Raw genomic sequence first — 45,290 nt, 5'->3', positions numbered from 1 at the left:
GGCTACGTCGGTGCGGCTCGGGGTCCGCACGCCCTCCATTGACGGGAGGTCGATGGAGCGGCCGGGGTAGACCGAGTGGGTCAGCAGCCAGGGTGCGCCGGCGCTCTGTCGCTCCCAGACGCCGAGCTGCCGGGTGTCTGTCGAACCCGAGACGCCGGTGGTGACCACGAACCTCATCGGGTACGCCGTGAACTCCGGCGCACCGACCACCGGGTCGGTGAACGTGAACGGCTTCTCCAAGGCCTTGCCGGCCGCATCCAGTTTGCGGCCGATCTGGTAGCCGGCGAGGGTCTGGGCCAGCGTCGGCTCGGCCTCGATGGTGGCGGCCAGCTTGTTGTCGCGGGTCCGGTTGGCCTTGTTGTTGAGCTCGCTGTACTTCGTCACCACGGCGGTGGCGTCGGCGATCGTGACAGCGGGCCGGCGGTCGGGGACCGTCAGGTTGTTCTTCGGCGGCATCAGGCCACAGCTGGTTGCCGTAAGCAACAAAGCGCCGCTGGCCAGCAGAGCGGCCGTCCGCTTCACCGCCTCATCACTCTTCGTGAACTCCGGCGACTCCACCAACGGCAACGTCTCCGCAGGCGGCATGGGAGCGGACGGAGTGGGAGCCGCCGGGGTGAGAGCGGGCGGCGTCGGAGGGGGTGTCGGCTGCGTGGTGAGTGCGGCGGCCGGCGTGGTGGGGGCGTTCGTCGAGGGAAGGGTCGCGCGCGACTTCGCCTTGGCGACTGCCGCAGGCGTCATGAACATCGGCGCCGACCGCAACGGCTGCACACCTGGAATCGGTCGGGAGGGCCGCGCCGACCGGACCGGAGCCTCGGTCTGGAGCTGAGCCGACGAACTCGCCTTCGGCTGGGCGATCACCGCCAGCCGCTCCGTCGCCTCATCCGTCACCGGCCGCACCTCAGGAGCCCGGTACGCCGGAACGTCGTCCACCGGGCCTGCGTTCGGGGCAAACGGGTTGGTGTCGCGGGCCGACGTACTGGCGCCGTGAAGCCGCGTACGAGGGCCGGTCGCCGCACCCGGTGCGGTTGCCGTGCCCACTGTGGTCGCGGTGCCCGACGCGGTTTCCGAGTCTGCTGCGGTCGCCATGCCCAATGCAGTCGCCAGTCTCGGCCCGGGCGCCGCCCCTGCTTCGGCCCCCATGCCCAGCGCGGTCGTCCCTGTCGGCGGGGTGAGTGCTATTGCGGTGGACAGGGGGACGACTGGCTCGTCGGCGATGTGGGAGGACGGGCGGCGGAAGGCGAGGGCTATGCCTAGGGCCAGGGAGGCGATGCCGGCGCCGAGGATGAGCAGGCTGATGCCGAAGGAGCGGTGTAGCTCGATCCCGAAGCTGACGTTCGCGTCGACTGCGGGGGTGCCGTCGGCGTTCATCACGACGACCGAGTAGCGGCCGTCCTGCATCGGCCAGGCGATCGATTGGTTGCCGTTGCCCCCTGACTTCGCCACCCACCAGTCCAGGTCGCCGGGCGGCGTCAGTTTGTGCTCGAAACCGCGCATGGTCTGCGTGCTGATCGTGGACGGCACGTCGTACCGGATCACGCGGGTGTGGGCGGCGCCGTTGAGGTAGTCGGTGACGTCGAGGTCCTGCGCGATACCGACGAAGACCGGCTTGGACCCGGTGACGCTGACGCGCAGGGTCGGGCCGTGCCGGTCGAGCAGGTCGGGTGCGGTGACCACGGCGAGGCCGTCACTGGTCAGTGACCGGCCTCCGGTGGAGATGGTGTTGTCCGGACCGACCAGCCAGAACGCGGCCGCGGCGCCGGCGATGCCGACGACCAGGCCGATCAGGGTCAGCAGCAGGCCCAAAGCAGTGCGGGCGAAACGCATCAAGAGCTCCCGTTGGTACGACGAGCCCGGCCCGCGGACGGGGGACCGGGCAGCGGGCTCGGCCGCGGGGCCCGTCGGGATCCCCGTACTCCACCCGTTGCCGTACCTAACTGACGGCGCACGGATCTGTTACGATCCGGTCAATAGTGAACGGCCATTCGTAAACGCCGGAGCCTGTGGTCGTCAACCCGGGAGGACTGTGTGGCGCGTCCGCGGCTGGTCGACGACGACGCGATCCTGGACGCGACTCGCCTTGTGCTGGCCGAGGTCGGTCCGGCGAAACTCACACTGGCCGCCGTCGGTGCCCGGGTCGGCCTGGCGCCCCCGACGCTGATGCAGCGCTTCGGCAGCAAGCGCGGTCTGTTGCTCGCATCAGCGGCTCGCGAGCCGCAGCTGGTGCTCCGCGCGGCCGCGACGGCAGAGGAGGCCAACACCTCCCCGCTGGCAACCCTGTACGACGTCCTGTCGACGGTCGGCCTTGCCCAGCTCGACGTGTCTGATCCGGAGTTCCGCGAACACGCCCTCGCGCACTCCGCCGCCATCGTGAACAGCTGCGCCCGCTTCTACCGAGCAGCAGTCGCAGCCGGCGAGCTCCGCGCGGAGACCGACGTACCGGCTCTTGCGCGGCACACGCTGGTCTGTTTCATCGGAGCACTCCAGGTCTGGGCGGTGAACGGCTGGGGCGAGCCGTCCATCTTCCTCACCGAGCAACTCGACCTGATGCTCGCGCCCTACCTACTCAGGGCTTGACGGCCAGTACGGCGCCGATCAGGCGTCCCCACGGGGTCACTTCTTCGGCCTCGTCGGTGGGCCGCCATTGGGAGGCCGGGACCAGTCCCGGCGGAAGGACCGTGAGGCCCTCGGGGAGAAGACCGAGGATCTCCTCGTCGGTGCGCCAGCGACCGCGACCGATGGACTGCTGGACGACCTCCTGCAACTGGATGCTGCGCGGGTCGTCCGCGCTGCGGAAGTGGCTGACGAAGAAGTAGCTGCCGGAGGGCACCCGGTCGTACCAGAACTGGACCAGCTCGGCCGGGTTCTCGTCGTCGTTGAGGTGGTGCAGGATCGCGCTCAGGATGATGCCGACCGGCTTCTCGAAGTCGATCAGCGCGCGGGTGTCCGGGCTGTCGTAGATCGACTTGGGCTCGCGGAGGTCGGCCTGGAAGACGACCGTGTTCTCGTTCTCGGCGAGCAGGGCGCGACCGTGGGCCAGCACGATCGGGTCGTTGTCGACGTAGACGACCTTGGACTCGGACGCGTACCGCTGGGCGACCTGGTGCACGTTCTCCGCGCTCGGCAGGCCGCTGCCCAGGTCGAGGAACTGCCGGACCGGAGTGGTCTCGACGATCTCGCGGATCGCCCGGATCAGGACGGCCCGGTTGTCGATCGCGAGCGCCGGGGAACCCGGCATCTCACTGACGATGTGGTCGACGAGCGCGCGGTCGACGGCGAAGTTGTCCTTGCCACCGAGCATGTAGTCATAGGCGCGGGCGATACTCGGCGTACTCAGGTCGATTCCTGGGATCGCGTTCTCTTCGCTGTCCTGGGGTACTTCGTCGGCCATTACGGCAGTCCTTCCGGTCCCTTGGCGTGCAACTGCCGTCACTCTATGTGGAGCCGGGCGTCGACGCACCGGCGGGAACCCGGTGATCTTTCGGGTACGGCGGCGTTTCGGCCGGGGCCGGAAACTTCCGGGCCGCGAGAGAGCGGATGTCAGAACATTTGCCGGCCGATTCGAACGGGCACGGCACGGGCACGACCGAACCCCGAAAGAACACAACGCCAGGGAGGAGGACATCCTCGACCTGGCGTTTTCTCGTGGAGCGGGTGACGAGAATCGAACTCGCACTGTCAGCTTGGGAAGCTGATGTTCTGCCATTGAACTACACCCGCGAGTCGCCGTTCAGGCGAGCGGAGAAAGCATAACCGATGGGTGGGGGCACCGGCACGGCGGGTCCGGCGCGCCGGACCGAGGCAGTTGTTGCGCGGTCAGCGGAATGCGCCCAAGAAGGTGGCCGAACGCATCGAAAAGGCGGCCGAAACGGTTTGCGCGGGGGGTTCCGGGGCAGTTTTCCACAAAGGGCACGTCCAAGGACTGGGCATGCCCGTCATCTTCTGGCAGATTAGAACGCGTTGCCGGGGGCAACATTCGACGCAACGTGAGGATGCGGTCCTGGCCGGGACCGGACAAGATGGTTGCGGGGCAACTGGATGAAGGGGTGAACGGTGGCAACAGACACGAGTGACGCGCTGGAGAACCTGGAGAAGGAGCTCGTCACGTTGGCACGGCGGCTGCGCGGTCTGCAGCGGACGCTGTCCGACGAGGCGCATCCGGACCTGGAGCCGGCGCAATATGCGTTGCTCAACCACGTCGAGGAGCTGGCGCCGGTGCGGATGGCCGACCTGGTCGCTGCGCTCGAGGTGGACAAGGGACCGGTCAGCCGGGCCTGTGCGCGACTCGAGGAGGAGGGCCTGCTGAAGCGGGCCGCCGACAAGACGGACGCCCGGGCGACGCTGCTGACGCTGACCGCGGCCGGCAAGCGCAAGCTCGCCTCGGCCCGGAAGAAGCGGCACAAGGTGATCGACGACCTGCTCAAGGACTGGTCGCCGGCCCAGGTGAAGACCTTCGCCACCCAGGTGTCGAAGTTCAACAAGCTGTCCGACTAGTTCGTTGCCTCAGGCATAGGACTGGGGTCTCGCCGGGGAGCTGAGGGCTCCGGACGATCCACGACCGGCCGCCTGGGACGACGGTTGAACTGGGCGCAGAGCAGCACGCTTGCTACCGTGCATCCGTGCTGCTCTCCGACCGCGACATCCTGTCCGAGCTCGACGCCAAGCGCGTCCAGCTGGAACCCTTCGACGCTGCGATGGTGCAGCCGTCGAGTGTCGACGTACGGCTGGACCGGTTTTTCCGGGTTTTCGAGAACCACCGGTATCCGCATATCGACCCTGCCGAGGAGCAGCCCGACCTGACCCGTGAGGTCGAGCCGGAGGGTGACGAGCCGTTCATCCTGCACCCGGGCGAGTTCGTGCTCGGGTCGACGTACGAGATGGTGACGCTGCCGGACGACGTCGCTGCCCGGCTGGAGGGCAAGTCCTCGCTGGGGCGGCTCGGCCTGCTCACGCACTCGACCGCCGGCTTCATCGACCCGGGCTTCTCCGGGCACGTGACGCTCGAGCTGTCCAATGTCGCGACGCTGCCGATCAAGCTCTGGCCAGGCATGAAGATCGGCCAGCTCTGCTTCTTCCGGCTCTCCTCACCGGCCGAGCACCCGTACGGATCGTCCAAGTACGGCTCCCGCTACCAGGGCCAGCGCGGCCCGACGCCGTCGCGCTCCTACCAGAACTTCCACCGCACCGACATCTGATCCCGGTACGACGAAGGGCCCCGCCAACCCGGCAGGGCCCTTCGCATTGCGCAGTGATTCAGGCAGTCGGCTTCATCGCGATCAGGATCTTGTCGATGTCGTAGTTGTCGGCCTTGTCGTTCTGCAGGTACGTCGCGCCGTACTCGTTGATGGCGGTCGGCGACGGCGTCCCGAGCTTCGGGTTGAACTGCGACAGGTCCGAACCGAACTTGCTGCCGACGTCATCGGTCGGTACGCCGGTCGTCGGGGTCTCGCTGGTGCCGTCGGTCGGCGTGCTGCTCACCGACGGGGTCGTGCTCGGGTTCGTCGAGGGCTGCGGGATGTCGGCGCCGGTCTTGGCGTCGAGCATCACCGGCTGCTCCTGCGCGTGCCCGTACGCGACGCCGTGGAAGGCGCCGGTGATGACGGGCACGACCCGGCTGGCCGAGTTCTTGTTGTAGCCCCAGACCTTCTTGCCGGTGGCGTCGTCGATGCCGATGATCTCGTCGGTGCCGCCGTTCTCGCCGGTGGTGCAGACGACGGCGGTCGCCTGGTCGCCGAGACAGGTGTAGGTGTAGGCCTTCTCGGTGCCCAGCGTCGTCTTGATCTGTCCGACCAGCGCGCCGGTCGCGATGTCCACGGCGTACAGACCGCTGTTGTAGGTGTAGACGGTCGACTTCGGGTTCGGTACGTACGCCGAGCCGTTGAAGTAGGCGTGCTTGGTGCCGCTTCCCTCGGGGGTCAGGTAGTCCATCTTGGTGGGGATCTGCTTGCTGACCTTGCCGCTGGCACCGTCGAAGACCACGATCGTGCCGTCGTGCGCACCCTCCTGGTTGCGACCCTTCGCGCCGACGACCGTGCCGTTCAGTACGGCGGCCGGGGCGATGAACGGAGTGATGGTCGCCTTCTGCGTCTTCGGGTCGGCGAACACGGTGAAGTCGCTGCTGCCGTTCTTGCCGCCGTCGGAGCTGTTGGCGTGCAGGCCGATGGCGACCTGGCCGGTGGCCGGGTCGTACGCCTGGGAGCTGACGTCGCCGGCGGTGGTGCCGGGCCCGAACTTCGCGGTGAAGTCCGTCGTCACCTCGGCGACCTTCTTGCCGTCGGCGGCGTCGATCCACTGGATGACGAGCTGGCCCTTGGCCTTCTGGGTGCCGTTGCCCTTGTCGATCTGGCTGTAGGCGATCACTGCGACGTCCTTGCCGTCGAGCTCGACCGGCATCACCTCGCTGTGGTCGGCGACGGTGATCGTGTCGGTCTTCTCGGTGGCGAGCACGGTCCACGGGTCGCGCTGTCCGGCGATGTGGCGGCCGGTGAGACCGGACTTGCCGGCGACCAGCGCGGTCTGGCCGACCATTCCCGCCGAGAGCGTGCTGTCCTCACTCTTGCCGTTCTCGATCGGGACGCCGTACGCCGCGACGGGCGTGAGGCCCTTGGGCGGGTCGAAGGATGCGACCGGCGGGGGCGCGGGAGTGGTCGGTGTGTCACCGCCACCCTTCGGTGCGTCGCTGCCCTTGTTGTCGTCCTTGCCGCCGCAACCGGCGACCAGGATCAGCAGGGCGGCGGCGGTGGCGACGGCCTTGGCTGTCGGACGCTGCATCGGTGCTCTTCTCCCCAAGTCAAACGAAGTGATCGCCTGAAACCTAGCAGCGTCCCTGGGGCCTGATCGCGGTTATCCACAGGCGTTGCACGAAGCTGCAACACAAGAGGTCAGCGCACGACCGAGAGGCCGGTACCGCGGTGTTCGGGGCGGGCGTGCCGGCCCTGCGGCGCCGGGGTGGTCAGCGGCTCGAGCTTGTCGGCCAGCCGGCGCAGGGCGATCGCCAGGCCGTGCCGGGGACCGCTGTCGGTGGTCTGGTGCTCGTTCAGCAGGGCGCGGGTCTCGGCGGCCTGGACGTGCTCGGCGACGCGGTAGCGGGCCACCTCTTGGTGTTCGGTGATCATGTCCGTACTCCCCTCAACTGTTTTTGGCCCTTAGCTGGTTAGGCCCTTAGCTGTTTTTGGCAGTGCTTCGCCCAGGTCCCGCCGGACCGATGCCGGCGAGACCTCCTGGAGGCGTGGTTCAGACCTTGACGACGGTGATGTCGCCGGTGACCGTGCGGGCCCGCAGAGTCAGCGAGCGAGCGCCCGCTTCGGGCTTCTCGCCGGGCTGCAGCTCGCAGCGGATCCGGCCGGTGACCGTCTTCAGGTCCAGGTACGTCGGGATGCCGTCGGGAACGCCGACCCGGACATCGCCGTTGGCCGTCTCGGCCTGGATGCTCGGCCCGTCGGCCACCTCGACGGTGACGTCGCCGGAGCCGGAGGTGGCGACCGAGTGGTCGCGGATCCGCTCGATGGTGATGTCACCCGAGCCGACCTTGACGCTGGCCGGTCCGGCCGCGTCACCGATCCGGACGTCGCCGGAGCCGGTGCTGAGCCCGATCGTGTTGCCGGCCTCGCCGATGTCGATCGATCCCGAGCCGGTGCTGCCCTTGGCGACGCCGGACACATGCGAGACCCGTACGTCGCCACTCCCGGTGCTGACTGCCAGGTCGCCCTCGACGACCTCCAGGCGGATGTCACCGGAGCCGGTCGACAGCCGAGCGGCACCGACCGGAACCTGAGCGGTGATGTCACCCGAGCCGGTCTTGGCACGCACGTCCAGGACGGCCGGTGTGGAGATCCGGAGGTGGATCTCGGGGCCGCGGCGGGTGTCGAAGCGCCGGCCCTTGCGGAGCTCGACGATCAGCTCACCGTCCTCGAGGGTGTAGACGACGTCATCCTCGGAGCCGTCCTCGACCTCGAGGTCGACGATCGTCTGCGTGCCTTCGGCAGGGACCAGCAGGACCTGGCCGGAGCCGATCTCGATCCGCGCCCGGGTGAGCTCGCCGTCCTCGGCGATCAGCTGACTCGTGAAGCCGCTCACTGTGCCCACCCCTGGAAGCGCTGGCTCGGGCCGCGCTCACCACGGCGGCGGTCCTTCTCCTCGCGGCGACGCTCGCCCTCGGCGCGGCGGTGGTCACGCTCACCGCGACGCTCGTCACGCCGGCCGCGCTCGGGACCGAAGACGCCGTTGTCGCCGAAGGGTCCACCGGGACCGAACACGCCGTCCGGGCCGAAGACACCGTCGGGACCGAGCGGACCGTCGGGGCCCAGCGGGCCGTCCGGGCCGAACATCCCACCGCGCGGTGCGCGCGGGGGCCGCGGCGGACGCGGCGGGCCACCACGGCGGCCGCGGTCGCTCAGCGACATCATCACCGTGCGCATCAGCCACGCGTTCGAGGAGATGCCCTCGGCGGTCGCGGCCTCGTCGACCTTGTTCTTCACCGACATCGGCAGCCGCAGCGTGATCCGCGCGGTCGGCTCGTCGGCCTCTGGGGTCAGGTCGTTGACCTCGGAGTCGTTGTCGTCGTCCAGTACGTCGTCCGTGTCGTCGGGTCCGGTCAGCTGGCTCGGAGCCGGCGTGACCACGAACTCGGGACGGCCACCGGCCATCCGGAGCTCGACCGAGCCGGGGGACAGCTCACGGCTGATCTCCCCGGCGGCGTCGGACAGGGCTGAGATGAGGGCCAGGCGGCCGGCGTCATCCAGCGTGGCTCCGAGGCGCTGGGCCACGGAGCGAGTTTGGTCGTCGGCCAGGGCGGTTGCGTTCTCCACGCTCCGCCGGACCGACTCGAGATAGGGATCAAGTTCCATGACGCCAACTATGACGTCATCGTGACGTCACTGTCAACCCCATCTGATGTCAGTGCGGTGTCACGGGGGCGTCAGGGGCAGAATGGGTAGCACCGAAACCATGGAGGAAACGTGTCCAGAGGAGTACTCGTGACCGGCGCATCGCGCGGGGTCGGAGCCGCCGTAGCCATGGCGTTCGCGCAAGGCGGTGACCGCGTGGTGCTGCACTGCCGTGGCGCGGTCGAACGTGCCGAGGAGGTCCGCGCGAGCCTGCCTGGTGACGGGCATGCGGTGGTCGCGGCCGACCTGGGCGATTCGGCCGCAAGCCCTTCCCTGGTTGAGGAATCGGCCCGCCTGCTGGGGCGCATCGACGTACTGGTGAACAACGCCGCGCTGTACGTCGAGGAGCCGGTGGCGGGGTCGCGGCGGCTCGGGCATCCGCTGGCAGAGACGCCGTACGACGAATGGGTCGCGGCCTGGCGGCGGACCCTCGCGGTCAATCTCGAAGGGGCTGCCCACGTGACGTGGTGCGTGGCCCGCCACATGCTCGACGTCGAGCCGGCAGACGGTGTACGGCGGGGTGCAGTCGTCAATGTTGGTTCGCGCGGCGCCTACCGCGGTGAGCCGGACGTACCGGCGTACGGGGCTGCCAAGGCGGGATTGCACGCTCTCGGCCAATCCCTTGCCGTCTCGTTGGCGCCACATGACATCACCGTGACGTCAATCGCGCCCGGATTCATCGCCACCGACCTGACCGCCGGCATGCTGGACGGTCGCGGCGGCGACGCGATCCGAGCCCAGAGTCCCTTCGGCCGAACCGCCACCGCCGAGGAAGTGGCCGCAGCCATCCATTGGCTCGCCTCTTCCCCGGCCGGCTGGTCCTCCGGCGCCGTCCTCGACTTCAACGGCGCCTCGTACCTGCACTGATTCAGCTGCCGTAGACCTCCAGTTCGACGATCCGGGAGTAGGTGTTGCCGTTGCCGGCCAGGCAGAGGATGCGTACGGCGTCCGTCTGGACCGGATCGAACGTCGACACGACGTGGCCGAGGGTGTTGCCGCGGACCTGGGCCACGGTCTGCCAGTCGCCGGTGCCGCTGCGGACCTGGACGTCCCAGTCGCGCAGGCCGTTGGTCGCGGCCGGCCACTGCGCCGTGTCGAGGGTGTAGAGCTCGACGCGGTTGATCGTGGTCGGCGCGGCCAGGGTGACGGCGTAGTTGTCCGGGAAGACGGCGCGGGTGCCGTCGTTCCAGCCGGTCAGCGTGTCCCAGTGCGCGGAGTCGTGGTCGCCGTCGACCCCACCGCAGACCGCGAAGTTGCCGTGCGTCGACGAGGCAGTGGCCTGTTCGCCGAGCGCCACGTTGCTGCCAGGACCCTTTGCAGGCAAGGGATTCACGGTCACCGGCACCGTCACCTTGGAGCGGTCGACCTCGAGCTCGATCGAGTAGTTGCCGGGCTGGGTATCGCGGGGAACTCGGACCTCGACCGGCGCGGAGACCGGCTGGTCGGGGTCGACGGCCGGGAGCCAGGACGAGAACAGTTCGCGGGACAGTTGCAGCGGACCACGTGGATCCAGCGTGAGGTCGGCGTACCGGTCCTCGGCTCCGGTGTTGGTCATGGTGAGCGTCAGGTTGCCCGGGAAGCAGGGCAGGCCGACAACGCTCAGTTGCGTGGGTTGCACCGACACCTGTACGTCGGTCCGCGGCGGCGCGCCATTGGTTGCCTGGGGCAACGCAATTGCTGCCGCGACCGCCGTCCCGAGGGCGACGGCCGATTGCCATCGAATCGTCATCGCTGTCTCCTCAGAGGATCTGGATGCCCGGGCGGTTGTCCTCGACGAGGAGCTTGGCGCGGGTGCTGACGGTGCCGTTCGGGATGCTGACCTTGTCGACCACGCGGTAGTCGGAGATCCAGCGCTGCGGGGTGATGCTGCAACTCACGTATCCGCGCTGGAAGTTGCCGAACTTGATGTGCGGGTTCTCCTTCATCAGCGTCACGCCGCCCGGGTCGAGGTCCATCCCGTCCATCGCGGACGAGATCGACGTACCGACGAACTCGGTGCCGACGGTCGGTGAGTCGGGGTTCGTGAAGTCCAGCTTGAGGTCGGACGCCACGCTGCGGTGCAGGTCGCCACCGATCGAGACCAGGTTGCGGAGCTTGCGCTCGTAGGCGGCGCCGAGGATGCGGTTGCGGGACGCTTCGTAGCCGTCCCAGGTGTCCATCGGGACCAGAACCTCGGGGCCTTCCTTCACGTCGAGGCGGGCCAGCGCGTTCTGCTGCGCGAGCACGTTCCAGCGCGCTGGCGAGGCCGCCCAGCCGTCGAGCAGCCACTTCTCCTGAGCGGCCCCGGTGATCGAGCGAGCGGGATCCTTGGTCTCCGGGCCAGGCGCCTTCGAACCGTCGCCGTACGCCTGGTCCGAGCGGTACTGCCGGGTGTCGAGGACGCTGAACTCCGCCAGCCGGCCGTACTTGATCCGCCGATAGAGCTGCATGTCCGGGCCCTTCGGCAACTGCGCGAGCCGCAGCGGCATGTGCTCCCAATACGCGCGGAAGGCGTTCGCGCGCCGTACCAGGAACTGCGCGGGCGGAGCGCTCGGATGCGCCTCGTCGGCCCAGTTGTCGACCACCTCGTGGTCATCGAGCGTGACCACCCAGGGCGCGGATGCGTGGGCCGCCTGGAGGTCAGGGTCCATCTTGTACGACGCGTAGCGGACGCGGTACTCGTCCAGGGTGACCGTCTGCTGCGTCATCCAGGGCTCGTTCGAGTGCGGCCGGATGCCGCGGTCGATACCGAACTCGTAGATGTAGTCGCCAAGGAAGAACACCACGTCGTGCTCGCGCTTGGCCATGTCGGCGTACGCCGTGTACCAGCCTTCCCACCATGCCTGGCAGGACGCGAAGGCCAGCGACATCTCGTCGACGACCGCGTTCGGCGCCGGCGCGGTCCGGGTCCGGCCGACCGGACTGAGCTTCCCGTTCACGCGGAAGCGGTACCAGTACTCCCGCCAGGGACGCAGCCCGCGGACATCGATGTGTACCGTGTGGCTCGCCTCAGGCCGGGCCTGGGTCGTGCCCTGCCGGACGATCCGCCGGAACCGCGGATCCTCGGCGACCTGCCACCCGACCTCGACCGGACGACGATTCATCCCGCCGAACGGCGTCAGCGGATCCGGCGCGAGCCGCGTCCAGATCACCACCGCATCCGGCAACGGATCCCCGGACGCCACACCGAGCGTGAACGGATCCCGCCGGTCCCCACGACCGGTAGCCCCAGCCAGCGCCTGCCCCACCCCAGGCAGGTCGCCGGCCAGCGCCAAGGCCGCCGCGGCTCCGGTGACAGTCAGAAAGCCTCGTCGAGTACTACCCACACGCACGCTCATCGGCACCAACCCACCCGATCATCCGCCGGTGAAAACTTCCGCGGCAGGTAGGTTTCTACCTGCCTAACGCCACGTTACGAGAAGTTCTCACACATCAGCGTGAAATGACCGATTCCGGACTTCGTCGGCGCGGGAGTCACCTTGAGCACCCACCAACCATCCGCCACCCCGCCAAACGGTTGAACCGTGCTCAACGTCGCCCGGCCAGCACACCTTGAGCACTCCTCAACCACCGTCCGGCCGCACACATGGTTGACCCGTGCACAACGTCGTACCAGCTCGTGTGGAGAGCCCTTAACCAACCGGCTTTGGCACTGAGCCGACAGACACCCCTACCCGCGCTTGACCGAAGACAGCAGGAGCTGGGCGACGTCCTGGACCTCTACCTCTTCGCGGGCCGACCCGTCGGCCTGCTTGGCGGTGAGGCCGTCGGAGAGCATCACTCGGCAGAACGGGCAGCCGGTGGCGATCTTGTCGGCGCCGGTTTCGACGGCTTCGGTGGTGCGGTTGACGTTGATCCGGGTGCCGACCTTCTCTTCCATCCACATCCGGGCGCCGCCGGCACCACAGCAGAACGACTTGGTCTTGTTCCGCGGCATCTCGGCGTACTCGGCGCCGGGGATGATGTCGAGCAGTTCGCGCGGGGCGTCGTACACCTGGTTGTGCCGGCCGAGGTAGCACGGGTCGTGGTAGGTGATCTTCTGGCCGTTGAGTGTGCTGTCGGCGGGGGCGACCGGGGTCAGCTTGCCCTCGCGGACCAGGCGGTTGAGCAGCTGGGTGTGGTGGATGACGTCGAGCTCGACGCCGAGCTGCGAGTACTCGTTCTTCAGCGTGTTGAAGCAGTGCGCGCAGGTGGAGACGACCTTCTTCGCGCCGGTCTCCTTGAAGACCTCCGCGTTCTGCATCGCCAGCTGCTGGAAGACGAACTCGTTGCCGGACCGCCGGGCCGGGTCACCGGTACACGTCTCACCATCACCCAGTACGGCGAACGTCACGCCGGCGATGTTGAGCAGTTCGGCCACGGCCTGCGTGGTCTTCTTCGCGCGGTCCTCGTAGGCGCCGGCGCAACCGACCCAGAACAGGTACTCGACCTCGGCCAGCGTCTCGACATCGGTGCCGACCTGCTTGACCTCGAACGGCAGGTCCTTGGCCCAGTCCATCCGGCCGGACGGGCTCATGTTCCACGGGTTGCCCTTGTTCTCCAGGCCCTTGAACAGCCCGTTGAGCTCGGACGGGAACGACGACTCGATCAGCACCTGGTAGCGGCGCATGTCCATGATCGCGTCGACGTGCTCGATGTCGACCGGACACTGCTGCACGCACGCGCCGCACGACGTACAGGCCCAGAGCGCTTCTTCGTCGATGACCGCGACATCGGCCGGACCGACCAGCGGCTTCTCCTGCTCGTCGAGCACCAGCTGCGACAGCGACTTGCGCTCGTCGTCGGAGGAGGCCAGCAGGTACGGCGCCTTCGCGTACGCGTGCTCGCGCAGGTTCATCATGATCAGCTTCGGCGACAGCGACTTGTCGGTGTTCCAGGCCGGGCACTGCGACTGGCAGCGACCGCACTCGGTGCACGTGGTGAAGTCGAGCAGGCCCTTCCAGGTGAAGTCCTCGACCTTGCCGACCCCGAGCGCCGCGTCCTCGTCGAGCTCGTCGATGTTCTCGAAGTCGATCGGCTCGCCCTTGACCATGATCGGCTGCAGCGCACCGAGCGCCGTACCGCCGGCGGCCTCGCGCTTGAACCAGATGTTCGGCCAGGCGGTGAAGCGGTGCCAGGCAACCCCCATGGTCGCGTTCAGCGAGATGGTGATCATCCACGCGAAAGAGATGATGATCTTGATCATCGCGACCAGGTAGACGGTGTTCTCGAGCGTGTGCTCGGACAGGCCGCCGAACAGCGCGTCGCCGACGAACCACGTGCTCGGGAAGTGGAACTTGCTGCCCGCGCCGAGCGCGTACTCCAGGCCGCGCAGCAGCACGATGGAGACCAGTACGCCGAAGATCGTGTACTCGACGTAGTACGCCTGCCAGGCCCGCGACCCGAAGAACCGGCTGTACCGGCCCTCGGAGCCCCGCGGCAGGTGCCGCAGCCGGATCGCCATCAGACCGATGATCGAGACCAGACCGGTCCAGGTCAGGAACTCACTGACCCACTCGAAGACGAACCAGTGCCCGATGATCGGCAGCGCGTAGTGCGCGTCGAACAGCTGCCCGAACGCCGTCACCAGGCTGAGTACCAGCCCGAGGAAGCCGAACGCGACGAACCAGTGCAGGACGCCGATGTGGCTCCACTGCAGCATCCGGGTGTGGAGGAGGGTCTCCTTGGCCAGCGTGACGCTGCGCTGCCCCGGCTGGTCGGTGCGGCCAGGTGCCGGCTGCCCCAGCTTGATGACGGACACGATGTGCCCGATCGTCTTGCCGAACAACGCGACGCCGACCAAGGCGATCGCGAGCGACACGATGATGGCGAGGATCTGCATACCAGCGATGTTATTGGTTGGTTACTGGTGAGTCATGGCGATGCGGCAATCGTCACGCCAGCGTGTTCCGTCTCACTAGTGGCGCACAGGGCACCCTTAGGTCGCCCTAAGTAGCGACTCAGTCGACCAGGCGGTCCAGTCGCGCGGCCACTGCGGCGCGGCGCGGGTCGTGGGTGGGGAGGCCGGTGTTCAGCACCTCGAAGATCTCCAGGTCCTCGGCGCCGGTGGCGGTCTGGGAGAAGTGCCACAGCAGCTCGGTATCACCGGAGTCGAGCACGCTGCGCCGGACGGTCGCGTCCAGCTCATCGCGCTCGGCGCGGACAGCCGGGGCATCGGAACGCGCGAGCAGCGGGCCGGTATAGAGGTCGACCGCAGTCCGCAGATCACCGCCGCGCAGTGCCTTCTGTACGTCGGTCACGTCGCCGGTGACATCGGCGATGATCCGGTAGGGCTTCGTGTCGAGGACCCCGCCGCCGAGCAGATTCCGCAGCCGGTGCATCTCGGCGCGGACAGTCGTCGGGTTCCCCTCGTCGCCGTACAGCTGGAGCATCAGTTGCTCGGCAGTCAGTCCGGACGGGTGCAGTAAGAGAAGAGTCAGTACTTCGGCCCGCCGCAAGGTGAGCGCGATCTCGCGGCCGCCGACCACGGCGAGCGGTTGGCCGGCGCCGAGCAGCTGCAACCGCAACGACGGTCGGGTACGGCGGATCGCCGTACCGGGGATGCGGAGCAGGTAGCCCTCGTCGAGCTGCTCGATGAGGCCTTCGCGGCCGTCACCGAGGTCGATCCGGTCGGTGTCGGCCGGCACGATCAGGCGGTCCGGCAGCCATTCAAGCGGCTGTACGGCGAGCACGCGGCCGGACGGGGTGAGCAGCGCACCCGGCGAATCGCCTAGCGCGACCAGGTGCTGCATGTTGCGAGCGCGAAGCATCTCGTCGGACGCGGCCATCCGGACCCGTAGTTGTCCCTCGGCGAGCTGGGCGGCGGCCGTCACCAGCGCGACCATCGCGGGATGGACAGTGCGCAGTGGTCCCGAGACGTCGACCGCTCCGAGCAGCTTGCCGGTGTCCGGGTCGTGCACCGGGGCGGCCGCGCAGGTCCACTCGTGGATCCGGCGAACGAGGTGCTCGGCCGAGTGGATCTGCACCGGCCTTCCGACGGCGAGCGACGTACCCATGCCGTTGGTGCCGATCTGGTCCTCGGACCACACTGCCCCTTCCGACAACGCGATCCGATCGGCCTGACGCCGTACAGCGGCTGATCCTTCGCGCCACAGAATCATCCCCTGGGCGTCGGTGATGATCATGATGTGCGACGCCTCGTCGGCGATCGTGGTCAGCGTCTGCCGCAGCACCGGCAGGACCGCTTGCAGCGGATGGTTGGCCCGGACCGCCTCCAGTACGTCGTTGTCGACGACCACCGGGGGAGCGTCCAGCTCGGGGTCGACCGCAGCCGCCAGCGACCGCTGCCACGACTCCGCGACCAGTCGGCGGGGTGCTCCGGGCACACGGTGGCCACCGAGCACTTCGTCGTACAGCGCACTCAACCGGCGCGCCTCATCCGCCGCGTCCATCGCCTCACCTCGAGCCTCACACCGCATGCAACGTCGGTGCAACGTCGCCCTCCGTAGATTCCGCCTCAGGTATCCCGAGGAGGACCTATGACGATCTTCGCAGCTCCTGGGCAGGATGGCAGCCCGGTGACCTACAAATCCCGCTACGACCACTTCATCGGTGGTGAGTGGGTCGCACCCGCCAAGGGCGCGTACTTCGAGAACCCGTCGCCGATCACCGGCGAGAACTTCACCGAGATCGCCCGCGGTACGGCGGACGACGTCGAGCGCGCCCTCGACGCCGCCCACGGTGCCGCGCCGGCCTGGGGCCGCACGTCACCGGCCGAACGCGCCAACGTGCTGAACAAGATCGCCGACCGGATCGAGGCCAACCTCGAACTGCTCGCGGTCGCCGAGAGCTGGGACAACGGCAAGGCCGTGCGGGAGACGCTGGCCGCCGACATCCCGCTCGCGATCGATCACTTCCGGTACTTCGCCGGGGCGTTGCGGGCTCAGGAGGGGTCGGTCTCGGTGATCGACGACGACACGATCGCCTACCACTTCCACGAGCCGCTCGGCGTGGTCGCGCAGATCATCCCGTGGAACTTCCCGATCCTGATGGCGACCTGGAAGCTGGCTCCGGCGCTGGCTGCCGGCAACGCCGTCGTACTGAAGCCGGCCGAGCAGACCCCGGCCTCGATCCACGTGCTGCTTGAGCTGATCGCCGACCTGATCCCACCCGGTGTGCTCAACGTGGTCAACGGTTTCGGCGTCGAAGCCGGCAAACCGCTTGCCTCTAGCAACAGAATCGCCAAGGTCGCGTTCACTGGTGAGACCACGACCGGCCGGCTCATCATGCAGTACGCCTCGGACAACATCATCCCGGTGACGCTGGAGCTCGGTGGCAAGAGCCCGAACATCTTCTTCGACGACGTGGCGAACGCCCGGGACGAGTTCTACGACAAGGCGCTCGAGGGGTTCACGATGTTCGCGCTGAACCAGGGCGAGGTCTGTACCTGCCCGTCGCGGGCGCTGATCCAGTCGTCGATCTACGACCAGTTCCTCGGCGACGCGACCGCGCGCACGCAGGCGATCAAGACCGGCAACCCGCTCGACACCGACACGATGATCGGTGCGCAGGCGAGTAACGACCAGTACGAGAAGATCCTCGCCTACATCGACATCGGCAAGGCCGAGGGCGCCAAGGTGATCACCGGTGGCGAGCGGTCCGACCTCGGCGGCGACCTGAGCGGCGGGTACTACATCCAGCCGACGATCTTCGAGGGCGACAACAAGATGCGGATCTTCCAGGAGGAGATCTTCGGCCCGGTCGTCTCGGTGACCCGGTTCGACGACTACGCCGACGCGATGAAGATCGCCAACGACACCCTGTACGGGCTCGGGGCCGGCGTCTGGTCGCGCGACATCAACACGGCGTACCGGGCCGGTCGCGAGATCCAGGCCGGCCGCGTCTGGACGAACTGCTACCACGCCTACCCGGCGCACGCGGCGTTCGGCGGGTACAAGAACTCCGGCATCGGCCGCGAGAACCACAAGATGATGCTCGACCACTACCAGCAGACGAAGAACCTGCTGGTCAGCTACAGCCCGAACAAGCTCGGGTTCTTCTGATCGTGGTCGTCGAAAAAGTGCGCTTGAGTGAGGCTGCGGGGGATCTGCTCCGCAGCCTTACCGAGACCCACGGGCCGCTGATGTTCCATCAGTCCGGTGGGTGTTGTGACGGCAGTTCGCCGATGTGTTTCCCGGAAGGCGAGTTCCGGGTCGGTCCGGCCGACGTGCACCTCGGCGACCTCATGGTCGAGGGGCTCGAGCAGCCGATCGGCTTCTGGATGGCCGCCGATCAGTACGAGTACTGGAAACACACGCAGCTCACTGTCGACGTCGTGAAGGGGCGCGGCAGCGGCTTCTCGGTCGAGGCGCCGGAAGGCGTCCGCTTCCTGATCCGCTCCCGCCTCTTCACCGACACCGAGTCCGAAACCCTCGGCCTCCTCTGAAGCGAGTGCCGACCGTCCGGTGGCGTTGCCGGACGGCCGGCACTCTTCAGAGATCCAGTACGGCGTTGTAGATGGCGGTGCTGTCGGAGCCTGGCAGCGCGTCTTTCAGGCGGAGGATCGTGCGTTGCTGCTCTGCGGTCGCCGAGGCGATCCTCTGAGCGTGGTCGGCGTGGGGGCGGTCGATGACGTGTAGCCAGAAGGTCAGGTCTATCTTCCAGGTCGTGGTGTGCAGTACGGCGTAGTACCGCTCGTCGGTGATTGCCGGGGTGGGCCGTCGGTCCCCGCGTTCGTCCTGGAAGTCGATGGACTGGATCTGCACCCTGTTTGCGAGTGTGGTCAGGCCGGTCAGCACGGTTGCCGTGGTCGCGTCCGGGGCGTCGAACATGACGTCCAGATCGCGGGTCACCATCAGCCCGGATCGCGCGCTGCCGATCATCGTCGGTTGCCAGGGGAACGCCGTACCGAGGTCCAGTCGGTCGAACAGCTCATGAGCTTCGGATTGCAGGGCGTGGGCCCGGTCGGCGAGGGACATGCGTCCATTCTCCGGAAAGTCGCGGGGAATCCTTCAGTATTTTCCCGATCGGGCAAAACGCCGTCCTGACGCGGAAAATCGGGGGTCTTCGGGCCGGGTGTCACGGGTCGTCCCGTGACATTTGTCAGAGGCGTAATCGCTGGCACCGAATCCCTTGCCGGGCGGACGATTTCGAGCACCATCCACTGTCGGTCACCGCCCTTCCGACCAATCTTTTCGGGGCGGTGGCCTGCCCATCCGAGGAGTTCTGTTGAGGCAACGGATTCTCGTCACCGCCCTGGGCGCCGGCGCACTGGCCGTCGCGGGACTGACCGCACCTGCTGGGGCCTACGCGGCCCCGATCACCCCCTACACCGCCGGGAAGCACGCGGCGCAGGTGTGTTCGGCCGCCAAGGCCAAGCACACCGCGAGCTGCCACGCGATCAAACTGGTCGCGAGCAACGGCGTCACCCCCGCGGCAACCGCCCCACCGGCCACCGGTCTCACCCCGACCGGCCTGCGGGACGCCTACAAACTGAACGGACTGAGCGCAGGCGGCCGGACCGTCGCGATCGTCGACGCGTACGGCTACCCGAACCTGGAGCGCGACCTCGGCGTCTACCGCTCCCAGTTCGGCCTGTCCGCGTGTACGACGGCCAACGGCTGCCTGAAGATCATCAACCAGACCGGCGGGACCACCCTGCCGACGTTCAACGCCGGATGGGCCGGCGAGCAGGCACTCGATGTCGACGCGGTGTCGGCAGCCGCGCCGGACGCGAAGATCCTCGTCGTACAGGCCAAATCCGCCAGCTTCGCCGACCTCGGTACGGCGGTCCAGACGGCCGCCAAGCAGGCCGGGGTGGTTGCCATCTCCAACAGCTACGGCGGTGGCGACGCATCCGACAGCGACTACGGCACGTACTACAACCACCCTGGGATCGCGGTGACCGCGTCGACCGGTGACGACGGCTACCAGGGCGGCAGCTACCCGGCCTCTTCGTCGTACACAACGGCTGTCGGCGGTACGTCGCTCGTTGCCGCGAGCAACACCCGCGGCTGGAGCGAGACCGTGTGGGACGGCGCCGGCTCCGGCTGTTCGACGTACAACACCGCGTTGAGTGCGGCCGCGTCGTTCGGCACCGGCTGCTCGAAGCGGGCGATGGCCGACGTGTCAGCCGCGGCCGATCCGGGCAAGGGCGGGATGGCGATCTACTACCCGACCAGCAAGACCGCGTCGACCTGGGCGCAGTTCGGCGGGACGAGTGAGGCGGCGCCGATCATTGCCGCGGTCTACGCGCTGTCCGGCAACACCACCGGCTACGCGAACGCGTTGCCCTACGCACACCCGGGCTCGCTGTTCGATGTGACCATCGGCAGCAACGGAAGTTGCCCCACCACCCAGTGGTGCAACGCCCGCACCGGCTGGGACGGACCGACCGGACTGGGTACGCCGAACGGAGCAGCCGCGTTCTGAGCACCACTGAACGAGCGGCCGGGCCCCTACCGCGATGGGGGTCCGGCCGTTTGCCTACGCCCATTTCGGCGTCGCATTTAGTAATGTGCCGAGCACGAAGGACAACCCTCGTCTCCGCGCCATTCCGGGGAGATCACTTCCCCGGCACCGGATCCACGCTTAAGGTCAGGCGCGGACGGGTCGCGGAGGGCGATCCGCGCAGGTGACTTTTCTGGAGTATCGCTGTGACCACATCACGCAGACGGCAGGGGCTTCTTGCCATCTCCGCCGTCTCCGCCGTCAGTCTGCTGGCCGTTTCGATGGCCGGCGGCGCGACGGCCAGCCCGCAGGCCGGCCCCGGTGAAGGCAAGGACGCCAAGTCCGCGGGGATCGAGAGCAAGGAGCGGAAGGGCCACTACGACGCCCGGACGCCGAACGCGAAGACGACCTACAACCGTGCCGCCAAGGTGGCCGGCAAGGAGTCTGACGCGTCGGAGAAGTTCCGCAACTCACTCGGTACCCAGGGCGTCGTCGAGCTCGACGCGAACACCGGGACCCCGGCCCAGGTCACGAAGCTGGACGGGTTCCTGACCGGTCGCAGCGGCCGGAAGGCCCAGGACATCGCCCTGTCCTACGTGAAGACGCACCCCGAGGTCTTCAAGCTCGCCGCCGCCGACCTGGCCACGCTGAAGCTCCGCAAGGACTACGTCGACGACCTCGGCACCCACCACATCTTCTGGACCCAGGTGGTCGACGGGATCGAGGTCTTCGGCAACGGCCTGAAGGCGAACGTCACCAAGCACGGCCAGCTGATCTCGGTGATGAGCGCCCCGGTCGCCGGCCTGACGCCGGCCGCCCAGGCCCGCTCGGCCGCCCCGGCGGTCTCCGCCGACAAGGCCCGCGAGACCGCGGTCAAGGACATCTCCGGTACGGCGGCCGAAGCCACCGCGAAGACCACCGGCAACAACGTCACCTGGAGCAACGGTGACAAGGCGCAGCAGGTGTGGTTCCACACCGCCGACGGCCTGCGGAAGGCCTGGTCGACGTACGTGAACGCGGGTGGCCGCAAGGTCTACACCCACGTCATCGACGCCCAGACCGGTGGCCTGCTGTACCGCCGCGACCTGTCCAGCGAGGGCAACGGCGACGCGTTGGTCCAGGACAACTACCCGGGTGCCGCCAAGGGGGGCACGCAGCGGGTCGAGAACCTGATCTACAACAAGTGGCTGCCGAAGAACGCCAAGTCGCTGCTCGAAGGCACCTCGGTCGCGGCCTGGGCCGACATCAACGACGACAACCAGCCGAACGCCGGCGAGACCGTCAAGGTCCCCGGCACCAAGACCGGCGCCGAGCACAAGATCGTGCCGTTCCAGAGCTCGTCGTCGTTCTGCTCCGCCTCGTTCATCTGCACCTGGGACCCGGCCAAGCCGGACTCCTGGAAGGCGAACATGAACCAGGACGTCACCAACGGCTTCTACCTGGCCAGCAACTTCCACGACTGGCTGGCCAAGCCGCCGATCAGCTTCACCAAGGCGGCCGGCTCGTTCGACGCCGACGGTGGTGACCCGGTCCTGCTGAACGCGCTCGACGGTGCGGCCACCGGCGCCGGCGGCGGCCCCGACGCCAACCACGTCGACAACGCGAACATGAACACCCCGCCGGACGGCACCCCGCCGACCATGCAGATGTACCTGTTCCACGCGCCGGGCGAGAGCGACGAGCAGAGCGGCTACGTGCCGAGCAGCTCGTCCAACGACGCGAGCATCCTGTACCACGAGTACACCCACGGTCTGTCGAACCGCCTCGTCGTCGACGCCGGCGGCAACTCGACGCTGAACAGCATCCAGGCCGGCGCTATGGGCGAGGCGTGGAGCGACTTCTACGCGATGGACTACCTGGTCGCGCACGGCCTGGAGAAGGACACCACGGCCGCGGGCGAGGTCCAGGAAGGCAAGTACGTCTCGCACGGTGCGCTGTTCCGCACCCAGGCGATCGACTGCCGCGTCAAGGCGGTCAGCCCGAACTGCGTCGGGCGCGATGGTTCGAAGGGCGGCTACACGTACGGCGACTTCCCGACCATCGGTGGCGCACCCCAGGTGCACGCCTCCGGTGAGCTGTGGGCCCAGACCCTGTGGGACCTGCGTGAGCGGTTCGGCCGTGCCTACGCCTTGAGCATCATCACCCGCGCGATGGAGCTGGCACCTTCCGACCCGACCATGCTCGACATGCGCAACGCGATCGTGCAGGCCGACCTGGTCGCCAAGGGGGGCAAGAACGCCGGCATCATCTGGCAGGTCTTCGCCAACCGTGGCATGGGCTGGTACGCCGGTGTCATCGACGCCGGGGACGCCTTCCCGGCCGAGGACTTCCACATCCCGCCGAAGGGCAAGACCACCACGCTGACCGGCACCATCACCGACAAGGACACCGGCAAGCCGATCCCGAACGCGCTGGTCTACATCGGTGGCCACTCGTCGGGCTACGCGGGCGACTACGCCGCAACCACCGACGCCGCCGGCAAGTTCGCCATCACCAAGGTTGCTCCGGGCACCTACCCGAAGCTGGTCGTGGCCTCTCCGGGCTACGAGCTCGCCGTCAACCCGGTCACCGTCAAGGCTGGTTCCTCGGTCGCATACGCCGTACGGCGTAACTGGGCGGCTGCCTCCGGTGGCGGTGTGATCACCGACTTCAACGGTCCGGACCTGAGCGACTACGCCTGTGGTCCGGGTGGCGCGATCGACAACGCCCAGGGCACCGGCTGGGGCAGCACCACCGGTGACGACAACGGCACCCCGACCAACGTGATGATCCCCAAGCACATCGACATCAAGCTCCCGTCGAAGGTGACCATCGACTCGTTCAAGGTCGACCCGTCGAACGTCTGCGGTGACCCGGCCAGCGCCTCCACCGGCCAGTACCGGATCGAGACCTCGGCCGACGGCACCACCTGGGCCACCGCCCAGGAAGGCACCTTCACCGGCGCCAACCGCGGCAAGTACAACCTCCTCACCCCGACCGGCAACGCGACCGGCGTCCAGTACGTCCGGTTCGTGATGCTCAGCCCGCAGGTCCCGGACTTCCCGAACGCCTGCCCCGGTCCCTTCGGTGGCTGCTCCTACACCGACATGACCGAGATCCAGGTCTTCGGCAAGTAGCAGTCCCGCACCACTGACTGTGGCGGTCACCCACCCGGGTGACCGCCACAGCTGCGTTTCACCGGTTCGTTGCCGCGGTCGGGTTCGGGCCGGGCTCGGGTGTCGACAGCTCGAGGAACCAGCCCTTCTGCCGCTGCACCACCGAGAGCGTGAACTCCCGGCACTGGTCTCGGCCCTGGGGCACGGTGACAGTGCCCATCGCGAGGTAGCCGGCTTCGCTGTGCCGGGCCACGGTGACCCGCGCCCCGGTGAAGTCCGACCCACGGCAGTTGTCGATCAGCCGCCGGGCCGCCTCCTTGCGGCCGTGCCGGTTCCGTTCGGCGAGCGCGTTCAAACGGTCCTCATCCTGCGTCGCGAGCGCGTGGAGTGCGCTGTCGGCAGCTGCTTGAGGTGTCTCGGCACCGCTCGGTTCACCGATCTTTCCGGTGGCTGCAGCGGCCGCGACGGCCACGATGACAACCGCGACCGCACCGGCGGTGGCGGTGGCGAGCAGAACCTTCATGGCACCAGCTCCTAGTTCGCGTGGGACTGGTGAGACGCCGGGCGGACGCGGTCTGTTGGTGGCATTCACAGAGTGAGACCGGGCGGTAACCGGCCGGCCCATCCACAGAGTGAGATCGGGCAAGTAAGTCTAGTTGGTTGGTTTAGTTTCTGGGGGTGGATGCAGGGAGCGGTCGGTCGGGGCTGCGCTCAGGTGGGTGGAGCGCCGACCGAGCCGCGCTCGATCAAGGTCGGTACGACGGTGGTGCGGCGGACCCGGCGGTTGGTGTCGACCGTGGCGGTGACGCGGGCGACGACGTCGGTGACCAGGTCGTCGAGGGGCCAGTGGAAGCTGGACAGGGGTGGCGTCAGCAGCTGGGAGAGCGGCTGGTCGTCGTAGCCGAGGAGCGAGAGGTCGTCGGGGACGCGGAGGCCGAGCTCGCGACTCGCGGCGTACACGCCGAAGGCCATCGAGTCGGCGAGCGCGAGGATGCCGGTCGGGCGCGGGGTGCTGGTGAGCAGGGTGCGGGCCACGTCGGTGGCGCCGGCCAGGTCGTGCGGGCACTGGACGATGCGGATCCTCAGTTTGAGGCTGGCCGCGACCCGCTGCGCGATCTCCTCGGCCGGGCGCTCGATCTCGGCGCGCAGGGTCGGGCTCAGTACGGCGACCTCGCAGTGGCCGGCCTCGGCCAGCCGGCGCAGCGCCGTACTGACTCCGGTCTCGTTGTCGAAGACGACCTCGGACTTCGCCTTCGCGCCCGGGAGTGCGTCGCCGATGGCGATCACCGGGGCCTGCTCCGCGATCGTGGACCAGCCGGGCGCGGCCGGGTCGATCGGGATCACCACGATCGCGTCGGCGCGGTGATCGACCAGGTGCTGGGCCAGCTCGAGCTGGCGGCCGGCGTCGCCGGCGGAGTCGATGATCCACGCGTTGCGATCCGGGGCGAGGAGCTCGCGGCCGAGGGCGGCCGCGAGGCGCTGCTGCCAGAGGTCCTCGAGGGATGCGCAGAGTACGCCGATGGAGCCGCTTCGGCCCGAGGCCAGGGCGCGGGCCACGGGGTCAGCCTGGTACCCGAGCCGCTCGGCCGCCTCCTGGACCCGCTGCCGGGTCTCGGGGGTGCCGTGCAGGCCGCGCAACGCGTAGGAGACAGCCGCCATCGACAGGCCGGTGTCCGCCGCGATGTCTTTGAGGGTCGGCCTACGGCCGGTGCCAGACATGCTCCGAACCCTAGCCCGAGCCTCGGACAGAAACTTGACAAGAGGGGCTTTGAAGCGCTTCACTCTCTATGTACTGAAGCGCTTCAATCTGATCAAAGAATACTGGTTCGTCAGGTATCGGCCCGGAAGGGGGAGCTGTGATCGACATCCACCAGCACCTCTGGCCGGCCGAGTTCGTCGACCGCCTCCGGGCCCGGACCGAGCCGCCGTACCTGGACGGCTGGACGTTGCACACCGCGACCGAGACGCCGTACGAGGTGGATCCGGCCGCGCACGACATCGAGGCCAGGGTCGCGATCGAGCGCGAACTCGGCACGGACCTCGCGGCGGTGTCGCTGTCGAGCCCGCTCGGTATCGAGTCGCTCGGCGACGACGCCCTGCTCGACGCATGGCACACCGGTGCGGCCGGACTGCCCGAGCCCTTCAAGGCCTGGGCATCGGTGCGACTGCCCGAGCCGGACTTCGATGAGGCGAAAACCCTTCTGGACAAGGGATTCCTGGGCTTCCAACTTCCCGCGCACGTGCTGACCACGCCCGCCGACTGGTCGACGTACGGCGAGCTACTCGCGATCGCCGAGGGTTGGGACCGGCCGGTGCTCGTGCACCCCGGGATCGCCGTCCCGGCCGGCGACGTACCCGGCTGGTGGGCCCCGGTGGTCGACTACAGCCAGCAGCTCCAGGCCGCTTGGTGGGCCTGGCATGCGTACGGCGGGCGTCGTGAGTTCCCGCGGTTGCGGATCTGCTTCGCCGCCGCGGCCGGCCTCGCGCCCGTGCACCACGAGCGGCTGACCGCCCGTGGCGGCCGCCTCGGCACCATCGACACCAACCTGTACGTCGACACCTCGAGCTACGGCCCGCAGGGAATCGACGCGGTCGCGCGGGTCCTCGGTATCGACCAGGTCGTGCACGGCACCGACCGGCCGTACGCCGGACTCACCGACCTCCGCCAAGGCGCCGCTGCGACCGCAGTGATCCGCCACGACAATCCGAACCGGTTGCTGTTCGGGGGAGACCCCAGCGCCGGCCGTCCATCTCCTGAGAGGGGAGTGCAGTGACTGCTCAGCCCATCGACGCACCCGTCGTCCCGGCACGTCAACCCAGCCGGCTAGTGGATCTCAACAACTGTCTGTCGCTGGATGACCTTCCGGGTCGCGACCTCACCCCCCAGGAGCTCGCCGAGCTGGCCTCGTCGATCGCCGCCCAGCCGCACCTGTGGGAGGACAAGGTCGCCTACAGCGACGACGAGCGTGTCTTCGCATCGCTGCACCGCGACGCGAACGTTGACGTCTGGCTGATCTGCTGGACCCCCGTCAACGACACCGGCTGGCACGACCACGACACGTCCTCCGGTGCCGTCGCTGTCGCCAAGGGCACCCTCGTCGAACACAACCTCGCCATCGGCACCGAGTCGATCGAGACCGAGGTCCCGGCCGGCGCCGTCTACGGCTTCGGGCCCGACCACATCCACCGCATGGTCGGCCGCGACAAGGGCAGCGTCAGCGTCCACGCCTACAGCCCCCCGCTGTGGCGCATGGGCCAGTACTCGGTGAAGGACAACGTCCTCCGCCGCGTCTCGGTTTCCTACGCCGACGAACTACGCCCGATCGACTGAAACGCTCGGCGATAACCGATCGGCGAGGTCCGCACCTGGCGGGTGAAGTGCTGGCGCATGTTGATCGCCGTACCGAAGCCGCAGTGCTGCGCGATCTCCTCGATCGGGATCGTCGTGGTCTCCAGGAGCTCCTGCGCATGCTGGATGCGTTGCCGCAGGAGCCACTGGAGCGGCGTCGTACCGGTCTGCTCACGGAACTTGCGGTTGAGCGTCCGCGGACTGACGGTCGCGTACGACGCCATGTCGGCCAACGTGATCGGTTCGGCGAGGTGGTCCCGGATCCAGCGCATTGTCGGCTCGAGCGAACCGCAGTCCGGACCAGGCTCCGGATGCACGATGAACTGGGCCTGCCCGCCGTCCCGCAACGGCGGTAGGACGATGTGGCGGGCCACCTCAGCGGCGACGGCCGATCCGAAGTCGTTGCGCACCATGTGCATGCACAGGTCGAACCCGGTCGCCGCCCCCGCCGAAGTGAGGACGTTGCCGCAGTCGGCGAACAGGACATTCGCGTCCACCTGAACGTCCGGGAATCGCTCGCCCAGCGCTTCGGCTGACGTCCAATGCGTGGCCGCGATCTTCCCGTCCAGCAACCCTGCCGCGGCGAGCACCAGCGCGCCGCCGCAGATCGACGCGATCCGCACACCGCGCGCATGCGCCTCCCGCAGCAGCGCCACCAGCTCGGCCGACGGATGGCTCACATTGTCCCCGCCCGGCACGATGATCGTGTCCGCCGTGCGAGCGTCCTCCAACGTGTACGGCGCCGTGACCTGGAACAGCTCCAGCCCACCAGGCCCCGACACCGTCGTCCCCGGCCGCTCGGCGCACACGATCACGTCGTACAGGCGTGGGCCCCACAACTCACCCGCGGCCTTCTCCAACGCCCGCGCCGTCCCGAACACCTGTGCCGGAATCGCCACATCCAGCACAGCCGACCGATCCGCCACTACCACCGCGACCCGATGCATGACCACAATCTATCGAACAACGGCATTCTTGCCACTGTCTGATCGGATCACCAGACAGAAGCATGAGACCCATGCTGCTCGTCCAGATCGCTGTCCATGCCCTCGCAGTCCTCTTCTTCATCCTGCTCGGCTACCTCACCGACCGGCTGCTCAATCACGCTGACCAATCCCGAACAACAACGAACTCGACTGCACCATCTCAGGCTGCCGATCAGCGAGACGCGCACACTCGAGCGCGGTCTGCAACGGATCCGGTTCGCTGTCCGGTAGCGCGAGTCCGTTGTAGTGACGGTCGACCATGATGCTCAGCCAGCCGCCGGCCGCGGTCAGCCCGTAGATCGATACGGCGCGCAGGCCGGCTCCCGACAGTTCGGACCGCAACTGCGCCACCGTGTGGTACGTCGCATGCGCCCGTCGGCTCGCCGTTCGGTTGACCGCAACGGCTGCCACGAAGCCGCCGCACTTCGTGACCCGAATGGCTTCCCTCAGTGCGGCCCGGCGATCCTCCAGGTACACCAGGTGGTGCATCAACCCCGACAGGAAAGCCGCGTCGAACTCCTCGTCCTCGACCTGTGGCGCGACCGGATTCAGCATCCGCACGTCGTACCCGTCCGCCCGCAGTCCCCGGGCATGACCTCCTGGACCACCGCCGATATCCGCTACTTTCGCCGGCGGTTCCGGCAGATAGGGGCGCAGCAACTCCCGCACCCGTGCCAGCTCCAGCCGGCCTTCGACACCCGAGCCGAACCGGCTCGCCTCGCAATCGTCATGAATCGTCATGACAACCAACCCTCACCACACTTCACGGCTTCAGGGAGGCCAGATCGCGGGGCATTCAGGGGCATCCTGGGGCAGATTGCCAATCCCCGTTCAGCATCCGCGCCGATCGTTCGCCGAAGGCTCGCCTGGCTTGCGCGACGACCTGCCGTTTCTCAAGCCGGCGACGGAGCAGTGGCCGGGTCCACACAACGCGCCGCCAGCCGACCCGATACTGGATCAAGGTCGAGAACAGCTGGACTATCAACCACTCCGCCGGGGTCGTTCCGTCGGCCTGATCAGGAACCGCGTTCGCCGTCGGCAGTTCGCCGATGTTCATCGATGCCGCCTTCGACGCGGGCGGGCGAGCCCAGGCGAGCCGGGCGTGGATCGTGACCTCAGCACGAAGGAGTTCGACCATGGCGTTGTAGATGCGGCCCAGTTCGGCGCTCTCGCCACTCACCCATCCGGTCGAGTAGGCCAGCGCCGCCTTCAGCTCCGCTCCCATGGCCTCAAGGCGTTGAAGAGTCTCCGGTGAGTCGTCGATCCTGCGATAGATGCGTTCCGGGTACTGGCCCCAGGCGTTGAGTGCCTTGAGGGCGTCGGCGTATCCGTCGCGGATGAGTTCGGCTCGGGCGCCGGTGCGGTCCAGCATCTTCCCGGCCAAGGTTCCCAGCACCGACGATCCGAAAGCGATCGGCACGACCGCTGTCCACCCGGTGACATCGGGCATCGACATCCCCCGCCGCTCGACTGCCGACTCACCCACGATTCTCCGTGGTATCTGGTGAGCCGGCATCGAGAGCGCGCGTCGCCCGGGGCCGGGTTGGAAGATCTCTTGCTGTCAGGCCCAGGATTCGGCGTGGGTGGGGATGCCGTTGGGGGCGGAGAGTTCGGTGGTGATGTCTTCGGCGTCGGGGTCGAGGGGTTCGAAGGGGGCTTCGGGGACTACGTAGGCGCGGGCGCCGGCGAGCATTTCGATGCCGGGGAGTTCGAACCAGGCTTCGCCGACCTCGCGGCTGATCTCGAAGATGGCCTGCTCGGCGGTCTCGACCGGGTCGGCCTCGCCGCCTTCGGAGAGCTCGGCGGGGTGCCGTTCCTGGGCGGCGCGGCCGGCCTCGAGGAGGGTGTCCAGGTCGACTACGCGCAGGTCGAAGCGGGAGACCACGCTGATGATGTGGTCCTCCTCGGTGTCGTCCTCGGCGTCGGGGTCCTCGGTCTCGTCGAGGAGCAGCGGGGTGGTGCCGGTGTGCTCGAAGACGGCGTCGTTCCAGTCGGCGACGAGCTCCTCGAGCGCTGCGTTCTGCTCGTCGAGGGTCTCGTGGTTCTCGGTGCCGTTCATCGCGAGCAGGGCCTCGGTGTGGGCCTGCAGTCGCTCGGCGAGCTTGCGGCTGGCCTCGGCGAGGGCCTCCCGGCTCTCGGTGGAGAAGAACTGCTCGGCGGGGGCGGTGGTGTCCAAATCAGTCACTGGCGGTTCTTCCTCAAATCGGTAGGGCTACTGCCACGCGTAAGTATGAGAGAGACGCGTGAGAGAGCTGTCGGCGGGTGTGAGAGAGCTGCGAGAAGCCTCCTGACGAGGCAGCCAGCGGTGTGCAGTGGAGCCATGAGCAATGTGAGGTGCTGTCGTGGCTGACGTGATCTACCTGGCCGTCACCGTCGTCGTGTTCGCGGCCGTCTGGTTCGCGCTGCGTGGAGTGGAGAAGTTGTGAGCGCCGAGAACGTCGCCGGCCTGGTGGTGGCCGTGGCTCTGGTCCTCTACCTGGTCGCCGCCCTGATCTTCCCCGAGAGGTTCTGATGTCCGACGCCGCCGCCGGCCTGTTGCAGGTCGGCCTCCTGGTCGCGTGCCTGGCCGTGGCCTACCGGCCGCTCGGTGGGTACATGGCCCGGGTCTACACCTCCGAATCCGACCTGCGGGTCGAGCGGGGCGCCTACCGGCTGTTCGGTGTGGATGCGCGGGCCGACCAGACCTGGGCCGTCTACGCCCGATCACTGATCGCGTTCTCCGCGGTCAGCATGTTCCTGCTGTACATCCTCCAGCGGGTCCAGAGTCACCTGCCGCTGTCGCTCGGCCTGCCGAACGTCGAGTCCGGCCTGGCCTTCAACACGGCGGCGTCATTCGTCGCGAACACGAACTGGCAGTCGTATTCGCCCGAGGCGACGATGGGCCATCTGGTCCAGTTCGCCGGCCTCGCCGTACAGAACTTCCTCTCCGCCGCGGTCGGCATCACCGTCGCGATCGCGGTCATCCGCGGCTTCGCCCGGTCCAAGACCGATCGGCTCGGCAACTTCTGGGTCGACCTGACCCGGACAGTACTGCGGGTGTTGCTCCCGATCGCGGTGATCGGGACTCTGGCGCTGGTCGCGATGGGCGTCGTACAGAACTTCTCTGGTGGTCACGAGGTCACCTCGGTGGTCGGCCAGGCGCAGACCATTCCTGGCGGCCCGGTGGCCAGCCAGGAGGTGATCAAGGAGCTCGGCACGAACGGCGGTGGCTTCTACAACGCCAACTCCGCGCACCCGTTCGAGAACCCGAACGGCCTGTCCAACCTCTTCGAGATCTTCCTGCTGCTGCTCATCCCGGTCAGCCTGACCCGGACCTTCGGCCTGATGGTCAAGGACAAGCGCCAGGGCTACGCGATCCTCGGCGTGATGGGCACGCTCTGGGCGGCCTTCACCTTCGCCGCGACCTTCTTCGAGGTCCGTGGCAATTCCTTGGAGGGAAAGGAAACCCGCTTCGGCGAATGGGCCTCCGCGCTCTTCGCCAGCTCAACCACCGGTACGTCGACCGGCGCGGTGAACTCGGCGCACGACTCGTTCACACCCCTTGGCGGCGGTACGGCGCTCTTCCACATGATGCTGGGTGAGGTCTCACCGGGTGGGACGGGTACCGGTCTCTACGGCATGCTGATCCTCGCCGTACTGACGGTGTTCATCGCTGGTCTGATGGTCGGCCGGACACCGGAGTACCTTCGCAAGAAGATCACTGCGCGCGAGATGAAGCTCGTCTCGCTGTACATCCTCACGACGCCGACCGTCGTACTGGTCGGGGCGTCGATCGCGATGGGCCTTGCTGTCGCGCGAGCCTCGATCTTCAACACGGACAGCCCGCATGGGTTCACCGAGGTGCTTTATGCGTTCACCTCGGCGGGTAACAACAACGGGTCGGCGTTCGGTGGTCTCAGTGCGAACACCCCCTTCTACAACACGGCCCTCGGCATCGTGATGCTGCTCGGCCGGTTCCTACCGATCGTGCTCGCGCTCGCCCTGGCGGGTTCGCTCGCCAAGCAGCAGCCGGTGCCCGTCACCCAGGGCACGCTGCCCACCCACAAGGCGCTCTTCGTCACGATGCTCGTCGGCGTCGTCCTGATCGTGACCGGCCTGACCTACTTCCCTGCACTCACTCTCGGACCCCTCGCGGAGGGACTGTGACTACCCTGACCAAGGCTCCTGCTGTTGAGCAGCCGCCTGTCCAGAAGAAGGCGCCCTCGGGTCTGTTTGATCCGAAGATGCTGGTGAGCTCGCTGCCGGATGCGCTGCGCAAGCTCGATCCGCGGGTGATGGTGAAGAACCCGGTGATGTTCGTGGTCGAGGTTGGCGCGGTCGCGTCGACCGTGATCGCCTTCACCGACTCCACCGTGTTCGTCTGGTGGATCGTGGTCTGGCTTTGGCTGACGGTGATCTTCGCCAACCTGGCGGAGGCCGTGGCCGAAGGTCGGGGCAAGGCCCAGGCCGAGACCCTGCGCCGGGCCAAGACCGAGACCACTGCCCGCCGGCTCACTGACACCGGGGAAGAGGAGATCCCGGCCGCTCAGCTGCAGCTCGGTGACCTCGTGGTCGTCGAGGCCGGGCAGATCATCCCGGGCGACGGTGATGTCGTCGAGGGTGTGGCAAGCGTTGACGAGTCAGCGATCACCGGCGAATCGGCCCCGGTCATCCGTGAGTCCGGTGGCGACCGCAGTGCGGTCACCGGCGGTACCAAGGTGCTGTCGGACCGGATCGTCGTGAAGATCATGACCAGGCCCGGTGAGAGCTTCATCGACCGGATGATCGCGCTCGTCGAGGGTGCCGCCAGGCAGAAGACACCGAACGAGATCGCGCTGAACATCCTGCTGGCCAGCCTCACGATCGTGTTCCTGATCGCCACGGTCACGCTGCCGACCTTCGCGACGTACGGCGGCGTGCACCTCAGCGTGGTGATCCTGGTGGCCCTGCTGGTCTGCCTGATCCCGACCACGATCGGCGCGCTGCTGTCCGCGATCGGCATCGCCGGCATGGACCGGTTGGTGCAGCGCAACGTGCTCGCGATGTCCGGCCGCGCGGTCGAGGCGGCCGGTGACGTGAACACCTTGCTGCTCGACAAGACGGGCACCATCACGTTGGGCAACCGGCAGGCGGCCGAGTTCATCCCGGTCGCCGGAGTGACCGACACCGAGCTGGCCGATGCCGCCCAGCTGTCCAGCCTGGCCGACGAAACGCCCGAGGGCCGGTCGATCGTCGTACTGGCGAAGAACGGGTACGGACTGCGCGAACGTCATACCGGAGAGTTGCCGCAGGCAACGTTTGTCGAGTTCACCGCGCAGACGCGGATGAGCGGGGTGGACGTTGACGGCCGGCAGGTTCGCAAGGGCGCAGCCGGTGCCGTGAGCAACTGGATCAACAGCCACGGCGGTACGTCGGATGCCCGGCTCGGTGAGATCGTCGACGGCATCTCGGCCTCCGGTGGTACGCCGCTCGTCGTGGCCGAGGCGGTCGGCGGGACGGCTCGTGCGCTCGGTGTGATCCACCTCAAGGACGTGGTCAAGGCCGGGATGCGGGAGCGGTTCGACCAGATGCGCGCGATGGGCATCCGGACCGTGATGATCACCGGTGACAACGCGCTGACCGCGAAGGCGATCGCTGAGGAAGCCGGGGTCGACGACTTCCTGGCCGAGGCGACGCCCGAGGACAAGATGGCACTGATCAAGAAGGAGCAGGAAGGCGGCCGGCTGGTCGCGATGACCGGTGACGGCACCAACGACGCGCCCGCGCTCGCGCAGGCCGATGTCGGGGTCGCGATGAACACCGGGACGTCGGCGGCCAAGGAGGCCGGCAACATGGTCGACCTGGACTCCAACCCGACCAAGCTGATCGAGATCGTTGAGATCGGCAAGCAGTTGCTGATCACCCGGGGTTCGCTGACCACGTTCTCGATCGCGAACGACGTGGCCAAGTACTTCGCGATCCTGCCGGCCCTGTTCGCCGCGGCGTACCCGGGGCTGGACCGGCTGAACATCATGCAGCTGCACTCGCCGGAGACGGCGATCGTCTCCGCGATCGTGTTCAACGCGCTGGTGATCGTTGCCTTGGTCCCCTTGGCGCTGCGGGGTGTTCGCTACCGGCCGTCGTCGGCCTCGGCGATGCTGCGCCGCAACCTGCTCGTGTACGGCGTCGGTGGGCTGATCACGCCGTTCGTCGGCATCAAGCTTCTCGACCTGGTGATCTCGCTGATCCCCGGTCTACGGTGAAAGGTCAATTGATGAGGCAGTTCGGGGTTGCAGCACGCGTGCTGCTGGTGTTCACGGTGGTGCTCGGCATCGCGTATCCGCTGGTGATGACCGGGGTTTCGCAGCTGCTGTTCCACGGCAACGCGAACGGCTCGATCGTGAAGGTGAACGGCAAGGAGGTCGCCTCCGACCTGATCGGTCAGGCCTACGAAGGTGCACAGTGGTTCCACACCAGGCCGTCGGCAGCCAAGTACGACGGGAAGGCCAGCGCGGCCTCGCAGTACGGGCCTAACAACCCCGATCTGCTGAAGCTCGTGAACGAACGGCGTGCGCAGGTGGCTCAGGCGGAAGGTGTCGATCCGTCACAGGTTCCGCCGGATGCTGTGACGGCCAGCGGTTCGGGCCTCGATCCCGCGATCAGTCCGGCGTACGCGGCTCTGCAGGTCAACCGGGTTGCGCGGGAGCGTGGGCTGTCCGTGGCACAGGTGCAGCAGTTGGTGAAGGAGAACACGCACGGTCGCGCGCTGGGTTTCCTGGGAGAGCCCTACGTGAATGTCGTCACTCTCAACGCGGCGCTGGCATGATCACGGTATGAAGCGCGGGCAGCTGCGGGTCTACCTCGGGGCCGCGCCTGGTGTCGGGAAGACGTACAAGATGCTGGGCGAGGGTCAGCGCAGGCTTGCCCGGGGCACCGATGTGGTGATCGGGTTCGTGGAGACCCACGGCCGCGAGCACACCGCGGCGATGCTCGAAGGACTCGAACTGGTACCGCGGCGGATCGTCGACTACCGCGGTGCCAGCTTCACCGAACTGGATCTGGACGCCCTGCTGGCCCGCCGGCCCGAGGTCGCGCTCGTCGACGAACTCGCGCACACGAACGTGCCGGGCAGCAGGAACAAGAAGCGCTGGCAGGACATCGAGGAGCTGCTGGCCGCCGGGATCGACGTGATCTCGGCGGTCAACATCCAGCACCTCGAGTCGATCAACGACGTGGTCGAGAAGATCACCGGCGTACCGCAGCAGGAGACGGTGCCCGATCGTGTGGTTCGGGCGGCGGATCAGATCGAGCTCGTCGACATGACTCCGGAGGCGTTGCGGCGCCGGATGGCCCACGGCAACGTTTATGCGGCCGACAAGATTGATGCTGCCTTGGGCAACTACTTCCGGGTCGGCAACTTGTCCGCCTTGCGCGAGCTCGCGTTGCTCTGGCTGGCCGACCGGGTGGATGCGGGGCTGCAGCAGTACCGCGCTCAGCACGACATCGACTCGACCTGGGAGGCTCGGGAGCGGGTCGTGGTCGCGCTGACCGGCGGCCCCGAAGGCGAGACCCTGATCCGGCGCGCGGCCCGCATCGTCGCTCGCTCTGCCGGCGGAGATCTCCTCGCCGTCCACGTCGCTCGCTCCGACGGGTTGACCGGCGCCGATCCGAAGCGGCTGGCCGAGCAACGCAATCTGGTCGAATCGCTCGGCGGGACCTATCACCAGGTGGTCGGGGACGATGTCCCGGCCGCCCTGCTCACGTTCGCGAAGGCCGAGAACGCGACGCAGTTGGTGCTCGGTGGTTCGCGCCGGTCACGGTGGTCGGCGCTCAGTGGCCCGGGGATCGGGTCGTCGACGATCCGCGATTCGGGCGATATCGACGTACATATCGTCACGCACTCGCAGATGGGCCGCGGGCGGTTGCCGCGGCAGCGGGGGAGCCTGTCGCGGCGGCGGAAGGTGCAGGGTTTCGTGCTGTCGATCCTGCTGCAGCCGGTGTTGGCGCTGGCGCTGGCCCTCGGCGGCGACCAGTTGAATCTGACGAGCGACGTACTGGCCTTCCTGCTGGCAGTTGTGGTGGTTGCGCTGGTCGGCGGGCTCTGGCCGGCGCTCGTCACCGCGGTCGGCGGATCGCTGGTGATCAACTACTTCTTCACTCCGCCGACCAAGACCTTCACGATCGCCGAGGTGAACAACGCCCTCGCGCTGGCGATCTTCGTGCTGGTCGCGGCGCTGGTCAGTTCAGTCGTGGACCGGGCTGCTCGCCGTACCAGACAAGCGGCTCGGTCGGCCGCCGAATCGGAGACGTTGTCGACGCTGGCGGGCTCCGTGCTGCGGGGCGAGACCGCGCTGCCTGCCTTGCTCGAACGGGTTCGCGAGGCGTTCGGGATGACCGGGGCGTGCCTGATGGAGCGGGTGGACGACGACGAGCTGACCGAGGTCTGGCGCCCGCTGGCCTCGGCCGGAACGATGACCTGCGGCCGCCCCGAGGAAGGCGATGCCGAGGTACCGGCCCGCGACGACCTCGTCCTGGTGTTGCAGGGCCGCCAACTCGCCGCGGACGAACGGCGGCTGGTCGGAGCGATGGCCTTGTACGCCGCCGCGTTGGTCGACGGGGAGCGCTTGGAAGAGGCTGCTGCGGAGGCGAAGCCGCTGGCCGAAGCGGACAAGCTCCGTACGGCGTTGCTTCGGGCGGTCGGTCATGACCTGCGATCGCCGTTGGCATCGGCCAAGGCGTCGGTGACTTCGCTGCGCAGCGATGATGTGGAGTGGAGTGAATCCGAGCGGGCCGAGCTGCTGGAGACCGCGGACGAGTCGCTCGATCGCCTGTCCCGGTTGGTCGACAATCTGCTGGATCTGAGTCGCCTGCAGGCCGGCGTACTGCCCGTGTTCACGCGGCCGATGGCGCTTGATGAGGTGATTCCCGGCGTACTGGCTGAGCTTGGTAACGACGGTGAGCGGGTCGTCGTCGACATTCCGCACACGTTGCCGTTGATCGAGGCCGACCCGGCGCTGATCGAGCGGGTGATCGCGAACCTGGTGGCGAACGCGCTGCGGTACTCACCGCCGGAGCGCGGGCCGCTGGTGACCGGGAGTTCGCTCGGTGAGACGGTCGAGATCCGGGTGATCGATCGGGGTCCGGGGATTCCCCGTGCGGATCGGGATCGGGTGTTCGCGCCGTTCCAACGGTTGGGCGACACCGACAATACGGTCGGGGTGGGGCTTGGGTTAGCGCTGGCCCGGGGCTTGGCCGAGGCGATGCAGGGGTCGGTGCAGCCGGAAGACACACCCGGCGGCGGGTTGACGATGGTGGTCTCGGTGCCGGCGGCGGTTTTGCGACCGAACGACGTACCGGTGCCTGGAACGCGGGAACGAACGGGGTCAGCTTCTGATGACTAGGGTTTTGGTGGTGGACGACGAACCGCAGATCGTGCGGGCGTTGCAGATCAACCTGAAGGCGCGTGGGTACGAGGTGCATCTGGCCGGCACCGGTACGGCGGCGCTGCGGGTGGCGGCGCAACATCCGCCGGAGCTGGTGATCCTGGACCTCGGGCTGCCGGACTTCGACGGGGTCGACGTGATCCGTGGACTGCGCGGGTGGACCGAGGCGCCGATCCTGGTGCTGTCCGGGCGCACCGATCAGACCGACAAGGTCGAGGCGCTGGATGCCGGGGCGGACGACTACGTCACCAAGCCGTTCGGAATCGACGAGTTGCTGGCGCGGATGCGCGCCGTACTGCGGCGAAGCAATCTCGCTCAGGATGAACCTGTCGTCACTGTCGGTGGGATCCGCGTGGACCTGGCCGCGAAGCGGGTCACGCTCGAGACCGGTGAGGACATCCGGCTGACGCCGACGGAATGGCATCTGCTCGAGGTTCTGGTCCGGCATCCCGGCAAGCTGATGGCGCAACGCCAGTTGCTGACCGAGGTCTGGGGACCCGGATACGAGAACGCGAGTGGAAACCTTCGCTTCTACATGGGCCAGCTGCGGCGCAAGCTCGAAGCTGATCCGGCGCGGCCAAAACATCTGCTGACCGAACCCGGGATGGGCTACCGTTTCGAGCCGTGACTACTACGGGGGACCCACGCCGGGCCAACTACGCCAAACGCACCGCCGATACCCACGCAGCCTTCTTCACAAGGCATTTGCGGCCGGGAATCAGCCTGCTCGACCTCGGGTGCGGGCCGGGATCCATCACGGTCGGACTGGCCGAGCGAGTGCATCCGGGGACGACGACAGGTTTCGATCTCCATCCCGGGCTGCCTGAAGGGGCAGACTCGATCACCTTGGTGGAAGGTGATGTGACGAAGGGACTTCCTTTCGAGGACAACACCTTCGACGCGATCTTCTCCAGTGCGATGCTGCAGCACCTGCCTGATCCACTCGCTGTGCTGCACGAAGTACGCCGGGTAGCGCGTCCGGGCGCGGTCGTCGGTCTGGTCGACGCCGACTGGGACGGGCAACTGCTCTACCCGACGAATCCGTTGCTAGAGGCATCTTTCGAGGTGATGCGCCGGTTACGGGCCGGTACGTCGCCGTTCGTCGGCAAGCAGTTGCGTTCGCTGCTCGTCGAGGCCGGCTTCGTCGAGTGCGAGAGCTACGCCCGCGTCGTTCACCACGGCACCCCGGAAGAGGTCGCCGGTGTCGGTACTTTCACGGCGAGCCTGATGTCCGGGCAGCGCGACAAGATCGTCGAGCTCAACATCGCCACCGGCGCCGAGGTCGACGAGATGGACCAGGCCTGGCAGAAGTGGTCCGAGGAACCTGGTGGATTCCTCGCCCGCTTCTGGATCGAAGCCGTCGGCTGGGTGCCGGAGAGCTGAACGTCCGATTCGTTCAAGACAGCCGGGCATACCTGCGGGAACCTGTCGGTATGGATATTTTCACCGCAGGTCGTGATTTCGTACGGCGCGAGGCCCGGCTGGTCGAGAACCGGCTGTTCGACACCGTCTTTGCCGGGGCCGACGCGTCTGGGGTAGTCGACGCGCTGCGTGGCTATCAGAACGCGGACGGTGGTTTCGGCCACGGGTTGGAACCGGACAAGCGGTGTCCGGACAGCCTCGGACTCGACGTCGAGACCGCGTTCGACATCCTGCTGGCGGCCGGTGCCCGGGACGAGGCGATGATCCGCCGGGCGGTCGATTGGCTCGCCTCGGTGGCCACTCCGGAGGGAGTGGTAGCGATGGCATCGCCGGTGATCGAGAACTATCCGCGCGCCTCACACATGAGCGAGTGGACCTACGAGCCCGGGCTCAACCCGACTGCCGGGCTCGTCGGCCGGCTGCACAAACTCGGCGTCGAGCACCCGTGGCGCTCGTTGGCCGGCTCATGGTGCGCCGCCCAGTTGCGGGACGGTCTGCCGACCGACGCGCACTCGCTGCACGAGGCGCTGGAGTTCCTGGAGCACACCGGCGACGTGGACCTCGAGCGGATCCGCGACTGGCTCCCCAAGCTGGCGCACTACCGTGCAGATGCGGACGATCCGACGTACGGCGTGACGCCCTTGCAGCTCGCGCCGACCCCGGACAGCCCGTGGGCCGCCCTCTTCACCGAGGCCCAACTGAGCGCCCACCTGGACCGCCTGATCGCCGACCAGCAACCCGACGGCGGCTGGGCCATCACCTGGGAACCCCCAGGCCAGGCCGCCACGCTTGAGTACCGCGGCATCGTTTCCGTTGCCGCACTGCGCACCCTGAAGGCCTACAACCGGTTGTGAATCAGCCGGTCGGCCAGTTCGGTGCGGGTGTAGAGGACGACGCGGCCGGCCCGGGCTCGTGCGACCAGGCCGTTGGCGTGCAGGGTCGCGAGGTGCTGGGAGATCGCGCTCGGGCTCACATTGCGGCGCCGGGCGAGCTCGACGGTCGACGTCGGCGCTTCGAGTTCCATCAGCAGATCGGCGCGCGGGGTGCCGAGCAGATCGGCGAGCGCGCGCCGGGTCGGCTCCGGCCGGGTCTCCCAGAGGGTTCCGATTCCGCGGGCCGGGTACGCCGCGGTCGGCGGTCCGTCGGGGTCGAGCGGGGCGATCGTGTGCTTGGCGAACAACGTCGGAACCAGCCAGAACCCGCGTCCGCGAACGTCGCTCTCATAGTCCAGTTGGTACGACGAGATCCGCATCCGCAGGACGCCGTTGGAGAACTGGATGCTGGGGTCCAGCCCGGTCAGTACGGCGGCCGCACCGTCCCGCGCGAGGAGACGGGCACGGTGGACCATGTCGGCTTCCAGCAAGGTGCGCATCCGCGGCCAGTGCGGTTCGATCGCCAGCTCCCAGTACGTGGCGAACGCCGTACAGATTCGGTCGCGGAGCCGGCGCGGGGTGCGGCAGAGGTCCGCCAGGACCAGTGGAAGCGGGCGGTCGCCGTACGCGCGAATCACGTCGGCGACGGCTTGCCGTGGTGGCGTGCGGCGGATCTGCGCCAGCTCGTCGCGGACGTCGGGAAGTGGTGAGGAGGGGCGCGGGGTGAGGAAGTCCGGCATCCACCAGAGCTGCGGAGTTACCAGCGCGAGCAGTAGTTCGCGGTCCGGCCAGTCGGCCAGTACGGCGTTGGTCCGGCGGATCCAGGGCAGGTGCAGGACATGGGCGGACGGCTCGGTCAGCGCCCACAGGCTGGTCGCCGTTTCGAGCAGCGGCGAGCAGGCGAAGCGCATGTCGGCGAGGTCGTCGACGCTGAGCCGATAGGTGATCATTAAGGCATAGGCTAACTTTCTGGCGTGGGCTCGCTGGTTGCCGTTCGCTCTGCGGTATGAGAGAGATCCGCCTGGTGTCGCGTCCGACCGGCTTCCCGATTGCCTCGAACTTCGAACTCGTCCCCTCCGCGGGCCTCGAACTGGTGCCCGGTACGGCGCTGGTCGAGAACCTGTGGCTGTCGGTCGACCCGTACATGCGGCAGATGATGGATGGCCTGTGGTCCCTCGGAGCACCGGGCGAGGGCCGAGCGCTCGGCCGCGTCGTGCAGAGCCTGACTCCGGCGTACGAGGTGGGCACGATCGTGTTCCACACCCAGGGCTGGCGGACGCACTCGGTGGTGACGCCGGAGACGAGTCGCCGGATCGACCTGGCGCCCGGCGTACCGCTGTCCGCGCATCTGGGCATCCTCGGCGGCACCGGGCTCAGCGCGTACACCGGTCTGAAGCGCATCCTGCAGCTGCAACCGGGGGAGACGCTGTTCATCTCGGCGGCCGCAGGAGGAGTCGGTACGGCGGCCGCCCGGATCGCGCGGTTGCTCGGAGCCGGGCGGATCGTCGGGAGCACCGGGTCAGCCGTGAAGGCGAAGTGGCTGGAGTCCGAGGTCGGGGTCGACGTGGCCCTGAACTATCGCGAGGGATCCCTGGTGGATCAACTGGCCGCGGCGGCGCCGGACGGGATCGACGCGTATCTCGACAACGTCGGTGGTGAGCATCTGGCGGCCGCGATCGACGTGCTGAAGCCGGGCGGGCGGATCGCGTGGTGCGGCGCGGTGTCGACGTACAACGGGGACGGTGTTGTTGCCCCGCACAACTTGTTCGAGGTGGTCGAGAAGGAGTTGCGGCTGGAGGGGTTCCTGGTCCGGAACAACCTGGATCTGCGGCCGGAGCTGATCGAGTTCCTGACACCGCAGCTGCAGTCCGGTGCCGTGGTCTCGGACGAGACGGTAGTGGCCGGCTTTGAGCAGACCGTGGACGCGTTCCTGGCCATGCTGCGGGGCGAGAACACCGGGAAGATGCTGGTCCAGTTAGGCTGATTCCGCGGGGTGTTCGACCTGGCGGTCGCCCCATTGGGTGAGGATGCCTCGGGCTATTTCGAGGTCCTCGCGGAGGGAGCGGTCGGTGAGGTCGTCGGGGAGGGCGGCCAGGGCGTCGGTCAGCCAGGGGGCGATGGCCGCAGGCGACAGGTCGTCGGGGGTGAGGCCGGCCAGGCGGATGGCGCGGACCGCGGTGACGAGTTCGCTGGCGATGACTTCGCGGAGGGCGTCCAGGAGTTGGGCGGTCAGTACGGCGGCCTGCGGGGCGAAGCTGGCGTGGTGCTCGGCGCCGCGGGACAGGGTGGCGGTACCGAGGGTGGCCGGCTGGGCGGAGGAACGGACTGCGGCCAGAGCGTCGTGAGCGACGTACTCGATCATCATCACGCCGGAGCTGGCCTCGGCTCCGCTGGCGAGGAAGCGGCTGAGGCCGGTGAAGTCCGGGTCGACCAGGTTGGCGACGCGAGAGGTCGAGAGCGTGGCGACGCTGTGCAGGCTGAGGCGGAGTGAGTCGAGCGCGAGGGCGATCGGCATCGCGTGCCAGTTGCCGTTGTGCAGCACGGTGTCGCCGGCCACCAGCGGGTTCTCCGCGGAGGCGTTGATGTCGATCCGCAGACTGTTGCCTAGGGCATCCACATGGTCGACGGCCGGGCCGAGGACCTGGGCGAACGCGCGGAGGCCGAACGGGTCCTGGATCCGCGCCGGCGGCAGCGGCAGCCCGTCGAGCAGGCCGCGCATCCGGCGGGCCACCCGGACCTGCCCAGGTTGCGGGCGGGCCTCGTGCACGCGGACGTCGTACACCTCGGAATTGCCGCGCAGGGCGACATGCGAGAGGGCGCCGACCAGGGGTACGACGTTGATCAGGGTGGCCGCCTCGACGTACGCGAGGCAGCACTCGGCCAACGTGATGGCGTTGCTGGACAGCAATGGCAGGGCGCTGGTTCCGTCGATGACCGGGCCGAGGGCGAGGCCGAGCTCGGCGAGCGGGCCGAGGTCGCCGGTACCGATCGCGCCGCCGCGATGCAGGTCGGGCAGCACGTCATCGTTGAGCAGGGCAACGATCGCGTCAGCGACTGCCGGTTCGAGACCCGAGCCGCCGGCCGCCAACTGGTTGACCCGGATCAGCAGGCCGAGCCGAATGACGTCCTTCGGGTACGACGTCGTACCGGTCGTCGAGTGTGAGCTGAGCAGGCGCGCGCCGTGTTCGGGGTCGGCGGTGAGCACATCGCGGTTGGCGCCGACGCCGGTCGTCCGCCCGTAGACCGGCTGGCGGCTGGCCACCTCGGCGACCGCCACGGCTGACTCGTGCATCCGCTTTCGCGCGTCGTCACCCAGCCGCACCGCAGTCCGCCGCTGCGCCAACGCGACGGCCTCCAACGGCGCCAACCCACCCCCGGACAGCTCCACCGGCTCCATTGCCCCAGTGTGAGACCGCCCACGCCCCGCGAGTAAGCGCCGCGCCCGGATCGATGTCTGAGATCCGAGACGTCACCGCCCGGACAAAGCGAAAGGGCCCACCCGCCCCGGTGAGCCCTCGCGCTGCTTGTGGTTACAGCTGGCCGTAACGCTTCTTGAACTTCTCCACGCGGCCCTGGGTGTCCATCACGCGCTGCGTACCCGTGTAGAACGGGTGGCTGGCCGACGAGATCTCCACGTCGACGACGGGATAGGTGTTCCCGTCGGTCCAGACGATCGTCTCGCTGCTCTCTCTGGTCGAACCCGTGAGGAAGCTGAAGTTACCGGACTTGTCCCGGAAGACGACCCGGCGGTAGTCGGGGTGGATGTCTTTCTTCATGCTGCACTACTTCCTTCCAGATAAGGGGCGAACGGGTCGGTCAGTGGATGAACCGCTTCGTCCGCACGCAGGACACAACCGTCGAGGCGTGCCGTTAATTCCCGGGTGTCGAGACCGACGCCGGTGATGGAGAGGTACGACGCCCGGTCGCCGTACTCGGGGTGCCAAACGAGTGCCGACCGGGCCTGGTGCTGCTGGCCGACGCCCGCCCAGCGATCAGCGGGCAGATCCGCGAGCCACGGACCCAGTACGCCGATGGAGATGTTGGTGCCGAAGCTGTCCCAGCTCAGGCGATTGCGGTGCTGGGTCGCGATCCAGACGGTCCCGCGGCCGCGCGCCGTACCGGTCACGAGATCCTCGAGCACCTCGTAGAGCCGCTCAGGGTGGAAGGGGCGCTCGGACTGCCAGACGAGAGTTTGTACGGCGCCGTCGTCGTTCAGCGGCGCAGTAATAGAGCCCGGCTCGGTGCGGGTCTCGGCCGCATCCGGATCGTGCAGCCGCACGGCGAGGAGCCCGGCCGGCGTGGTCTGGACACGGGCCTGTGGGTTGATCGCCTGGATCAGTGCTTTCGTGGTGGCGTCTTCAGTGCTGAGTACGACGGCATCCGCGTACTCGATCTGGCGCGCAATCACCTCCGCGATCACCCGGCCGTCCTCAGCGGCGGTCGCGATCCCGCGATCCTGGATGAACTCGTCGCCGGTCAGGTCGTCGACCACGGTCGCGCTGTTGACCGCCGTGATCACCGCATCGACCCGGAGCTCGTCCTCGCGGGCGATCTCCTCCGCCAGCGACTGCGTGTCCCCGGCGCCGGGCACCGACACGATCGCAACGCCGTACCGGTCGACGGCAGCGATGCTGATCAGCAACTGCACCAGCGTCCCGCGCATCGCGCACGACACACACGGGTGCCCCATCCGGATCGTCTCCTGATCGATCACCCCGGCCGCCGTCCGCGCGATCCGGACGACTTCACCGCTCGGAAGATCGCTCACGTCGTACTCGATCAGGACGCCGGTGGAACCCGCGGCGGCCAGCAGATTCGCACCCACGGCACCTCGGAATTCCTCGTCGGCACCGGTCAACAGGGTCACCGGCAGCATCCGCACTCCCACCTTATTGAAAATGATTACCAGTACAAGGTACACTGTGTGCCGTACTTGAGGAAAGGAACAGCATGGCCAAGCACAACGAACTCCGGCCGATCGTCAAGCTCCGCAGCACGGCGGGCACCGGCTTCACCTATGTAACGCGGAAGAACCGCCGGAACAATCCCGACCGGCTGGTCATCCGCAAGTACGACCCCAAGCTCCGCCAGCACGTCGACTTCCGCGAGGAGCGCTGAGATGGCCAAGACCAGCAAGATTGCGAAGAACGAGCAGCGCAAACGCACCGTCGCCCTGTACGCCGACCGTCGCGCCGAGCTCAAACGCATCATCGCGGCCCCCGCCTCCTCCTTCGAAGAGCGGACCGCCGCCCAGCTCAAGCTCCAGAAGCTCCCCCGCGACGCCAGCCCCATCCGCGTCCGCAACCGGGACGTCGCCGACGGCCGCCCCCGCGGCTTCCTCCGCAAAGCCGGCATCTCCCGAGTCCGCTTCCGCACCATGGCCCACCGAGGCGAACTCCCCGGTATCACCAAGTCCTCCTGGTAATTCCCGGCGGCGCGCGACGTGGATGCCGCGCACCCCGGGTCCCGACGGCCCTCCGCAAAGCTCAGGTGGCTTCGCGGAGGGCCGTCGTACGTGTACCGAAGAACGGGTAGTGGTCCCCGTTGAGCGGTCGCCACGACCGTCCGCCCGCCTACAACGGTGCCGAGCGATCCACCTCTACCCGTCCGTCGGTACGCCGATCAGCCGTGCAGTCTGCGGGTGAGGGCGTTGGCGGCTTGGCGGAGGCGGTGGGTCAGGTGGAGGCGGTCGGCGGGGGTCAGGGTGTCGGTGCGGAAGGTGATGGAGATGGCGGCGGCTGGGTGGCCGGCGTGGTCCAGGGCGGCGGCTGCTACGGAGGAGACGCCGGGGGTGATGTGGCCTTCTTCGTACGCGTAGCCCTGGCGCTTCTCCTCGGCCAGCAGGCGGCGGAGTTGGGTGAGGGATTCGGGGCCTTGGTCGGTACGGCGGACGAAGGACTCGGGGGTGGGGAAGAG

43 protein-coding genes and 1 tRNA gene are annotated in these 45,290 nt (G+C 68.0%); 21 read left to right on the top strand and 23 right to left on the bottom strand.

Annotated elements, in window-relative coordinates:
* The coding region (locus E1261_RS11920) for a DUF8094 domain-containing protein (RefSeq protein ID WP_202874642.1) at positions 1-1,824 on the bottom strand (1,824 nt) is incomplete at its 3' end.
* Positions 1,825-2,025: 201 nt separating this feature from the next.
* Here E1261_RS11920 and E1261_RS11915 point away from each other — a divergent pair.
* The gene (locus E1261_RS11915) at positions 2,026-2,574 is read left to right on the top strand and encodes a TetR/AcrR family transcriptional regulator (RefSeq protein WP_165952457.1); all 549 of its coding nucleotides are present in this window, start codon (positions 2,026-2,028) and stop codon (positions 2,572-2,574) included.
* Here E1261_RS11915 and E1261_RS11910 read toward each other — a convergent pair.
* A complete protein-coding gene (locus tag E1261_RS11910) occupies positions 2,564-3,388 on the bottom strand; it encodes an SAM-dependent methyltransferase (protein WP_165952456.1) in 825 nt (274 codons plus the stop codon). The two genes, E1261_RS11915 and E1261_RS11910, sit on opposite strands and share 11 nt — an antisense overlap.
* 255 nt (positions 3,389-3,643) lie before the next feature.
* Positions 3,644-3,717: transfer RNA gene (locus E1261_RS11905), tRNA-Gly, on the bottom strand.
* Positions 3,718-4,050: 333 nt separating this feature from the next.
* On the opposite strand from E1261_RS11905, the gene E1261_RS11900 reads away from it, so the two are divergent.
* Positions 4,051-4,491 carry a MarR family winged helix-turn-helix transcriptional regulator gene (locus E1261_RS11900; RefSeq protein WP_132405819.1) on the top strand — a complete coding sequence of 147 codons (441 nt, stop codon included), beginning with the start codon at positions 4,051-4,053 and terminating at the stop codon, positions 4,489-4,491.
* Between the two features lie 125 nt (positions 4,492-4,616).
* The gene (dcd, locus tag E1261_RS11895) at positions 4,617-5,192 is read left to right on the top strand and encodes a dCTP deaminase (protein WP_132405817.1); all 576 of its coding nucleotides are present in this window, start codon (positions 4,617-4,619) and stop codon (positions 5,190-5,192) included.
* A 58-nt stretch (positions 5,193-5,250) separates the two neighbouring features.
* Here the strand turns inward: dcd and E1261_RS11890 are convergent, their stop codons facing one another.
* The 4 genes from E1261_RS11890 to E1261_RS46840 all read right to left on the bottom strand — a co-directional run bounded on the left by E1261_RS11890 (position 5,251) and on the right by E1261_RS46840 (position 8,843).
* The gene (locus E1261_RS11890; protein ID WP_132405815.1) at positions 5,251-6,768 is read right to left on the bottom strand and encodes a PQQ-binding-like beta-propeller repeat protein; all 1,518 of its coding nucleotides are present in this window, start codon (positions 6,766-6,768) and stop codon (positions 5,251-5,253) included.
* 110 nt (positions 6,769-6,878) lie between these two features.
* Positions 6,879-7,112, bottom strand: a complete 234-nt coding sequence (locus E1261_RS11885; RefSeq protein ID WP_132405813.1) for a hypothetical protein — start codon at positions 7,110-7,112, stop codon at positions 6,879-6,881.
* Between the two features lie 118 nt (positions 7,113-7,230).
* Entirely contained in the window at positions 7,231-8,073 is an 843-nt protein-coding gene (locus E1261_RS11880; protein ID WP_238176156.1) for a DUF4097 family beta strand repeat-containing protein, read from the bottom strand.
* A complete protein-coding gene (locus E1261_RS46840) occupies positions 8,070-8,843 on the bottom strand; it encodes an Arc family DNA-binding protein (RefSeq protein WP_132405809.1) in 774 nt (257 codons plus the stop codon). The genes E1261_RS11880 and E1261_RS46840 overlap by 4 nt, the downstream gene beginning before the upstream one ends.
* Before the next feature lie 129 nt (positions 8,844-8,972).
* Here E1261_RS46840 and E1261_RS11870 point away from each other — a divergent pair, with 129 nt between their 5' ends.
* Positions 8,973-9,749, top strand: coding sequence for an SDR family NAD(P)-dependent oxidoreductase (locus E1261_RS11870; protein WP_238176155.1), 777 nt, complete (start codon positions 8,973-8,975; stop codon positions 9,747-9,749).
* Position 9,750: 1 nt separating this feature from the next.
* Here E1261_RS11870 and E1261_RS11865 read toward each other — a convergent pair whose 3' ends face one another.
* From E1261_RS11865 to E1261_RS11850, 4 genes are all read right to left on the bottom strand, one after another.
* Positions 9,751-10,611 (bottom strand): galactose-binding domain-containing protein, encoded by an 861-nt coding sequence (locus E1261_RS11865; protein ID WP_202874641.1) that lies wholly within the window; start codon positions 10,609-10,611, stop codon positions 9,751-9,753.
* A 10-nt stretch (positions 10,612-10,621) separates the two neighbouring features.
* Positions 10,622-12,199: an alkaline phosphatase D family protein gene (locus tag E1261_RS11860; RefSeq protein WP_132405805.1), complete on the bottom strand. Its 1,578-nt coding sequence runs from the start codon at positions 12,197-12,199 to the stop codon at positions 10,622-10,624.
* A gap of 332 nt (positions 12,200-12,531) precedes the next feature.
* Complete coding sequence (locus E1261_RS11855) at positions 12,532-14,682, bottom strand: (Fe-S)-binding protein (protein ID WP_132405803.1); 2,151 nt, start codon at positions 14,680-14,682, stop codon at positions 12,532-12,534.
* A gap of 118 nt (positions 14,683-14,800) precedes the next feature.
* The gene (locus E1261_RS11850; RefSeq protein WP_132405801.1) at positions 14,801-16,252 is read right to left on the bottom strand and encodes a helix-turn-helix domain-containing protein; all 1,452 of its coding nucleotides are present in this window, start codon (positions 16,250-16,252) and stop codon (positions 14,801-14,803) included.
* Positions 16,253-16,339: 87 nt separating this feature from the next.
* Between E1261_RS11850 and adh the strand changes: the two genes are divergently transcribed.
* Both adh and E1261_RS11840 read left to right on the top strand, forming a co-directional pair.
* Positions 16,340-17,863 carry an aldehyde dehydrogenase gene (gene adh / locus E1261_RS11845; RefSeq protein ID WP_132405799.1) on the top strand — a complete coding sequence of 508 codons (1,524 nt, stop codon included), beginning with the start codon at positions 16,340-16,342 and terminating at the stop codon, positions 17,861-17,863.
* A 23-nt stretch (positions 17,864-17,886) separates the two neighbouring features.
* Complete coding sequence (locus E1261_RS11840) at positions 17,887-18,246, top strand: DUF779 domain-containing protein (RefSeq protein ID WP_238176154.1); 360 nt, start codon at positions 17,887-17,889, stop codon at positions 18,244-18,246.
* A 46-nt stretch (positions 18,247-18,292) separates the two neighbouring features.
* On the opposite strand, the gene E1261_RS11835 is transcribed toward E1261_RS11840, so the two are convergent.
* Entirely contained in the window at positions 18,293-18,778 is a 486-nt protein-coding gene (locus E1261_RS11835; RefSeq protein WP_132405797.1) for a hypothetical protein, read from the bottom strand.
* Positions 18,779-19,028: 250 nt separating this feature from the next.
* Here E1261_RS11835 and E1261_RS11830 point away from each other — a divergent pair, with 250 nt between their 5' ends.
* Positions 19,029-20,231: a S53 family peptidase gene (locus E1261_RS11830; protein ID WP_202874638.1), complete on the top strand. Its 1,203-nt coding sequence runs from the start codon at positions 19,029-19,031 to the stop codon at positions 20,229-20,231.
* 224 nt (positions 20,232-20,455) lie between these two features.
* Complete coding sequence (locus tag E1261_RS11825; protein ID WP_132405795.1) at positions 20,456-23,365, top strand: M36 family metallopeptidase; 2,910 nt, start codon at positions 20,456-20,458, stop codon at positions 23,363-23,365.
* A 58-nt stretch (positions 23,366-23,423) separates the two neighbouring features.
* Here the strand turns inward: E1261_RS11825 and E1261_RS11820 are convergent, their stop codons facing one another.
* Positions 23,424-23,867 (bottom strand): hypothetical protein, encoded by a 444-nt coding sequence (locus E1261_RS11820; protein ID WP_132405793.1) that lies wholly within the window; start codon positions 23,865-23,867, stop codon positions 23,424-23,426.
* Between the two features lie 188 nt (positions 23,868-24,055).
* The gene (locus E1261_RS11815) at positions 24,056-25,063 is read right to left on the bottom strand and encodes a LacI family DNA-binding transcriptional regulator (protein WP_132405791.1); all 1,008 of its coding nucleotides are present in this window, start codon (positions 25,061-25,063) and stop codon (positions 24,056-24,058) included.
* A 137-nt stretch (positions 25,064-25,200) separates the two neighbouring features.
* Here E1261_RS11815 and E1261_RS11810 point away from each other — a divergent pair, with 137 nt between their 5' ends.
* Together E1261_RS11810 and E1261_RS11805 are read left to right on the top strand one after the other, a co-directional pair.
* On the top strand, positions 25,201-26,118 hold the full coding sequence (locus E1261_RS11810) for an amidohydrolase family protein (protein WP_132405789.1): 918 nt from the start codon (positions 25,201-25,203) through the stop codon (positions 26,116-26,118).
* Positions 26,115-26,675: a cysteine dioxygenase gene (locus E1261_RS11805; protein WP_132405787.1), complete on the top strand. Its 561-nt coding sequence runs from the start codon at positions 26,115-26,117 to the stop codon at positions 26,673-26,675. Before E1261_RS11810 ends, E1261_RS11805 begins: the two co-directional genes overlap by 4 nt.
* On the opposite strand, the gene E1261_RS11800 is transcribed toward E1261_RS11805, so the two are convergent.
* The 4 genes from E1261_RS11800 to E1261_RS11785 all read right to left on the bottom strand — a co-directional run bounded on the left by E1261_RS11800 (position 26,645) and on the right by E1261_RS11785 (position 29,864).
* Positions 26,645-27,640, bottom strand: a complete 996-nt coding sequence (locus E1261_RS11800) for a GlxA family transcriptional regulator (protein WP_132405785.1) — start codon at positions 27,638-27,640, stop codon at positions 26,645-26,647. The genes E1261_RS11805 and E1261_RS11800 overlap by 31 nt on opposite strands.
* A 150-nt stretch (positions 27,641-27,790) precedes the next feature.
* Positions 27,791-28,420, bottom strand: coding sequence for a class I SAM-dependent methyltransferase (locus tag E1261_RS11795; protein WP_132405783.1), 630 nt, complete (start codon positions 28,418-28,420; stop codon positions 27,791-27,793).
* Positions 28,421-28,475: 55 nt separating this feature from the next.
* Positions 28,476-29,165 carry a hypothetical protein gene (locus E1261_RS11790; RefSeq protein ID WP_132405781.1) on the bottom strand — a complete coding sequence of 230 codons (690 nt, stop codon included), beginning with the start codon at positions 29,163-29,165 and terminating at the stop codon, positions 28,476-28,478.
* A gap of 75 nt (positions 29,166-29,240) precedes the next feature.
* Entirely contained in the window at positions 29,241-29,864 is a 624-nt protein-coding gene (locus E1261_RS11785) for a hypothetical protein (RefSeq protein WP_132405779.1), read from the bottom strand.
* A 237-nt stretch (positions 29,865-30,101) separates the two neighbouring features.
* Here E1261_RS11785 and kdpF point away from each other — a divergent pair, with 237 nt between their 5' ends.
* The 8 genes from kdpF to E1261_RS11745 all read left to right on the top strand — a co-directional run bounded on the left by kdpF (position 30,102) and on the right by E1261_RS11745 (position 39,356).
* Positions 30,102-30,191, top strand: coding sequence for a K(+)-transporting ATPase subunit F (kdpF, locus tag E1261_RS11780; protein WP_132405777.1), 90 nt, complete (start codon positions 30,102-30,104; stop codon positions 30,189-30,191).
* Positions 30,191-31,825, top strand: coding sequence for a potassium-transporting ATPase subunit KdpA (gene kdpA, locus E1261_RS11775; protein ID WP_132405775.1), 1,635 nt, complete (start codon positions 30,191-30,193; stop codon positions 31,823-31,825). Before kdpF ends, kdpA begins: the two co-directional genes overlap by 1 nt.
* Before the next feature lie 62 nt (positions 31,826-31,887).
* A complete protein-coding gene (gene kdpB, locus E1261_RS11770) occupies positions 31,888-33,900 on the top strand; it encodes a potassium-transporting ATPase subunit KdpB (RefSeq protein ID WP_272948575.1) in 2,013 nt (670 codons plus the stop codon).
* An 11-nt stretch (positions 33,901-33,911) separates the two neighbouring features.
* Positions 33,912-34,463 (top strand): potassium-transporting ATPase subunit KdpC, encoded by a 552-nt coding sequence (kdpC, locus tag E1261_RS11765; protein WP_132405771.1) that lies wholly within the window; start codon positions 33,912-33,914, stop codon positions 34,461-34,463.
* Positions 34,464-34,470: 7 nt separating this feature from the next.
* The gene (locus E1261_RS11760; protein WP_132405769.1) at positions 34,471-37,038 is read left to right on the top strand and encodes a sensor histidine kinase; all 2,568 of its coding nucleotides are present in this window, start codon (positions 34,471-34,473) and stop codon (positions 37,036-37,038) included.
* Positions 37,031-37,708: a response regulator gene (locus tag E1261_RS11755; protein ID WP_132405767.1), complete on the top strand. Its 678-nt coding sequence runs from the start codon at positions 37,031-37,033 to the stop codon at positions 37,706-37,708. Before E1261_RS11760 ends, E1261_RS11755 begins: the two co-directional genes overlap by 8 nt.
* Positions 37,705-38,463, top strand: coding sequence for a methyltransferase domain-containing protein (locus E1261_RS11750; RefSeq protein WP_132405765.1), 759 nt, complete (start codon positions 37,705-37,707; stop codon positions 38,461-38,463). The genes E1261_RS11755 and E1261_RS11750 overlap by 4 nt, the downstream gene beginning before the upstream one ends.
* A 50-nt stretch (positions 38,464-38,513) precedes the next feature.
* Positions 38,514-39,356, top strand: a complete 843-nt coding sequence (locus tag E1261_RS11745; protein WP_132405763.1) for a prenyltransferase/squalene oxidase repeat-containing protein — start codon at positions 38,514-38,516, stop codon at positions 39,354-39,356.
* On the opposite strand, the gene E1261_RS11740 is transcribed toward E1261_RS11745, so the two are convergent.
* The gene (locus tag E1261_RS11740; RefSeq protein ID WP_132405761.1) at positions 39,341-40,324 is read right to left on the bottom strand and encodes an ArsR/SmtB family transcription factor; all 984 of its coding nucleotides are present in this window, start codon (positions 40,322-40,324) and stop codon (positions 39,341-39,343) included. The genes E1261_RS11745 and E1261_RS11740 overlap by 16 nt on opposite strands.
* A gap of 56 nt (positions 40,325-40,380) precedes the next feature.
* On the opposite strand from E1261_RS11740, the gene E1261_RS11735 reads away from it, so the two are divergent.
* Positions 40,381-41,358 (top strand): MDR family NADP-dependent oxidoreductase, encoded by a 978-nt coding sequence (locus E1261_RS11735; RefSeq protein ID WP_132405759.1) that lies wholly within the window; start codon positions 40,381-40,383, stop codon positions 41,356-41,358.
* Here E1261_RS11735 and E1261_RS11730 read toward each other — a convergent pair.
* The 3 genes from E1261_RS11730 to E1261_RS11720 all read right to left on the bottom strand — a co-directional run bounded on the left by E1261_RS11730 (position 41,350) and on the right by E1261_RS11720 (position 44,250).
* Positions 41,350-42,771 carry an aromatic amino acid lyase gene (locus tag E1261_RS11730; RefSeq protein WP_132405757.1) on the bottom strand — a complete coding sequence of 474 codons (1,422 nt, stop codon included), beginning with the start codon at positions 42,769-42,771 and terminating at the stop codon, positions 41,350-41,352. The two genes, E1261_RS11735 and E1261_RS11730, sit on opposite strands and share 9 nt — an antisense overlap.
* Positions 42,772-42,904: 133 nt before the next feature.
* A complete protein-coding gene (locus E1261_RS11725; protein ID WP_132405755.1) occupies positions 42,905-43,150 on the bottom strand; it encodes a type B 50S ribosomal protein L31 in 246 nt (81 codons plus the stop codon).
* The gene (locus tag E1261_RS11720; protein WP_132405753.1) at positions 43,147-44,250 is read right to left on the bottom strand and encodes a CobW family GTP-binding protein; all 1,104 of its coding nucleotides are present in this window, start codon (positions 44,248-44,250) and stop codon (positions 43,147-43,149) included. The genes E1261_RS11725 and E1261_RS11720 overlap by 4 nt, the downstream gene beginning before the upstream one ends.
* Before the next feature lie 74 nt (positions 44,251-44,324).
* On the opposite strand from E1261_RS11720, the gene rpmG reads away from it, so the two are divergent.
* Both rpmG and rpsN read left to right on the top strand, forming a co-directional pair.
* Complete coding sequence (rpmG, locus tag E1261_RS11715) at positions 44,325-44,492, top strand: 50S ribosomal protein L33 (protein WP_132405751.1); 168 nt, start codon at positions 44,325-44,327, stop codon at positions 44,490-44,492.
* A gap of 1 nt (position 44,493) precedes the next feature.
* Entirely contained in the window at positions 44,494-44,799 is a 306-nt protein-coding gene (gene rpsN, locus E1261_RS11710) for a 30S ribosomal protein S14 (protein WP_132405749.1), read from the top strand.
* 197 nt (positions 44,800-44,996) lie between these two features.
* Here rpsN and E1261_RS11705 read toward each other — a convergent pair.
* Positions 44,997-45,290: IclR family transcriptional regulator domain-containing protein (locus tag E1261_RS11705; RefSeq protein WP_272948574.1), on the bottom strand; the 294-nt coding region annotated here is incomplete at its 5' end.

Source organism: Kribbella albertanoniae (assembly GCF_004348455.1).
GTDB classification, from domain to species: domain Bacteria; phylum Actinomycetota; class Actinomycetes; order Propionibacteriales; family Kribbellaceae; genus Kribbella; species Kribbella albertanoniae.
The sequence above is the reverse complement of the archived record's forward strand: the minus strand, read 5'-3'. Positions and strand labels throughout refer to the sequence as shown.

Bases quoted from the DNA above. Each gene is read 5' to 3' on its own strand.
- E1261_RS11860 (WP_132405805.1), bottom strand. From the start codon at position 12,199: ATGAGCGTGCGTGTGGGTAGTACTCGACGAGGCTTTCTGACTGTCACC.
- rpsN (WP_132405749.1), top strand. From the start codon at position 44,494: ATGGCCAAGACCAGCAAGATTGCGAAGAACGAGCAGCGCAAACGCACC.
- E1261_RS11855 (WP_132405803.1), bottom strand. From the start codon at position 14,682: ATGCAGATCCTCGCCATCATCGTGTCGCTCGCGATCGCCTTGGTCGGC.
- E1261_RS11890 (WP_132405815.1), bottom strand. From the start codon at position 6,768: ATGCAGCGTCCGACAGCCAAGGCCGTCGCCACCGCCGCCGCCCTGCTG.
- E1261_RS11850 (WP_132405801.1), bottom strand. From the start codon at position 16,252: ATGGACGCGGCGGATGAGGCGCGCCGGTTGAGTGCGCTGTACGACGAA.
- E1261_RS11755 (WP_132405767.1), top strand. From the start codon at position 37,031: ATGACTAGGGTTTTGGTGGTGGACGACGAACCGCAGATCGTGCGGGCG.
- adh (WP_132405799.1), top strand. From the start codon at position 16,340: ATGACGATCTTCGCAGCTCCTGGGCAGGATGGCAGCCCGGTGACCTAC.
- E1261_RS11760 (WP_132405769.1), top strand. From the start codon at position 34,471: ATGAAGCGCGGGCAGCTGCGGGTCTACCTCGGGGCCGCGCCTGGTGTC.
- kdpA (WP_132405775.1), top strand. From the start codon at position 30,191: ATGTCCGACGCCGCCGCCGGCCTGTTGCAGGTCGGCCTCCTGGTCGCG.
- E1261_RS11795 (WP_132405783.1), bottom strand. From the start codon at position 28,420: ATGACGATTCATGACGATTGCGAGGCGAGCCGGTTCGGCTCGGGTGTC.
- E1261_RS11885 (WP_132405813.1), bottom strand. From the start codon at position 7,112: ATGATCACCGAACACCAAGAGGTGGCCCGCTACCGCGTCGCCGAGCAC.
- kdpC (WP_132405771.1), top strand. From the start codon at position 33,912: ATGAGGCAGTTCGGGGTTGCAGCACGCGTGCTGCTGGTGTTCACGGTG.
- E1261_RS11865 (WP_202874641.1), bottom strand. From the start codon at position 10,611: ATGACGATTCGATGGCAATCGGCCGTCGCCCTCGGGACGGCGGTCGCG.
- E1261_RS11730 (WP_132405757.1), bottom strand. From the start codon at position 42,771: ATGGAGCCGGTGGAGCTGTCCGGGGGTGGGTTGGCGCCGTTGGAGGCC.
- E1261_RS11740 (WP_132405761.1), bottom strand. From the start codon at position 40,324: ATGATCACCTATCGGCTCAGCGTCGACGACCTCGCCGACATGCGCTTC.
- E1261_RS11725 (WP_132405755.1), bottom strand. From the start codon at position 43,150: ATGAAGAAAGACATCCACCCCGACTACCGCCGGGTCGTCTTCCGGGAC.
- rpmG (WP_132405751.1), top strand. From the start codon at position 44,325: ATGGCCAAGCACAACGAACTCCGGCCGATCGTCAAGCTCCGCAGCACG.
- E1261_RS11910 (WP_165952456.1), bottom strand. From the start codon at position 3,388: ATGGCCGACGAAGTACCCCAGGACAGCGAAGAGAACGCGATCCCAGGA.
- E1261_RS46840 (WP_132405809.1), bottom strand. From the start codon at position 8,843: ATGGAACTTGATCCCTATCTCGAGTCGGTCCGGCGGAGCGTGGAGAAC.
- E1261_RS11745 (WP_132405763.1), top strand. From the start codon at position 38,514: ATGGATATTTTCACCGCAGGTCGTGATTTCGTACGGCGCGAGGCCCGG.
- E1261_RS11820 (WP_132405793.1), bottom strand. From the start codon at position 23,867: ATGAAGGTTCTGCTCGCCACCGCCACCGCCGGTGCGGTCGCGGTTGTC.
- E1261_RS11835 (WP_132405797.1), bottom strand. From the start codon at position 18,778: ATGTCCCTCGCCGACCGGGCCCACGCCCTGCAATCCGAAGCTCATGAG.
- E1261_RS11735 (WP_132405759.1), top strand. From the start codon at position 40,381: ATGAGAGAGATCCGCCTGGTGTCGCGTCCGACCGGCTTCCCGATTGCC.
- E1261_RS11720 (WP_132405753.1), bottom strand. From the start codon at position 44,250: ATGCTGCCGGTGACCCTGTTGACCGGTGCCGACGAGGAATTCCGAGGT.
- E1261_RS11815 (WP_132405791.1), bottom strand. From the start codon at position 25,063: ATGTCTGGCACCGGCCGTAGGCCGACCCTCAAAGACATCGCGGCGGAC.
- E1261_RS11800 (WP_132405785.1), bottom strand. From the start codon at position 27,640: ATGCATCGGGTCGCGGTGGTAGTGGCGGATCGGTCGGCTGTGCTGGAT.